At 72.2% G+C, this 50,284-nt stretch carries 42 protein-coding genes, 1 tRNA gene and 1 pseudogene; 18 read left to right on the top strand and 26 right to left on the bottom strand.

Annotated features, from left to right (window positions below; all coding sequences use genetic code 11):
- Positions 1-101 precede the first annotated feature (101 nt).
- The 4 genes from ACH4VX_RS12200 to ACH4VX_RS12185 are packed head-to-tail and all read right to left on the bottom strand — an operon-like array spanning position 102 to position 5,566.
- Positions 102-2,483 carry a glycoside hydrolase family 3 N-terminal domain-containing protein gene (locus tag ACH4VX_RS12200; protein WP_398367292.1) on the bottom strand — a complete coding sequence of 794 codons (2,382 nt, stop codon included), beginning with the start codon at positions 2,481-2,483 and terminating at the stop codon, positions 102-104.
- Positions 2,480-3,298 carry a carbohydrate ABC transporter permease gene (locus ACH4VX_RS12195; protein ID WP_398367291.1) on the bottom strand — a complete coding sequence of 273 codons (819 nt, stop codon included), beginning with the start codon at positions 3,296-3,298 and terminating at the stop codon, positions 2,480-2,482. Before ACH4VX_RS12195 ends, ACH4VX_RS12200 begins: the two co-directional genes overlap by 4 nt.
- Positions 3,295-4,251: a carbohydrate ABC transporter permease gene (locus ACH4VX_RS12190; protein ID WP_398367289.1), complete on the bottom strand. Its 957-nt coding sequence runs from the start codon at positions 4,249-4,251 to the stop codon at positions 3,295-3,297. The genes ACH4VX_RS12195 and ACH4VX_RS12190 overlap by 4 nt, the downstream gene beginning before the upstream one ends.
- Positions 4,252-4,261: 10 nt before the next feature.
- Entirely contained in the window at positions 4,262-5,566 is a 1,305-nt protein-coding gene (locus tag ACH4VX_RS12185) for an ABC transporter substrate-binding protein (protein ID WP_398367288.1), read from the bottom strand.
- A gap of 207 nt (positions 5,567-5,773) precedes the next feature.
- Between ACH4VX_RS12185 and ACH4VX_RS12180 the strand changes: the two genes are divergently transcribed.
- The gene (locus tag ACH4VX_RS12180) at positions 5,774-6,727 is read left to right on the top strand and encodes a LacI family DNA-binding transcriptional regulator (RefSeq protein ID WP_398367337.1); all 954 of its coding nucleotides are present in this window, start codon (positions 5,774-5,776) and stop codon (positions 6,725-6,727) included.
- A gap of 707 nt (positions 6,728-7,434) precedes the next feature.
- Here ACH4VX_RS12180 and ACH4VX_RS12175 read toward each other — a convergent pair.
- The 4 genes from ACH4VX_RS12175 to ACH4VX_RS12160 all read right to left on the bottom strand — a co-directional run bounded on the left by ACH4VX_RS12175 (position 7,435) and on the right by ACH4VX_RS12160 (position 12,273).
- Positions 7,435-8,874, bottom strand: coding sequence for a GH1 family beta-glucosidase (locus ACH4VX_RS12175; protein ID WP_398367287.1), 1,440 nt, complete (start codon positions 8,872-8,874; stop codon positions 7,435-7,437).
- Between the two features lie 65 nt (positions 8,875-8,939).
- Positions 8,940-9,863: a carbohydrate ABC transporter permease gene (locus tag ACH4VX_RS12170; RefSeq protein ID WP_398367286.1), complete on the bottom strand. Its 924-nt coding sequence runs from the start codon at positions 9,861-9,863 to the stop codon at positions 8,940-8,942.
- A 12-nt stretch (positions 9,864-9,875) separates the two neighbouring features.
- A complete protein-coding gene (locus tag ACH4VX_RS12165) occupies positions 9,876-10,871 on the bottom strand; it encodes a carbohydrate ABC transporter permease (protein ID WP_398367285.1) in 996 nt (331 codons plus the stop codon).
- Positions 10,872-10,965: 94 nt separating this feature from the next.
- Positions 10,966-12,273 carry an ABC transporter substrate-binding protein gene (locus ACH4VX_RS12160; RefSeq protein ID WP_398367284.1) on the bottom strand — a complete coding sequence of 436 codons (1,308 nt, stop codon included), beginning with the start codon at positions 12,271-12,273 and terminating at the stop codon, positions 10,966-10,968.
- 302 nt (positions 12,274-12,575) lie between these two features.
- On the opposite strand from ACH4VX_RS12160, the gene ACH4VX_RS12155 reads away from it, so the two are divergent.
- From ACH4VX_RS12155 to ACH4VX_RS12145, 3 genes are all read left to right on the top strand, one after another.
- Entirely contained in the window at positions 12,576-13,589 is a 1,014-nt protein-coding gene (locus tag ACH4VX_RS12155) for a LacI family DNA-binding transcriptional regulator (RefSeq protein WP_398367283.1), read from the top strand.
- 257 nt (positions 13,590-13,846) lie between these two features.
- A complete protein-coding gene (locus ACH4VX_RS12150; protein WP_398367282.1) occupies positions 13,847-14,242 on the top strand; it encodes a DUF2267 domain-containing protein in 396 nt (131 codons plus the stop codon).
- Between the two features lie 14 nt (positions 14,243-14,256).
- Positions 14,257-14,898 (top strand): dienelactone hydrolase family protein, encoded by a 642-nt coding sequence (locus ACH4VX_RS12145; RefSeq protein ID WP_398367280.1) that lies wholly within the window; start codon positions 14,257-14,259, stop codon positions 14,896-14,898.
- A gap of 51 nt (positions 14,899-14,949) precedes the next feature.
- Here ACH4VX_RS12145 and ACH4VX_RS12140 read toward each other — a convergent pair whose 3' ends face one another.
- The 8 genes from ACH4VX_RS12140 to ACH4VX_RS12105 form a co-directional block, all read right to left on the bottom strand.
- On the bottom strand, positions 14,950-15,954 hold the full coding sequence (locus ACH4VX_RS12140) for a polysaccharide deacetylase family protein (protein ID WP_398367279.1): 1,005 nt from the start codon (positions 15,952-15,954) through the stop codon (positions 14,950-14,952).
- 24 nt (positions 15,955-15,978) lie between these two features.
- Complete coding sequence (locus ACH4VX_RS12135; RefSeq protein WP_398367278.1) at positions 15,979-16,983, bottom strand: glycoside hydrolase family 11 protein; 1,005 nt, start codon at positions 16,981-16,983, stop codon at positions 15,979-15,981.
- A gap of 309 nt (positions 16,984-17,292) precedes the next feature.
- Positions 17,293-18,720: a flotillin family protein gene (locus tag ACH4VX_RS12130; protein WP_398367277.1), complete on the bottom strand. Its 1,428-nt coding sequence runs from the start codon at positions 18,718-18,720 to the stop codon at positions 17,293-17,295.
- A gap of 118 nt (positions 18,721-18,838) precedes the next feature.
- The gene (locus ACH4VX_RS12125) at positions 18,839-19,348 is read right to left on the bottom strand and encodes a hypothetical protein (protein ID WP_398367276.1); all 510 of its coding nucleotides are present in this window, start codon (positions 19,346-19,348) and stop codon (positions 18,839-18,841) included.
- 242 nt (positions 19,349-19,590) lie between these two features.
- Positions 19,591-20,214 (bottom strand): hypothetical protein, encoded by a 624-nt coding sequence (locus ACH4VX_RS12120; protein WP_398367275.1) that lies wholly within the window; start codon positions 20,212-20,214, stop codon positions 19,591-19,593.
- A gap of 43 nt (positions 20,215-20,257) precedes the next feature.
- Positions 20,258-21,061: a rod shape-determining protein gene (locus tag ACH4VX_RS12115; RefSeq protein WP_398367274.1), complete on the bottom strand. Its 804-nt coding sequence runs from the start codon at positions 21,059-21,061 to the stop codon at positions 20,258-20,260.
- Entirely contained in the window at positions 21,058-21,429 is a 372-nt protein-coding gene (locus ACH4VX_RS12110) for a TraR/DksA family transcriptional regulator (RefSeq protein ID WP_398367273.1), read from the bottom strand. The genes ACH4VX_RS12115 and ACH4VX_RS12110 overlap by 4 nt, the downstream gene beginning before the upstream one ends.
- Before the next feature lie 43 nt (positions 21,430-21,472).
- Complete coding sequence (locus tag ACH4VX_RS12105; protein ID WP_398367272.1) at positions 21,473-21,796, bottom strand: TraR/DksA family transcriptional regulator; 324 nt, start codon at positions 21,794-21,796, stop codon at positions 21,473-21,475.
- Positions 21,797-22,072: 276 nt separating this feature from the next.
- On the opposite strand from ACH4VX_RS12105, the gene ACH4VX_RS12100 reads away from it, so the two are divergent.
- The 4 genes from ACH4VX_RS12100 to secD are packed head-to-tail and all read left to right on the top strand — an operon-like array spanning position 22,073 to position 26,532.
- Positions 22,073-23,050, top strand: coding sequence for a HAMP domain-containing sensor histidine kinase (locus tag ACH4VX_RS12100; RefSeq protein WP_398367271.1), 978 nt, complete (start codon positions 22,073-22,075; stop codon positions 23,048-23,050).
- Positions 23,047-23,733 (top strand): response regulator, encoded by a 687-nt coding sequence (locus ACH4VX_RS12095; protein WP_398367270.1) that lies wholly within the window; start codon positions 23,047-23,049, stop codon positions 23,731-23,733. The genes ACH4VX_RS12100 and ACH4VX_RS12095 overlap by 4 nt, the downstream gene beginning before the upstream one ends.
- Positions 23,730-24,125 (top strand): hypothetical protein, encoded by a 396-nt coding sequence (locus ACH4VX_RS12090; RefSeq protein WP_398367269.1) that lies wholly within the window; start codon positions 23,730-23,732, stop codon positions 24,123-24,125. Before ACH4VX_RS12095 ends, ACH4VX_RS12090 begins: the two co-directional genes overlap by 4 nt.
- A 43-nt stretch (positions 24,126-24,168) precedes the next feature.
- The gene (gene secD, locus ACH4VX_RS12085) at positions 24,169-26,532 is read left to right on the top strand and encodes a protein translocase subunit SecD (protein ID WP_398367268.1); all 2,364 of its coding nucleotides are present in this window, start codon (positions 24,169-24,171) and stop codon (positions 26,530-26,532) included.
- 52 nt (positions 26,533-26,584) lie between these two features.
- Here the strand turns inward: secD and ACH4VX_RS12080 are convergent, their stop codons facing one another.
- On the bottom strand, positions 26,585-28,468 hold the full coding sequence (locus tag ACH4VX_RS12080) for an ABC transporter ATP-binding protein (RefSeq protein WP_398367267.1): 1,884 nt from the start codon (positions 28,466-28,468) through the stop codon (positions 26,585-26,587).
- Positions 28,469-28,636: 168 nt separating this feature from the next.
- Between ACH4VX_RS12080 and ACH4VX_RS12075 the strand changes: the two genes are divergently transcribed.
- From ACH4VX_RS12075 to ACH4VX_RS12065, 3 genes are all read left to right on the top strand, one after another.
- Positions 28,637-29,536 carry a YbhN family protein gene (locus ACH4VX_RS12075; protein WP_398367336.1) on the top strand — a complete coding sequence of 300 codons (900 nt, stop codon included), beginning with the start codon at positions 28,637-28,639 and terminating at the stop codon, positions 29,534-29,536.
- 182 nt (positions 29,537-29,718) lie between these two features.
- Entirely contained in the window at positions 29,719-30,816 is a 1,098-nt protein-coding gene (locus ACH4VX_RS12070) for a mechanosensitive ion channel family protein (RefSeq protein ID WP_398367266.1), read from the top strand.
- Positions 30,817-31,057: 241 nt separating this feature from the next.
- Positions 31,058-33,277 carry an NADP-dependent isocitrate dehydrogenase gene (locus ACH4VX_RS12065; protein WP_398367265.1) on the top strand — a complete coding sequence of 740 codons (2,220 nt, stop codon included), beginning with the start codon at positions 31,058-31,060 and terminating at the stop codon, positions 33,275-33,277.
- A 76-nt stretch (positions 33,278-33,353) separates the two neighbouring features.
- Here ACH4VX_RS12065 and ACH4VX_RS12060 read toward each other — a convergent pair whose 3' ends face one another.
- Entirely contained in the window at positions 33,354-33,695 is a 342-nt protein-coding gene (locus ACH4VX_RS12060; RefSeq protein ID WP_398367263.1) for a DUF5713 family protein, read from the bottom strand.
- Between the two features lie 86 nt (positions 33,696-33,781).
- Here ACH4VX_RS12060 and ACH4VX_RS12055 point away from each other — a divergent pair, with 86 nt between their 5' ends.
- A complete protein-coding gene (locus ACH4VX_RS12055) occupies positions 33,782-34,579 on the top strand; it encodes an N-formylglutamate amidohydrolase (protein WP_398367262.1) in 798 nt (265 codons plus the stop codon).
- 270 nt (positions 34,580-34,849) lie between these two features.
- Here the strand turns inward: ACH4VX_RS12055 and ACH4VX_RS12050 are convergent, their stop codons facing one another.
- From ACH4VX_RS12050 to ACH4VX_RS12040, 3 genes are read right to left on the bottom strand one after another with little or no spacing between them, the layout of a single operon-like run.
- The gene (locus ACH4VX_RS12050) at positions 34,850-35,338 is read right to left on the bottom strand and encodes a hypothetical protein (RefSeq protein WP_398367261.1); all 489 of its coding nucleotides are present in this window, start codon (positions 35,336-35,338) and stop codon (positions 34,850-34,852) included.
- Entirely contained in the window at positions 35,335-35,910 is a 576-nt protein-coding gene (locus ACH4VX_RS12045) for an RNA polymerase sigma factor (RefSeq protein ID WP_398367260.1), read from the bottom strand. The genes ACH4VX_RS12050 and ACH4VX_RS12045 overlap by 4 nt, the downstream gene beginning before the upstream one ends.
- A 59-nt stretch (positions 35,911-35,969) precedes the next feature.
- Positions 35,970-37,400: a S8/S53 family peptidase gene (locus tag ACH4VX_RS12040; protein ID WP_398367259.1), complete on the bottom strand. Its 1,431-nt coding sequence runs from the start codon at positions 37,398-37,400 to the stop codon at positions 35,970-35,972.
- A 166-nt stretch (positions 37,401-37,566) separates the two neighbouring features.
- On the opposite strand from ACH4VX_RS12040, the gene ACH4VX_RS12035 reads away from it, so the two are divergent.
- Positions 37,567-40,140, top strand: coding sequence for a CHAT domain-containing protein (locus ACH4VX_RS12035; protein WP_398367335.1), 2,574 nt, complete (start codon positions 37,567-37,569; stop codon positions 40,138-40,140).
- A 159-nt stretch (positions 40,141-40,299) separates the two neighbouring features.
- On the opposite strand, the gene ACH4VX_RS12030 is transcribed toward ACH4VX_RS12035, so the two are convergent.
- Complete coding sequence (locus ACH4VX_RS12030) at positions 40,300-42,003, bottom strand: LuxR C-terminal-related transcriptional regulator (protein ID WP_398367258.1); 1,704 nt, start codon at positions 42,001-42,003, stop codon at positions 40,300-40,302.
- Between the two features lie 95 nt (positions 42,004-42,098).
- Between ACH4VX_RS12030 and ACH4VX_RS12025 the strand changes: the two genes are divergently transcribed.
- On the top strand, positions 42,099-43,184 hold the full coding sequence (locus ACH4VX_RS12025) for a M12 family metallopeptidase (RefSeq protein WP_398367257.1): 1,086 nt from the start codon (positions 42,099-42,101) through the stop codon (positions 43,182-43,184).
- Between the two features lie 157 nt (positions 43,185-43,341).
- Here ACH4VX_RS12025 and ACH4VX_RS12020 read toward each other — a convergent pair.
- Both ACH4VX_RS12020 and ACH4VX_RS12015 read right to left on the bottom strand, forming a co-directional pair.
- Positions 43,342-43,415, bottom strand: a tRNA-Pro gene (locus ACH4VX_RS12020).
- 161 nt (positions 43,416-43,576) lie between these two features.
- A pseudogene (locus ACH4VX_RS12015) lies at positions 43,577-43,888 on the bottom strand (GntR family transcriptional regulator); the annotation flags it as partial.
- A 188-nt stretch (positions 43,889-44,076) separates the two neighbouring features.
- On the opposite strand from ACH4VX_RS12015, the gene ACH4VX_RS12010 reads away from it, so the two are divergent.
- On the top strand, positions 44,077-45,240 hold the full coding sequence (locus tag ACH4VX_RS12010; RefSeq protein WP_398367256.1) for a Gfo/Idh/MocA family protein: 1,164 nt from the start codon (positions 44,077-44,079) through the stop codon (positions 45,238-45,240).
- 7 nt (positions 45,241-45,247) lie between these two features.
- Here the strand turns inward: ACH4VX_RS12010 and ACH4VX_RS12005 are convergent, their stop codons facing one another.
- Both ACH4VX_RS12005 and ACH4VX_RS12000 read right to left on the bottom strand, forming a co-directional pair.
- Positions 45,248-45,853, bottom strand: coding sequence for a TMEM175 family protein (locus tag ACH4VX_RS12005; protein WP_398367255.1), 606 nt, complete (start codon positions 45,851-45,853; stop codon positions 45,248-45,250).
- Positions 45,854-45,907: 54 nt separating this feature from the next.
- Complete coding sequence (locus tag ACH4VX_RS12000) at positions 45,908-46,942, bottom strand: LacI family DNA-binding transcriptional regulator (protein ID WP_398367254.1); 1,035 nt, start codon at positions 46,940-46,942, stop codon at positions 45,908-45,910.
- Positions 46,943-47,049: 107 nt separating this feature from the next.
- On the opposite strand from ACH4VX_RS12000, the gene ACH4VX_RS11995 reads away from it, so the two are divergent.
- From ACH4VX_RS11995 to ACH4VX_RS11985, 3 genes are all read left to right on the top strand, one after another.
- Complete coding sequence (locus ACH4VX_RS11995; RefSeq protein WP_398367253.1) at positions 47,050-48,225, top strand: phytanoyl-CoA dioxygenase family protein; 1,176 nt, start codon at positions 47,050-47,052, stop codon at positions 48,223-48,225.
- Between the two features lie 18 nt (positions 48,226-48,243).
- Complete coding sequence (locus tag ACH4VX_RS11990; RefSeq protein WP_398367252.1) at positions 48,244-49,020, top strand: SDR family oxidoreductase; 777 nt, start codon at positions 48,244-48,246, stop codon at positions 49,018-49,020.
- Positions 49,021-49,084: 64 nt separating this feature from the next.
- Positions 49,085-50,089 (top strand): Gfo/Idh/MocA family oxidoreductase, encoded by a 1,005-nt coding sequence (locus ACH4VX_RS11985; protein WP_398367251.1) that lies wholly within the window; start codon positions 49,085-49,087, stop codon positions 50,087-50,089.
- Positions 50,090-50,284: the final 195 nt, after the last annotated feature.

The raw sequence follows: 50,284 nt of genomic DNA, 5'->3' as shown, positions 1-50,284 counted from the left end.
CGTGCCCCGCGCCCGCTGGTTGGCCGCCGGGGCCCCCCCACCCGGGCCGGCCCGCCCCGCCCCGGGGGCCGGGCCCGTCCGGGTTCGGGGTCGGTTCCGGGTCACGCCTGCGGAGCCGGCTCCTGGGTGAAGGCCGCGTGGAAGCGGCGGGTGTGGTCCAGCCGGCGTTCCGGGCCGGTCAGGGTGACCGCCGCCGTCAGGCGGGTGTCGGTGCTCGACGTGGCGAGGCGGAGCTCTAGGTCACCGGGTTCGACGATCCGGTGGCCGTCGCGGCCGGTGAAGGAGGCCACGTCGGCCGGGACCGTGACGCGGACGCGGCGGGACTCCCCCGGCTCCAGCTCCACCCTGGCGTAACCGACGAGCCGCTGCACCGGCTGGACGACGGAGGCGACCGGGTCGTGCAGATAGAGCTGGACGACCTCGGTGCCGGAGCGTTCGCCGGTGTTGCGGACGGTGAGGGCGAGGGTGAACTCGCCGTCCGTACCCGCCTCCTGGGCGTCCACGGCGAGGTCGCTCCAGGCGAACGCCGTGTACGTCAGGCCGTGGCCGAAGCCGAACGCCGGGGTCGGGTCGATGTTGGACACCTCGCTGACCTGGGCGAGGCGGGCGCCGAGGTAGGTGGTCGGCTGGGAGCCCGGGCCGCGCGGCACGCTGACCGGGAGCCGTCCGGAGGGGTTGGTACGACCGCTCAGCACACCGGCGATCGCGTGGGTGCCCGCGACTCCGGGGAAGAAGGACTGCACGATCGCCGCGGACTCGGCGACGGCCCGGCCCAGCGCGTACGGCCGGCCGGCGAGCAGGACGGTCACCACCGGCGTGCCGGAGTCGAGCAGCGCGTCGAGCAGGTGCTGCTGGGCGCCGGGCAGGGCGAGGGACTCCGCGTCGCAGCCCTCGCCGCTGGTGCCGCGGCCGAACAGGCCCGCGCGGTCGCCGAGGACCGCGATGACGATGTCCGCGTCCCTGGCAGCGTCCACCGCCTCGCCGATGCCGGAGAGGTCCCCGTCGTCGACGCCGGTACCGCGGGCGACCGTGATGTCCGCGTCGGGGAACTCGGCGGCCAGGGTGTCGCGCAGGGTGGGCAGGTCGATGCCGACCGGGACGTCCGGGTGCTGCACGCCCACGTGCTGGGGGAAGGAGTAGCAGCCCAGTACGGCCGTGCCCTCGGTGGCGTTGGGGCCGACCAGGGCGATGCGGCGGGGTGCGGCGAGCGGCAGGGTGCCGTCGTTGGTGAGCAGGACGACCGCCTTCTCGGCGATCTCGCGGGCCAGTTCCCGGTTCTCGGGCCGGTCCAGGTCGATCCTGCCGCGCAGGGCCTCCGGGTCGTCCAGGTCCACGCCGTCGAGTGCGGGCGGGACCGGGCTCCAGTCGGGGTCGAGCAGGCCGAGCTCCGCCTTCTGGCCGAGCACACGGCGCAGGGCGCGGTCGATGAGCGCCTCGGGGACGCGGCCCGCGGTGACGGCCTCGGTGAGCGGTGCGCCGAACGTCTTGACGGTGGGCAGTTCGACGTCGACGCCCGCCTTGAGCGCGGCGCCCGCGGCCTCGGCCCAGTCGCCTGCGACGCCGTGCAGGATCTTGAGGAAGGCGATGCCGAAGTAGTCGGCGACGACGGTGCCGTCGAAGCCCCAGGTGTCGCGGAGCAGTCCGGTCAGCAGGCTCTCGTCGGCCGCGGCGGGGACGCCGTCGGTGTCCGTGTAGGAGTGCATCACGGAGCGGGCGCCGCCCTCGCGGATCGCCATCTCGAACGGCGGCAGCAGGACGTCGGCCCGTTCACGGGCGCCCATGGGCGCGGGGGCGAGGTTGCGTCCGGCGCGGGAGGCCGAGTAGCCGACGAAGTGCTTGAGGGTGGCGACGATCCCGGCGGACTCCAGGCCCTGGACGTACGCGGTGCCGATGGTGCCGACGAGGTAGGGGTCCTCGCCGATGGTCTCCTCCACCCGGCCCCAGCGGGCGTCGCGGACCACGTCGAGGACGGGGGCCAGGCCCTGGTGGATGCCGACGGACCGCATGTCGCGGCCGATGGCGGCGGCCATCCGGCGCACCACGTCCGGGTCGAAGGTGGCGCCCCAGGACAGCGGGACGGGGTAGGCGGTGGCGCCCCAGGCGGCGAAGCCGGCCAGGCACTCCTCGTGCGCGACGGCGGGAATGCCGAAGCGGCCCGCCGAGGTGATGCGGGACTGGGTGCGCAGCAGGGAGAGCGCGCCGAGCGCCGGGTCGACGGGTGCGGTGCCGAAGGGGCGGGTCAGCTGGCCGAGGCCGGTGGGCAGAAGCGCGTCGAGGTCGACGGCATCCTCCATGTCGTGCTGGTGCGGGGCCACTTCGCCGCCGTTGGCGGACGCGCCGACCCACACGCCGTACAGCTGGGCGATCTTCTCGTCCAGGGTCATCGCGCCGATCAGCGCGTCGACCCTGGCGGCGACGGAGCGGTCGGGGTCGTTCCAGAGGGGGATTTCGGGGGTGGTCTCTACGGCCACGTCGGCAGTCACTTTCCTCCGACGCCCATCAGACCCTGGACCAGGGCGCGACGGGCGAACAGGTAAACGAGCAGGATGGGCACCATGGACAGCACCACGGCCCCCAGCAGACCGGGGATGTCGATGCCGTGCGCGGTCTGGAAGTTGTACAGACCCAGGGTGACCACCTTGGTGGAGTCGGACTGGGTCAGGACGAGCGGGAACAGGAAGCCGTTCCACGCCTGGAGCGCGGAGAAGACCACGATCGTGGACAGTCCGCCGCGGGACAGCGGCAGCACGAGCTGGAAGAACATGCGCCGCGGGGTGGCTCCGTCCATGGCCATGGCCTCGTACAGCTCCGAGGAGATGTCGCGCATCGCGCCGCTGAGGATCAGCGCCGACATCGGCAGGCAGAACGCGGCCGTGGGCAGGATGACGCCCAGCAGGTTGTCGTACAGGCCGGCTTCGCTGATCAGGTAGAACATCGGCACGATGACGGCCTGGGCGGGGATGGCGAGGCCGAGCAGGAACAGCCGGAAGACCGCCGACGTGGTCCGGCCGCGGCTGCGGACGATCGCGTAGGCGAGCGGCGGGACCAGCAGCAGCACGATGCCGATCACGCAGGCGGTGACGACGAGGGTGTTGAAGAAGTACTGGCCGAAGCCGGAGTCGAAGGCCCGGGTGTAGTTGTCCAGGGTGAAGCTGTCCGGGATGGAGACCGGGCCGTTCTCGGCGTAGTCCTGGCGGGTGCGCAGGGTCGCGGCGAGCATCACGTACAGCGGCAGGCCGACCAGGAAGAGCCAGAAGAGCGAGCCGGCGCCGGCCACGTAGTTCGGTCGGCGCCTCATGACACACCCTCCATGGAGCTGCGCATCTTGTCGTAGCCGGAGACCCGGACGACGATCAGCGAGATGATCGTGGACGCGACGACCAGGGCCAGGGCGATCGCGGAGCCGGTGCCGTAGTCGAAGCTCTTGAACGCCTTGTCGTACATGTAGTAGGCGCTGATGGTGGTGTCGGTGCCGGGTCCGCCCTGGGTCAGGATGAGGACCGTCTCGAACGTGGTCAGACCGCCGACGATCATCAGGATCATCGAGGTGATCATCGCGTTGCGCAGCTGCGGCAGGGTGATGTGGAAGAACTGCCGGTAGCGGCCCGCCCCGTCGATCTCCGCGGCCTGGTACAGCACCTGTGGGATCGCGCGGGCGGCGCCCTGGTAGATCAGGGTGTGGAACGGGGTGAACTGCCAGGTGCTGACGAACGCCAGGACCCCGATGGCGGTGGCCTGTTCACCGAAGAGGTTGCCGTCGCCGAACAGCCAGGTGGCGTCGGCGGGGATGCCGAAGTTCGGGTCGAGCAGCGCCCGCCACAGCACGGAGACGGCCGTCGCGGACAGCAGCAGCGGAATGAAGTAGATGACGGACAGTACGGCCCGGTTGCGCTGGTGGCCGGCGGCCCAGGCACCGAGCAGGATGCTCAGCGGGGTCTGGAGGGCCACGCCGAGCACGGTCAGCAGCAGGGTCAGCCAGATGCTGTTGAGCATCACCGGGTCGTCCATCAGGCGCGACCAGTTGTCCATGCCGACGAACTCGGGCGAGCTGAGCCCGTCCCAGCTCATGAAGGACAGCACCGCCACCATGATCAGCGGGGTGATCGCGAAGAGGGCGAAGAACACTGCGGCGGGCAGCGCCCAGGCGAAGCCGGGGCGGCCCACCGTCGTTGCGGACGAGGCGGGCGGCCGCCGCCGGGACCCCTTGCGGGGTCCGGCGGCGGGCCGGGCGCTCGTGATCTTTGTCGTCATGAGCCGTTCGTCACTCGGTCGGGAGGGCCTGCATGGCCTTGATGAAGCCGTCCGTGTCGAGCTGTCCGTTGAAGAACTGCTGGATGGCCTTGTGCATGTCCGAGCTGGCCTTCTGCGGGTACGCCTGGTCCCAGGACAGCTGGAACGACGGGGAGTCGGCGACCAGGTCGTACTGGAAGCGCGAGTACTCGGGGGTGGCCGAGCCGTCGATGAACTTGTCGGTGTTGGTCGTGGTCGTCAGGTTGCCGATGTCCAGCTGCGACTTGACGAAGTCGTCGGAGTACATGAGCTTCAGGAACTCGGCGACGGCCTCGGGGTGCTTGGTCTTCTTCATCACCGAGTAGTAGTTGTTGGTGTTGCCGGCGACGTTCTTCGGGTCGCCCTTGCCGCCCTCGACGGTCGGGAAGGCGGTGTAGCCGAGGTCCTTCTCCGCGAACTCCGGGTGGTCCGTCACCTGCTGGGAGTAGTACCAGGAGCCCATCAGCTCGAAGCCGGCCTTGCCCGAGGCCACCAGCTGGACCGAGCCGCCGTTGGTGTACTTGACGGAGTCGTAGTTCTTGCCGAAGGCGCCGGCGTCGACGAGCTCCCTGATCATGTTCAGGGCCTTCTTGCTGTCCGCGCTCTCCCAGGCGCTCTTGTCGCCCCCGACGGCCTTCGCGAACAGCTCCGGTCCGGCGATGCGGTCGTAGAGGTACTGGAACCACATCTGCGTCGGCCAGACGTCGCCGCCGCCGAGCGCGATCGGCGTGACGCCCTCGTCCTTGAGCTTGCCGACCGCGTCGAGCAGTTCGTCCCAGGTCTTCGGCGGCTCGACGCCCGCCTTGCCGAGGACCGCCTTGTTGTGGAAGAGCAGGACCGGCTGGGTGCCGCGCATCGGGATGCCGTACGGCTTGCCGTCGACGGCGGCGGCGTTGAAGACGGACGGCAGGAACTTGTTCTCCAGGTCCGGGTTCTTCTTGATGAAGTCGTCGAGCGGCATCAGCAGGCCGGCCTTGACGAACGGCTTGATGCTGCCGCCGCCCCAGTTGAAGAAGACGTCCGGGGCCTGGGGGGTGCTGATGATGGTCTGCAGCTTCTGCTGGTAGTCCGCACCGGGGATGGTGTCGAGGACGACCTTGACGTCGGACGTCTTGTTGAACGTGTCGACGAGCTGCTTCTCGACCTTGTTGGTGGCGTCCCCGTAGACCAGGACATGGATCTTGCCGTCGTCCGCCGACGCCCCGCCGTTCCCGTCGCCGCAGGCCGAGAGGCTCAGTGCGAGGGTGAGCGTCGCACCACAGGCGACCAGTCTGGGCAAGCGCGCACGTGTCTTCATCGTTCGCCTTTCGAAAGTTTCGGCATCATCACCGAAAGTCCATGCCGTGGGACAGTAGGTCAGACCCGTGTTTCGGTCAACGGTCGGAACGGTACTCATCCAAACCGTTATCGACGTACGGTGCCCTATCCTGCGGGTATGCACGATGACGACGAGGCGGGCGGCAGAGTGACCCTGGCCGCGGTCGCGAAAGAGGCCGGTGTTTCGATGCCGACAGTTTCGAAGGTCCTCAACGGCCGTTCGGATGTCTCCCGCGCGACCCGGGCCAAGGTGGAGCGGCTTCTGGAGGTCCACGGCTATCGCAGGCGCGCCCAGTCGGCGTCCCGCTCCCCGCTCGTCGAGCTCGTCTTCCACGAACTGGACAGCATCTGGGCGATGGAGCTGATCAGAGGCGTGGAGAACGTCGCCAAGGAGAACCGCGCGACGGTGGTGCTCACCGAGAGCGGCACCCGGCACGCGCCCGCGCCGGACTGGCTCCCGGGCGTGCTCCAGCGCAGACCGCTGGGCGTCGTACTGGTCTTCTCCACGCTCCCGGAGGACGTCAAGCGCCGGCTCAGGGCGGCGGCCATCCCCTTCGTCGTCATCGACCCGGCGGGCGACCCCGACCCGGACGTGCCCTCGGTCGGCTCGGCGAACTGGGCCGGCGGTCTCGCCGCCACCCGCCACCTCACCGACCAGGGGCACCAGCGGGTCGCGATCATCACCGGGCCCGAGGACATGCTGTGCTCACTGGCCCGCCTCGACGGCTACCGCTCGGCCATGACGATGGCGGGCGTGCAGACCGACCCGCGGCTGACGCGCTTCGGCGACTTCCATGTGCAGGGCGGCTTCGAGCACGCCATGGAGCTGCTGGAGGGTCCCGACCGGCCCACGGCGATCTTCGCGGGCAGCGACCTCCAGGCGCTCGGCGTGCTGGAGGCGGCCCGGGTCAAGGGTCTGCGCGTACCGGAGGATCTGTCGGTGGTCGGCTACGACGACGTGCCCCTGGCGCAGTGGTCGAGCCCGCCGCTCACCACGGTCCACCAGCCGCTGCGGCACATGGCCGAGGAGGCCGCCCGGATGCTGCTCCGCCCGGACGACCCCGGCACGGCCGCCCAGCGCATCGAGCTGGCGACGCACCTGGTGGTGCGGCAGAGCACGGCTCCGCCCAAGGAGGCGTGAAGGACGCCGGGCCGGCCGCCGAAGGGCCGCCGGCCCGGCGTGCGGCGCCGCGTCGGCGGGAGGCCGGGCAGGAGACGCGGCGCCCGTGCGTGCCGTCCGCCGCCTCGCGCGGCCGGTGGGTGCGGCCCGGAGGAGGGTGGGGCGAAGCCCGGGAGGCACCAGGGGAATCCGAATGTTTCGAAGCCTCCCGGAAGCGCACCGCGCCAGTGCGGTGAGCGTCCCACACGCCGTCGGCCCTGGCAGCGAAGAGATATGAGACCCGTCCCCGGCCGATCAAGCGAAACGTTGCGCGCAATTTTCGTTCGGGCTGTGTGCCGGAAGTCGCTGGGGGAGATTCCGTAGGCGCGCCGGAAGGTGCGGCTGAAGCCGGCGGGGGGACGGGAGCCCAGCGGAGGGCGACCTCGCCGATCGTCCGGTGCCGCAGTCGCGGGTCGGCGAGGCCGGTGCGGGCGCGTTCCAGCCTGCGGCGGCGGATCGTGGCGCCGGCTGCCTCGGGGGGACCGGTGCGCCGGCCGCCTCGGGGGGACCGGTGCGCCGGCCGCCTCGGGGGGACCGGTGCGTGGACCGGTCCTCCCGTTCCGGCGGCGCCACCGGACTCCCCCGTCGCCGGGGTGCCGCCCGCCTGCTGTGCCGCACCGGGGGCCGCTTGGTCCTCGGCACACGGCGCAGTGGTCATTGGCGTGGCGTGCACCACCGCACCCGTCCGGTCAGGCGCCGGGCAGGACGCCGGTGCGGGCCACCTCGGAGTACCAGCGGGCGCTGGCCTTGGGGATGCGGGTGCCGGTCGGGTAGTCCACGTAGACGGCGCCGAAGCGCCTGCCGTAGCCGTGGGCCCACTCGAAGTTGTCCAGCAGCGACCACAGGAAGTAGCCGCGCACGTCCGCGCCGTCCAGGATGGCCTGGTGGACGGCGGCCAGGTGGCCGCGCACATAGGCGATCCGGGCGGGGTCGTTGACGTTGCCGGAGGGATCGGCGTAGTCGTCGAACGCCGCGCCGTTCTCCGTGATGACCAGCGGCAGCTTCGGGAAGTCGGACGACAGCCGGCGCAGCAGGTCGTACAGGCCGGTGGGGTCGACGGCCCAGCCCATGGCGGTGGTGTCGCCGGGCGGCTGGTGGAAGGCGACCCGGTCGGCGCCCGGCCAGGGGCTGTGGGCGCTGTTGCCGTGTCCGTCCGAGGTGTGGGCACCACTGCCGTCGGCCTCGGAGACGACCGTGGGCGAGTAGTAGTTGACGCCGAGGAAGTCCAGCGGCTGGTGGATCCGCTCGAGGTCGCCGTCGCGTACGAAGGACCAGTCGGTCAGTGCCGCCGTGTCCTTGAACAGGTCCTCCGGGTAGGCGCCCTGCAGCATCGGGCCGGTGAAGACCCGGTTGGCCAGCGCGTCGATCCGGCGGACCGCGTCGGCGTCGGCGTCGCTGCCGGTGAGCGGGCGGACGTGGTGGATGTTGAGGGTGACCGAGCACCGGGCGGCGGCGGGGAGGCGGTCGCGCAGTGCCTGGACGGCCAGGCCGTGGCCCAGGTTGAGGTGGTGGGCGGCGCGCAGCGCGGCGACCGGGTCGGTGCGGCCGGGGGCGTGCACGCCGGAGCCGTAACCGAGGAAGGAGCTGCACCAGGGCTCGTTGAGGGTGGTCCAGGTCTTCACCCGGTCACCGAGGGCGTCCGCGGCGAGGGCGGCGTACTCGGCGAACCGTTCGGCCGTGGCGCGCTCCGGCCAGCCACCGGCGTCCTCCAGCTCCTGGGGCAGGTCCCAGTGGTAGAGGGTGGCGACGGGCTGGATGCCCTTGTCCAGCAGGTCGTCGACGAGGCGTCGGTAGAAGTCCAGGCCCTTCTGCACGGCGGGGCCGCGGCCGGTGGGCTGGATCCGGGGCCAGGCCAGGGAGAACCGGTAGGCGCCCAGGCCGAGTTCGGCCATGAGGGCGACGTCCTCGCGCCAGCGGTGGTAGTGGTCGGTGGCGATGTCACCGGTGTCGCCGTTGCGGACCCGGCCCGGGGTGCGGGCGTAGGTGTCCCAGATGGACGGCGTGCGTCCGTCCTCGGCGGCGGCCCCCTCGATCTGGTAGGAGGCGGTCGCGGAGCCCCAGAGGAAGCCCTTGGGGAAGGTGCGGGCGGCGTCCGGGGCGGACGCGGTCTGCTGTGCTGCGGTGACCACGTAAGTCCTTTCGGTGGTGAGGGAGTTCGCAGGCAGTGGGGGGTATGGCACGGGGCTCGGGCGGGTCAGCCCTTGACGGCGCCCGCCATGATGCCGCTGACGATCTGGCGGCCGAAGACGATGAACATCGCCAGCAGCGGCAGCGTGCCGAGGAGCGCGCCCGCCATGATCAGCGACTGGTCGCGGACATAGCCCGCGCTGAGCTGGGTGAGGGCGACGGGGACCGTCGGGTTGGTCATGTCGAGCACCACGAACGGCCAGAAGAAGTCGTTCCACGCGTGCACGAACGTGATCATGAACAGAACGGCCATCGCGGGCCGCGCGACGGGCAGCACGATGCTCCAGAAGATCCGCAGCGAGTGCGCCCCGTCCACACGTCCGGCCTCGACGAGTTCGTCCGGCAGTGCCTCCGACAGGTACTGCCGCATGAAGAACACGCCGACCGCGCTCACCAGCGTGGGGAAGATGACGGCGGGCAGCTGCTGCGACCAGCCCAGCTCGGCCATCATCATGAACAGCGGTACGACGGCGAGCTGCGGCGGCACCATCATGGTGCCGATCACCAGCATCAGCAGGGCGTTGCGTCCCTTGAACCGCAGTTTGGCGAAGGCGAACCCGGCCAGCGTCGCGAACATCACCGTGGACAGGGCGATCACGCCGGCCACGATGAGGCTGTTGATCATGGCCTTGCCCATCGCCGCCTCGTCCCAGGCCCGGGCGAGGTTGCTGAACAGGTTCGGGCCGGGCAGGAACGGCGGCGGTGTCTGGCTGACCCGGGTGTTGTCGGTGGAGGCGGCCACCATCGTCCAGTACAGCGGGAAGATCGACAGCACCGCCATGACGGCGAGCAGGACGTAGGCGAGCGGGCCCGCGTGGTGCTGACGGCCGGCGCGCTGGCGCAGCAGCCGGCGGCCGCCGCGGCCGGCCGTTTTCTCGGTGGGGGTCCGGTCCGGGGCGTCCGTCCGGGCCGGGAGGCTTTGAGTGGTCATGGCGACTCCAGGTCAGGACGTGCGGGAACGCAGGCGCTTGATCAGGCGCTGCGCCACGAAGACGAGAACGAGCAGCATGAACATCGCCCAGGCGACGGTCGCCGAGCGGCCCATCTGGTAGTTCTTCCAGCCCTCCTCGTACAGCAGGAGCCCCAGCGTCTGGTACTGGTTGTCCGCGCCGCCGGTGATGCCGTTGGGTCCCTGTCCGAAGATCAGCGGTTCACCGAACAGCTGGGTGGCGCCGATCGTGGAGAGCACGATGGTGAAGACGATGGTGGAGCGGATCCCGGGGATGGTGACATGGGTGAACTGCTTCCACCGGGAGGCACCGTCGAGGGAGGCCGCCTCGTACCGGTCGGCGGGGATGGCCTGCATGGCGGCCAGGTAGAGCAGCGCGTTGTAGCCGGTCCAGCGCCAGATGACGATGGTGGAGATCGCGGCCTGGGCGGGCCACTTGTCGGCCTCCCAGTCCACCGGGTCGATACCGACCGTTCCGAGTGCCCAGTTGATCATGCCGAAGTCGCGTTCGAAGATCATGGTGAACACGAGGGCGGCGGCGGCGACCGACGTGGCGTAGGGAACCAGCGAGGCGACGCGGAAGAACAGCGAGGCACGCATCCGGTAGTTGAGCAGGTGCGCCATGCCGAGCGCCATCATCAGCTGCGGCACCGTGGAGATGACGCCGATGGTGATCGTGTTCTGCAGCGCGTTCCAGAACCGTGAGTCGCCCCAGAGTTCGACGTAGTTGTCGAACGCCACCCACTCCATGACGTCGAGGGTGGCCAGTTCCACGTCGTGCAGGGAGATCCACGAGGTGTAGACGAGGGGGTAGAAGCTGAACGCGGCGAAGACGACGAAGAACGGCGCGACGAACGCGTACGGGGCGCCCTTGACGTCCAGACGGTGCAGCCATGCGCCGCGCCGGCGGGCGGTCTTCGCGCCGCCCGTCGTGCCGGGCGGGGCCGGCGGCTCCTCGCCGGTCAGGGCCTTGGTGGTGGAGGTGGCCACCGGACTTTCCTTCCTGAGAGCGGATGTGTGAGCCGGGGCCCGGGCCCGTCGGCGGGACGCCGAACGGGCCCGGGCGGCCGGGGGAGGCGTCGGGTCAGCCGACCGCCTTCTCGATGCGCTCCGTGGTGGTCTTCCACGCCTCGTCACGCGAGGTGCCCTGCTCCACCAGGGCCAGGCCCTGGGAGAAGGTGTCCTTGATCGTGCCGTCCTTGCGGCCGAGGACCTGCTTGTCCGGGATCTCCTGCGCGGCGGCGCCGAAGATCTGGCCGATCGGGGCGTTGTCGAAGTACTCCGACTTGGCGTTCTTCACATCGGCGTTCTCCAGGGCCTTCTCGGAGGACGGGATGTTGCCGATCTCCTTGAAGATGTGGGCCTGCTGCTCCGGCGCGGTCAGCCAGGCGACGAGCTTCTTGGCCTCCTCCTTCACCGGGCTCTTCTCGATCACACCGAGGAAGGACCCGCCCCAGTTGGCGCCCTTGGGTGCCCTGGCGACGTCCCACTTGCCCTTGTTGGCCTCACCGGCCTTCTCGCTGATGTGGCTGAGCATCCAGGCCGGGCACACGGCGGTCGCGAACGTGCCGTTGGCCAGGCCGGGATCCCAACCCGGCTGGAACTGGCGGAGCTTGGCGGTCAGCCCCTCCTCGGCGGCGTCGGAGGCAAGACCCCACGCCTCCTTGACGGCCGGGTTCTTGTCGTAGATCAGGTCGCCCTTCTCGTCGTAGTACTGCTCGGGGTAGCCGTAGACCATGGCGTTGAACAGGCCGCTGGCCGAGTCCGTGAACGCCACCTTGTCGCCCTTGAAGTCCTTCTTGAAGGCGCGGCCGGCCTCGACGTACTTCTTCCAGTCGCCCTCCCACAGCTTGCCGACCTCTTCGCGGTCGGTGGGCAGGCCGGCCTGCTCGAAGTAGTCCTTGCGGTAGCAGACGGCCATCGGGCCGATGTCGGTGCCCAGGCCCAGCACCTTGCCGTCCGCGGTGCTGATCTGGGACTCCTTCCAGGGCAGGAAGTGGTCGGTGCCCGCCGTGCCGGCGAAGTCCGCGAACTTGTCCGCCTGGGTCTCGGTGATCTCCTTGGCCCGGCCGATCTCGATGCCCTGGATGTCCTTCAGGCCGTTGCCGGCGGCGAGCCTGGTCTGCAGCGCGGTGTAGTACGTCTGCTCGTCACCGGCGATCTCGGCCTTGATGTCGACCTCGGGGTTCTCCTTCTCGTACTGCTCGAGAAGGCCGGTCTCCTTGAGGCCCATCACGCCGTACAGGCCCATGGTGATGGTGACCTTGCCGTCCTTCTTGCCACCGCCGGTGACCGAGTCGTCGCTGCCGCCGCAGCCGACGACGAGTGCCAGCGCGCCGGCGGCCGCGGCTGTCGCCACCGCCTTCCTGCGCAACGAACCGAGAGTGCCCATGGATCTCCTCCTAGCGACAGCGCTGACACATCGGAGTGACGAGTTCTGCGATGGCTACAGCGGCTCTGATAGAGATGGGAACGTGCCCATTTCGGGGTGGGCACGTTCCCACCGCGCAACGAAGACTCATGGCTGAGAGATAGGTATGTCAATAACTTGAAACCAACTTGTCATCCCGTACCGGATCCCGTGTCCGCCGTCCCACCCCCGGGGGGTGCTGTGCCGACGGCTGCGTCTGCAAGAATTGCCGCAGGTCACCTCCGCGGCAGGCATCGCCGTCGCGGCCGCCCAGGGGGGAGCACATGAGCGGCAACCGCCGTCCGACCATCAAAACGGTCGCCGCCCGCGCCGGCGTGGGCCGCACCACGGTCTCCCGCGTCGTCAACGGCTCGGAACTCGTCAGCGACGACGCCCGTGCGAGGGTCCTGGCCGCGATCAAGGAGCTGAACTACGTTCCCAACTCGGTCGCCCGCGGCCTGGTGACCAACCGCACCAACGCGGTGGCCCTGGTGATCCCGGAATCGGAGAGCCGGCTCGGTTCGGAACCGTTCTTCGCCGCGCTGATCCGCGGTGTCAGCGGCGCCCTCGCGGAGAGCCGGACCCAGTTGCAGCTGATGCTCGTCCGCGACCAGGCCGAGCGGGACCAGCTCACCGAGACGGTGGCGGCACACCGCGTGGACGGCGTCCTGCTGGTCTCCGTGCACGCCGACGACCGGCTGCCGGGCATGCTGGAGGAGATGGGCCTGCCCACCGTGCTGGCCGGCCGCCGCGACGCGGGCGAACGGCTGAGCTACGTCGACTCCGACAACGCCGGGGGCGCCACCGCGGCGGTGCGGCACCTGCTGCACCGCGGCAGGACCCGGATCGCCACGATCACCGGCCCGCTGGACATGGACGTCGGCCGCAGCCGACTCGCCGGCTGGCGCACCGCCCACCGGGAGGCGGGGGTGCCGGCGGACGAACTCCTGGTCGAGGAGGGGGACTTCACGGAGGAGGGCGCCTGCCGGGCCATGCGTTCGCTACTTGAACGCGCCCCGGATCTGGACGCCGTCTTCGCCGCCTCCGACCTCATGGCGGTCGGCGCCCTGGCCGAATTGCGCCGGCGGAGACTGCGGGTCCCCGACGATGTCGCCGTCGTCGGCTACGAGGACTCCATCCTCGCCCGCCACACCGCCCCGCCCCTGACGACCGTACGCCAGCCGGTGGAGGAGATCGGACGCACCATGGCCCGGATCCTCACCGGCATCACCCGGCAGGGCGGGCCCCGGCAGCAGCGGACGCTGCCCACGGAGCTGGTGGTGCGGGAGTCGTCGTAGCGGGCTCCGCGCGGAGACCGGTTCGGTGCCGGTCCGCGGGGAGCGGCCGATCGTTCCGGAGCGGGCCCGGGAGACCGGCTCACGGGCGGGACCGGTACGCGGGTCACGCACACCGGGCACCTCCTCCGTCACGTTCGCGTCGGCCGGGCAGCCCTCGTCCCCGGTGGCGAACCGGCGTTCGTTGGTGCGTGCCCGTTCCGGGTACTCGCCCGGTGCCCAACCGCCGACAACCCCACCATGAGGAAGGACAGCGCCTCATGCAGCACGACGAGTTCATCGGAAAAGTGCAGGCTCTCACTCGGCTGCCGGACCGGGGAACGTCCGAGCGGGCCACCCGGGCCGTGCTCGGCACGCTGGCCGAGCGGCTGCCGTCCGGGCTGGCGGGTCATGTGGCCGCCCAGCTGCCACCGACCCTGGCCTCGCCCATGCGGCAGACCACCTCGGGCGAGCGTTTCGACCTGACGACGTTCGCCGGACGGATCGCCGGACGCGCGGAGACGGACGAGGACGCGGCCCTGCGCGAGGCCGCCGCCGTACTGGAAGTGCTCGACGCGGCCCTCACTCCGGAGCTGACGGAGAAGCTGGCCGCCGCACTGCCCAGGGACATCGGCGGCCTGCTGCCCGTCGGACGGGCCGCCGACGACACCGACTGAGGAGGTGACCGGGCATGGTCTCCGAATCCGTGACGGTCCCCTCGGGTGCGGCAGCCCTGCCCGGGGACCTGGTGATCCCCACCGGGGCGCGCGCCATGGTGCTGTTCGCGCACGGCAGCGGCAGCTCACGGCTCAGCCCCCGCAACCGGGCGGTCGCCGCCGCGTTGCAGGAGGCGGGGTTCGGCACGCTGCTGCTGGATCTGCTGACCCCGGAGGAGGAACGCGAGGACGACGCGACGGGGCGGCACCGCTTCGACATCGGCCTGCTGGCCCGTCGGCTCGCGCATGCCGTCGACCGGCTGGGGCAGCGCCCGGACGCCGTGGACCTTCCCGTGGGCCTCTTCGGGGCCAGTACGGGAGCGGCGGCGGCACTGGTGGCGGCCACCGAGCGCCCCGAGCGGGTGTCGGCGGTCGTGTCGCGGGGCGGGCGCCCGGACCTGGCGGGCGACGCGCTCGGCCTGGTCGCGTGCCCGGTGCTGCTCGTCGTGGGCGGCGCCGACGAGACGGTGCTCGGCCTCAACCGTGAGGCCGCCGGCCGGCTGTCCGCGGCGCACCACATCCATGTGGTGCCCGGCGCGACCCACCTCTTCGCCGAGCCCGGCGCGCTGGAACAGGTGGCAGAGCTCGCCGTCGGCTGGTTCCGCGAACATCTGTGACCGGGCGCGGGGCGGGCCGCGGCGCGGTGCGTGCCGCGGCCCACCCCGGGCTCAGCCCGTGCCGCAGGAGACGGTCGGCCAGTTCCAGTTGCCGTTGGTCTGGATCGTCACCCCCCAGTTGTCGCCGCTGCCGTTGGGCTTGGCGACGAGGGTCTGGCTGTCGGGGTAGGAGGTGCTGACGTTCCAGGTCGAGGAGACCTTCGCCGGGGACGGCACCTTCATGGTCACCGTCCAGTTGCTGCCGCCGCTGACGGAGACGTTGAGGTTGTAGCGGTCGCCCCAGCGGCTGCCCGCCGACAGGGTCGCGGTGCACGCGGTGCCGCCACCGCCGCCGCCCCCTCCCCCGCCGCCGGAACCGTCGGGGGCGACGGCGCGGCCGGTCCCCGGGGAGATCATGCCGGCGCACAGGCCCCGGGAGGCCAGGTTCTGCGCGATGCGCGGGATCGCGGCGATGGTGTTGGCCGGCCAGTCGTGCATCAGGATGACCTGGCCGTTGGTGAGCCGGGAGGCGGCCTGCACGATGGCGTCGGTGCTCGCGTTGTTCCAGTCCTGCGAGTCGACGTCCCAGATGATCTCGGTCAGGCCGTACTTGGCCTCGACCGCGCGCAGCGTCGAGTTGGTCTCGCCGTACGGCGGGCGGAACAGCTTGGGTGTGCCGCCGCCGGCGTTGGTGATCGCCTGCTGGGTGCGGGAGATCTCCGAGTCCATCTGCGCCTGGCTCAGTTGGGTCATGTGCGGGTGGGTGTAGCTGTGGTTGGCGACCCACATGCCGGCGTCGACCTGGGCCTTGACCAGGGAGGGGTTGGCGGCGGCGTACTGGCCCTGGTTGAACATCGTGGCCCGCAGCCCGTTCTGCTTCAGCGCGTTGAGCAGGCTCATGGTGGTGCCGGTGGACGGGCCGTCGTCGAAGGTGAGTCCGACGTAGCCGTTGCAGGCGGCGGCGTGCGCCGGTGCGGCGTCGAGGGCCGCGGTGGCGGTGCCCGCCAGGGTCAGCGCGGCGACGGCCAGTCCCGACACCAGGGACCGGGTGGCAGGCGGTCGTTTTCCGGTGGTCATCTGCGGTGCTCCTCCTCGTGGGGGTCAGCCTGCGCTGCAGGAGACCGTCGGCCAGGTCCAGTTGCCGTTGGTCTGGATCGTCGTGCCCCAGTTGTTGCCGCTGCCGTTGGGCTTGGCGACGAGGGTCTGGCTGTCGGGGTAGGAGGTGCTGACGTTCCAGGTCGAGGAGACCTTCGCCGGGGACGGGACCCGCATCGTCACGGTCCAGTTGCTGGAACCGCTCACCGAGACGTTGAGGTTGTAGCGGTCGCCGAACTTCTCGCCGGCCGACAGAGTCGCGTTGCAGCCGCCGTTGCCGCCGCCACCTCCGCCGCCACCGCCGCCACCGCCGGAGCCGGACTCGCCCACCGTGATGTTGGAGCTGCCGCTGCTCTGGTAGCCCTCGGTGGCCATGATCATGTAGTTGTGGCTGCCCAGGTTCATCCCCTTGCCGGCCCACGCGTCGAAGTGGTTGCCGCTGGTGATGGTGCCGCCCGTGCGCTTGGACTGCCGGACGCTCCAGTACTGGTCGAAGGTCCTGGTGCCCTCGATGGAGGGGGCGTTGTACCGGGTCGTCTTGTAGATGTCGTACGTGCCGCCGTCGGTGGTGACGGTGCCCTTGTACTCGCCGGTGGGCCGGTAGGTGCCCCAGTTGTCGACGATGTAGTACTCGATGAGCGGGCCGGTGGTCCATCCGTAGAGCGTCAGGTACGCGTTCCCGGACGGGTTGAAGGAGCCGGAGTAGTTGACGGTCCTGCGCCCGCCGGTGCTCCAGCCCTTGCCTGCGACGAAGTTGCCGGTGTTGCTCCACCGGGTGCTGTAGTTGCCGCCGGAGCCCAGGTCCATGGAGACGGTTCCCTGGGAGTCGGTCCAGAACGAGTACCAGTAGCCGTTGTTGGTGCCGGTCTGGTTCGTGGTGACGGCGGCGGTGGCGGTGGTGGCGGTCAGGAGCAGTGCGGTGACGGCGGCCAGCGCGATGGTCCAGGCGCTTCTGACGCTCAGCAGCAGGCGGCCGCGTCCGCGGCCTCTCGGTTGGGCGAACACGTGCATGTGGTGCGCCTCCTGTGACGGCTCGGTGGGGGAGGTTCGATGCCGGACAGTGTTGGCCTGTGCGCGTCAACCGTCAACGGTTTCGGTGAATGTTTCGAAATCTTCGCTTGATCAAGAAGATGAAGTGATTCGCATTGCTCCAGCTCAAACCTTGTACTGAACCGGTCGAGGTGGACGGCATCGCGATGGACGCCGGTCACTCGTCGAACTCTGACATGAAGTCTACGAAAGTTTCGAAGACGGGGAGCCGAACGCGACGGAGCCCGGGCGCCTGTTCGGCGTCCGGGCTCCGTGGGCGGGAAGGGCTCGTCAGTCGGTGATGTCGACCTTCCCCTTGCCGGGCTCGACGGGAGCGGGAGTCGTCGGCGTACCGCGCCGGGTGAGTCCCTGGAGGAGCTGGGCGAGGTCGACGCCCGTGGTGGAACTGAGCAGTTCCATGCCCTGGGCGACGTTGTCGGCGACCGTGCGCGAGAGTTGGCCCGCGCCGTCGGTGGAGATGACGGTCAGCTTGTCCACGGCGGCCAGCGGCTCGGCGGCCTTGCCGACGACCTGCGGCAGCACCTCGACCAGCATCTGGAGGACGGCCGCGTCGCCGTACCGCTCGAAGGCGTCGGCCTTCTTGTGCATGGCGTCGGCCTCCGCCGCGCCCTTCGCGGCGATCGCGGCCGCGTCGGCGTCGCCCTCGAGGCGTACTGCGTCGGCGAGGGCCGCGCGCTGGGCCTTCTCGCCCTCACCGGTGAGCCTGGCCCGCTCGGCGGTCGCCTCGGCCTCCTTGACGAGGGCGATACGGCGGGCCTCCGCCTCCTGCTCGGCCTGGTAACGGGCGGCGTCGGCGGGCTTGCGGACCTTGGTGTCCAGCTCGCGGTCGGTCAGCGCGGCCTGCCGGGTGGCGACCTTCTCCTGCTCCTGCAGGACCTCCTGCTGCCGGGCGGCCTCGGCGAGCGGGCCGGCGGCGTTGGCGCGGGCGGCGGCCTCGTCCGTCTCGGCCTTGATCTCGGCCTGCTTCAGGGCGAAGGTGCGCTGCGCGATCGCGATCTCCTCCTCGGCCTTGAGCCGGGCCTGCTCGGAGGCGCGCCGGGCGACGGCCTCGGCGATGTCGGCCTCCTGCTTGGCGCGGGCGGCCTCGGGGCGGCCGAGGTCCTCCAGGTAGGAGCCCTCGGTGGTGATGTCCTGGATCTGGAACGCGTCCAGCACCAGCCCCTGCCCGGACAGGCTGGCCTCGGCCTCCTCGGCGACCTGGCCGGCGAAGGCGGCGCGGTCGCGGATGATGTCCTCGACCGACATCCGCCCGACGATGGAGCGCAGCGCGCCGGACAGCACCTCCTGGGTGAATCCGACGATGCCGTTCTGCTGTTGCAGGAAGCGCTGGGCGGCGGCGCGGATCGAGTCCTCGGTGCCGCCGACCTTGACGATGGCGACACCCTCCAGGTTGGCCTTCACGCCGCGCAGCGTGACCGCGCCGCGGACGGCGACCGGGATGTGCCGGCTGGACAGTTCAAGGGTGAACTTCTGCTGGACGAAGGGCACGACGAAGACACCGCCGCCGACCACGACCTTCTGTCCGCTGTTGTCGGTGAAGATCCGGCCGGTCTCGGGGTCGGTGGACCTCTTGCCGCGCCGTCCGGTGACGATGAACGCCTCGCTGGGTCCCGCCACCTTGTAACGGGTGACCACCACGAGGGCCAGCAGGACGATGAGTACGACGACTCCGACCACGGCGATCAGTACTGGGCTCATGCTTGTGTATCCCCTCAGCCCTCCCGGGGGACGGCGGTTCGGATCGGATCGGGAACGGACGCGGGAAGGGGCGGCGCGGTGTGCCGGGGTGGTGTGCCGGGGTGGTGTGCCGCGCCGGTCAGCGCTCGACCGGGCGGACCGCGACCGAGGTCGCGGACAGCGCCGACTCGACCCAGACCTCGGCGCCCCGGGCCACGGGCACCGAGCACTTCGCGGCGAGCTTCAGCGGCTGCCCGGCGAGATGCACCAGCACCTCGCCGTACCCCTCGGCCGGAATGGCGGTCACCACGGAACCGGACGTGCCGACGAGGTCGCCGCCCCGTGGTGTGGCGTCGGTCTGATCACGCATCAGGATCCGGCTGAACTTCCAGGTCAGCCAGCCGGCGACGACCCCCGCCACCGCGCCGGTCGCGGTCGCCCCCGTGACCCCGAGGTCCGTGGTGCCGAGCACGATCGCGCCGCCGAAGCCGAGCATGGACACGAATCCGGCGATCACCGGCAGCGACAGCAGCCCGTCGAACAGCCCGTCCAGCACGCCGTCGAACACGCCTTCAAGGATCCCGTCGAAGATCAGCGAGAGCAGCAGCAGAACCAGTCCCGCGACACCGAGACCCACGAACCACTCCATAGGGGCCCCGCTTTCGCTCGACGACCTCCCCGCGCACACATGTTCCCATGCGATCAGATCACGGCACATTGCCAGAACCCGGCAATCTTTACGCGCTTTTGATGCCGTCTTCGCCCGGACGCCGAGGTTCCGCTCCCGTTCGGGCAGTCAGGGCGACAACGGAGAACGCAACGCCCCGGACAAGAACTCGTGAGGCCACTGCATACGGTGAACTCGTTGCCCGGCTCCGGCAGTTCACCACCTCACGTAGGTGTCGTCCAGCGCGGGGCCGTCTCCGCCCAGGCGGTGTCCCAGTCGGCGAGGTTGCGGCGGCGCAGGGCCAGGCCGGTCAGGGCGTGGGCGGCGGCGCCGGTGAGGGCGACGCCGATGGCGGCGAGGAGGGCCCAGCCCATGGTGCGGCTGCGGACCTGCTCGCGGGCGAGCGGCGGGTCCGTCGCCTCGCCGTCGGCGGTGACCCAGAGGCGGACGGTGTTGTCGGCGGTCAGTCCCGGCCGGACCTCGGTCCGTGTGGTGCGGGTCCGCCCCTCCCGGGTGACGACGCGGACCTCGACCGGGTAGCGGGTCTTCCGCTCCTCGTCCGAGCCCGGCTCCGGGTGGCGGGGGGCGTCCTCGGTGAGGGTCCCGGTGGTCTCGTACCGGGTCAGGTTCTGGTGGCGGGCGGTGTCCTCGTAGTGCCGGCGGGCGGCGTCGCCTGCGAGGGCGGCGGCCACGGGCGCCACGGCCAGCACGGCGATCAGCGTCCCCAGACCGAACCAGGCGTGGAGCGTGTCGGTGCGGCGGCGCAGGGGGTTGTACCGCCAGCGCCACAGCAGGGGGCGCGGGGGCGGGCCGGGGGGTGGCTGTGCCGGAGGGATCTCACCGGCCACGTCAGGACTCCTTCCGGTGGCGGGCCACGGGCGGCCGGGTCGGTCAGACCCTTCCGGTGACCGAGGGGTGGTGGTGCGCCGAGGCGAGGAGGCCGGCGGCGCCCCGGACGGCGGCGGTGTGCGGCGACGGGACCTGCTGGACCGCGCAGCCGAGGCTGTCGGGGAGGCCGCGGGTGATGTCGGGGCGCAGCGCGCCGCCGCCGGCCAGGAGGACGCCCCGGCGCAGGGCGGTACGGGTGAGCGCGGTGCGGTCCTGCCGTCGCATCGCGCTCACCATGTCGGCCACCGCCGCGGTGATGTCGCCGGGTGGCGTGCCGTCGGTCAGGTCGATGGTGCCCAGCGCGGTGCGGCGGGCGTCGGTGACCGCGCCGTCCACGAGCAGCACCACCTCGGTGAGGTGGGCGCCGATGTCCACGACGAGCAGCGGCCGGATGTGGTCGGCGCCCGCCGCCAGGGCCACGGCACGGGCACCGGGGACGGTCAGTACGGCGCGCGGGCGGAGGATCTCGACGGCGGTGCGGGCGGCGGCCCGGAAGGCGAGCCCGTCCAGGACCGGCGCCGTGACGACGACCAGCGGGCGGCCGATCCGGGGCAGCCGGTGCCCGAGCAGCCGCTCCAGCATCCGGGCCGTACCGGGGGTGTCGACGATGGTGCCGCGCTGGATGGGGTGGATGGCGCCGGTGCCCGGGAAGGTCACGGTGGGCACGTCGAGGACCATGCCCCGCCCGGCGATCCACGCGCGTGTGCGGGCGCTGCCCAGGTCGAGAGCGATACCTGAGCAGCGCCGGCACGGCGGCCAGTGCCGGTGCCGTACCGGTGCCGGGAGGGAACGCCTGATCACGGTCACCGGCCGGCCTCCCTCACCTGCTGGCAGCGCCCGCAGTAGCGGGCCTGGGGGACGATCAGCAGGCGGTGGCGTTCGACGGCGCGGCGGCACAGGTGGCAGGTGCCGTACTGCCCGGAGTCCATCCGGGCGAGCGCCGCCTCGACGTCGGCGAGCACCATGCGGGCGGACGCCGCGAGTTTGACGCCCACCTCGATCCGGGCGGCGTCCGCCTCCCGGCGCCGGTCGTCGGCACGGTCGGAGGAGTAGGCGGCGAACTGCCGCAGCTGCTCCTGCCGGAACAGCCGCTGCTCGTGCAGGTTCTCGCGCAGCACGGCGAGGTCCTCGACAGCGAGGACCGTGTCGCGCTCGCCGATGGTCTGGTGGGTCACCACTGCACCCCTTGGGCAGAGCGGGAGGGGAGGACGGACGGGGTCAGGCGCGGCGCTGGCAGCCGACGCAGTACCGGGTGTGCGGGAGGATCTCCAGCCGCTCCGGCGGTACGGCCTTGGAACAGCCCAGGCAGGTGCCGTAGGTGCCGTCCTCGATCCGTGCGAACGCCTCGTCGATCTCCGTCAGGACACGCTTGATGGCGTCCTTCTGGTTGGACATCAGGTGGTCGCCGGGACTCTGCCCCGTTTCGTCGAGGGCCTTGAGCTGTGCCAGCCGGGTCGAGCGGGCGTGTTCGAGGCGCTGACGGACCTCGTCGGCGGCCGGGTGGGCGGAACGGGGTTCGGTGCGGGGCAGGTCGAGCGACACGGACGGTCCTCCTCGGTGACATACGGGTGATGTCTCCACCCTCACCCGTTTCCGTCCCGGCGCCCATTGGGCGCGGTACCCATCTGTGCGGGGTCCGAGGACCCACCCCGTGCCGCATGGGTCGGGTGGGCCGTGGGAAATGGGGCACGGGGCCCATCGACGTGAGGGCCGCCCCTGGTGCACGCTGGCCGGTGTCCGCCGGGACAAAAAAGGGGGCCGCGGCCGCGTTCGGGGGTGCGGTGACCGACAGTAGAGGCAGACGAGAAAGAGGAAGGCGTGACCTCCGTGTCCCTGTACTGGCGGATCTTCGGGCTCAACGCGGTGGTGCTGGGTGGTGCCACCGCGCTGCTGCTGTGGGCTCCGGTGACCGTGTCCGTTCCGGTGCTGCTGACCGAGGCGGTGATCCTGGTGGGCGGCCTCGGCGTCATGCTCGTCGCCAACGCCGCCCTGCTGCGCATCGGCCTCGCCCCGCTGGACCGGGTGACGCGGCTGATGACCACCGTCGACCTGCTGCGTCCCGGTCAGCGGCTGCCCGTGCGCGGTGGCGGTGAGGTCGCCGAACTGGTCAGCACGTTCAATTCGATGCTGGAGCGGCTGGAGGGGGAACGCGTCGCGAGCAGCGCCCGCGCCATCCTCGCCCAGGAGGGCGAGCGGCGTCGTATCGCCCAGGAGCTGCACGACGAGGTCGGGCAGAGCATGACCGCCGTGCTGCTGGCCCTGAAGCGGGCGGCCGACGAGGCGTCTCAGCCGCTGCGCGGTGAACTCCAGCAGGCGCAGGAGATCACCAGGGAGAGCCTGGACGAGGTCCGCCGGCTGGTGCGCCGGCTGCGTCCGGGCGTACTGGACGATCTGGGCCTGGTCAGCGCGGTCACCTCGCTGGCCACCGAGTTCGCCACGCACACCGGGCTGCGCGTGCTGCGCCGTTTCGACTCCGATCTGCCCGCTCTCGACCACGAGACGGAGCTGGTGATCTACCGGGTGGCGCAGGAGAGCCTGACCAACGCCGCGCGGCATGCCGAGGCGCGGTGCGTGGAGGTGATCCTGCGCGCCGCCGACGGGTGCGTCGTCCTCGAGGTGGGCGACGACGGCCGCGGCATCGGGGCCGCGCGCGAGGGCGCCGGGCTCCGCGGGATGCGGGAACGGGCCCTGCTGATCGGGGCCGGGCTGGACATCGCAGGCCCCGACGAGACCTCCGCGCCACCGGCCGGTACCCGGATCCGGCTGACCGTGCCCACCGTCAGGAAGCAGTCATGAACCACCAGGACACCCACGACGGCCACCGGACGGACACCACGATCCGGATCCTGCTCGCCGACGACCACGCGCTGGTGCGGCGCGGCGTGCGGCTCATCCTCGACCGGGAGCCGGACCTGGAGGTGGTCGCCGAGGCGGGTGACGGTGCGGAGGCGATCGCCATGGCCCGCACCCACGACGTCGACCTGGCCGTCCTGGACATCGCCATGCCGCGGCTGACCGGCCTGCAGGCCGCCCGCGAGCTGACCGCGCTGAAGCCGGGGCTGCGCATCCTGATGCTGACGATGCACGACAACGAGCAGTACCTGTTCCAGGCGCTCAAGGCCGGGGCCGGCGGTTATGTGCTGAAGTCCGTCGCGGACCGCGATCTGGTCGCCGCCTGCCGGGCAGCGATGCGGGACGAGCCGTTCCTCTACCCGGGCGCGGTGACCGCCCTGATCCGCAACTACCTCGACCGGGTCCGGCACGGCGAGGAGGCGCCCGAGCAGTTGCTGACCCCGCGCGAGGAGGAGGTGCTCAAGCTCGTCGCCGAGGGCCACTCGTCGAAGGAGATCGCCGAGCTGCTGTTCATCAGCGTCAAGACGGTGCAGCGGCACCGTGAGAACCTGCTGCACAAGCTGGGGCTGCGGGACCGCCTCGAACTGACCCGTTACGCCATCCGCGCCGGGCTCGTCGAGCCTTGACCGCCGACCGGCGGGGGCACACCGCCCGCCTTCCGTTCCGGGCCGCCGCGGCCCTCGCCGCGTTCGCGGCCGTGCTGCTGACCCTCGGGTTCACCCACAGCGTGGAACTCGTCCCCGCCGCCGCCTCGTCCGTCCCCTCGGCGTACGAGTCCGACACCCGTCCGTACGGCGACGACGCCTACGTCGGTGCCCGCACCCTGCTCACCAGGCCGGAGCGGGACGCCGGTGAGCGGACGGTACCCGCCGGTCATCTGCTCTTCACCGCGGCGCACACGCCGCCGGTTCCGCCCCGTCCGGCGCGGCCCGCGCCGGTGGCCGGGCACGCGCCGCCCGCCGCCGCGCACATGCCGTCGGACCTGGGGCGCGCCCCGCCCCTGACCTCCAGCACCTGAGATTCCCCTCTTCCTCTTTTCCGCGTGCCTGCTGGAGGCATCTGTGAAACGTCCCGCCCGCGTCAGGGCGTTGTTCGCGCTCGCCGTGATCGCCGCATCCGTGTTCATCGCCGTCACCGTCCCGGTCCGTCTGGGCCTGGATCTGCGGGGCGGCACCCAGATCGTGCTGGAGACCCGTTCCACCGAAACCGTGAAGGCCGACGGGGAGGCCACCGACCGCACCCTGGAGGTGCTGCGCGGCCGGGTCGACGCGCTCGGTGTCGCCGAACCGGGCATCGTCCGCTCCGGGGACAACCGGATCATCGTCGAACTGCCCGGCGTGCAGGATCCGCGCAAGGCCGCCGATGTCCTCGGCCGTACCGCGCAGCTCTCCGTGCACCCGGTGCTCGGCGCCGCCGCCGCTTCCGACGAGGCGCGGGCGGAGGGCGAGCGCGTCCTGCCCGACGAGCAGTCCGGTGAACGGCTCCGGCTGGCCGCCGCGTCGCTGACCGGCCAGGACGTCAAGGACGCCGAGGCCCTCTTCGACCAGCAGAGCGGCGCCGGCTGGCACGTCACCGTGGACTTCGAGGACGGCGAGGGCTGGGCCCGGCTGACCGGTGAGGCCGCCTGTCACCCGGCGGGCGACCCGCAGCGCCGGGTCGCGATCGTGCTGGACGACAAGATCATCTCCTCGCCCCAGGTCGACCCGTCCGTCGCCTGCGGCGCGGGCATCACCGGCGGGTCCACCCAGATCACCGGTTCCTTCACCAGCGACGAGGCCAAGGAACTCGCCCTGCTGGTCAAGGGCGGCGCCCTGCCGGTGCCGGTCGAGACGGTGGAGCAGCGGACCGTCGGTCCGACCCTGGGCGCGGAGGCCATCGAGGCCAGCGCGTGGGCGGCCGTCGTCGGCACCGCCCTGACCGCGCTCTTCATCATCGTCGTCTACCGGCTGATGGGTGTCCTGGCCACCCTGGCCCTGCTCTGCTACGGCCTGATCTCGTACGCCGGTCTGGCGGCCCTCGGCGCGACCCTGACCCTGCCCGGTCTGGCCGGTTTCGTCCTGGCCATCGGTATGGCGGTGGACGCCAACGTGCTGGTCTTCGAACGGGCCCGGGAGGAGTACGGCGCCCGCAACCGGCCCAGCGGCCGCTCGGCCCTGACCGCCGGCTTCAAGGGCGCCTTCAGCGCCATCGCGGACTCCAACATCACCACGCTGATCGCGGCGGCGCTGCTGTTCGTGCTCGCCTCCGGTCCGGTGAAGGGCTTCGGTGTCACGCTGGGCATCGGTGTCCTCGCGTCCATGATCAGCGCCCTGGTGATCACCCGGGTGCTGGCCGAGTTCGCCGTGGCCCGCACGTGGGTGCACCGCCGGCCGGGGTTCACCGGTCTGGCCTCCATCGGCCGGGTCCGTACGTACCTCACCCGCCGCGACCCGCAGCTGATGCGGCGTCCGCGCCGCTGGCTGGCGGTGTCCGCGGTCGTGCTGACCGTCGCCGCCGCCGGCATCGTGGTACGCGGACTGAACTACGGTGTGGAGTTCACCGGCGGCCGTCTGATCGAGTACTCCACCGGCACCGCCGTCGACCCGGACCGGGCCCGGGAGGCCCTGGCCGACGCCGGATTCCCGCAGGCGGTCGTGCAGTCCTCCGGGGACGACAAGCTGACGGTGCGCACCGAGGAGCTGACCAACGCGGAGGCGGCCGAGGTCGCCGACGCCGTCGCCGAGGTCGGTGGCGGGGCGGAGAAGGTCCGCGACGAGCTGATCGGCCCGAGCCTCGGCGACGAGCTGCGGCGCAACGCTCTGATCGCGCTCGGTCTGGCGCTCGGCGCCCAGTTGCTGTACCTGGCCTTCCGGTTCCGCTGGATGTTCGGTACGGGTGCGGTGGCCGCCCTGGCGCACGACGTGGTGATCCTCACCGGCGTCTTCGCCTGGCTGGGCAAGCCGATCGACGGCGTGTTCCTGGCCGCGCTGCTCACCGTGATCGGTTACTCGGTGAACGACTCCGTGGTGGTCTTCGACCGGATCCGCGAACTGTGGCGGAAGGACGGCAAGGCGCCTCTGGCCGAGGTGACCAACCGGGCGATCCTGCAGACGGTGCCCCGTACGGTCAACACCGGTATCGGCGTGATCTTCATCCTGGCCGCGCTGGCTCTGCTGGGCGGTGACTCGCTCACCGACTTCGCGCTCGCCCTGCTGATCGGCATGCTCGTGGGCACGTACTCGTCGGTCCTGACCGCTTCGCCGCTCGCCATCGAGCTCGAGGCGTTCGCCGGTGACCGCAAGGGCGGCCGGGGCGGTTCCGGACGGGCGAAGTCCGGCGCCGGGCGGGTGAAGTCCGACGCCGGGCGGGTGAAGTCCGACGCCGGGCGGGTGAAGTCCGGCGCCGGGGGGCGCTCGGGCAGCCGGGCCGAGGCCACCGGCAAGTGACACCGCAAGCGCCGCCGGCCCCTTCCCGGGGCCGGCGGCGTGCGCGCGGGACCTACGCCACCGCCGACTCCCCCGGCTGCTCCTCGAACTGGGTGCGGTACAGCTCGGCGTAGCGGCCGTCGGCGGCCAGCAACTGCTCGTGCGTGCCACGTTCCACGATCCGGCCGGCCTCGACGACCAGGATGAGGTCGGCGGCGCGGACGGTGGACAGCCGGTGGGCGATCACCACCGCCGTCCTGCCCTCCAGCGCCTCCGTGAGCGCCTCCTGCACGGCCGCCTCGGAGGTGTTGTCCAGGTGTGCGGTGGCCTCGTCGAGGATGACGACGCGCTGGCGGGCCAGCAGCAGCCGGGCGATGGTCATGCGCTGGCGTTCGCCGCCGGAGAGCCGGTAGCCGCGTTCGCCGACCACCGTGTCCAGGCCGTCGGGCAGGGCGCGCACGAGGGCGTCGAGGCGGGCCCGGCCCAGGGCGTCCCACAGCTCGGTCTCACCGGCGTCCGGCCGGGCCAGGAGCAGGTTGGCACGCACCGTCTCGTGGAAGAGATGACCGTCCTGGGTAACCATGCCGAGAGTGGCGCGCAGGGAGGCGGCGGTCAGGTCGCGGACGTCGACGCCGCCCACGCGTACGGCGCCGGAGTCGACGTCGTACAGCCGTGGCAGCAGCTGGGCGACGGTCGACTTGCCCGCGCCGGAGGAGCCGACGAGGGCTACGGTCTGCCCGGGTTCGGCACGGAAGGAGATGCCGTGCAGGACTTCGTCACCGCCGCGCGGGTCGAGGGAGGCGACCTCCTCCAGGGAGGCCAGGGAGACCTTGTCGGCGGACGGGTAACCGAAACGGACGTCGTCGAACTCGACGGAGACCGGGCCCTCGGGCACGTCCCGCGCGTCCGGCTTCTCCCGGACGATCGGCTCGAGGTCCAGGACCTCGAAGACCCGCTCGAAGCTGACCAGCGCGCTCATCACCTCCACCCGTGCCCCGGCGAGCGAGGTGAGCGGCGCGTACAGCCGGGTCAGCAACAGCGCCAGCGCCACGACGGCGCCCGGTTCCAGGGTGCCGCCGAGGGCGAGCAGGCCGCCGAGGCCGTAGACCAGGGCGAGGGCGAGGGCGGAGACGAGGGTCAGCGCGGTGATGAACACCGTCTGCGCCGTGGCCGTACGGACGCCGATGTCCCGTACCCGGCGGGCGCGCAGCGCGAACTCCGCGGACTCCTCCTCGGGACGTCCGAACAGTTTGACCAGGGTGGCGCCGGGTGCGGAGAACCGCTCGGTCATACGGGTGCCCATGGCCGCGTTCAGGGTGGCGGCCTCGCGCTGCATTCCGGCCATACGGCGGCCCATGCGGCGGGCCGGGATCACGAACACCGGCAGCAGGACCAGCGCGAGCAGGGTGATCTGCCAGGACAGGGTGAGCATCACGGCGAGGGCGAGCACGAGGGTGACCAGGTTGCCGACCACGGTCGACAGGGTGTTGCTGAAGGCCCGCTGGGCGCCGATGACGTCGTTGTTGAGACGGGAGACGAGCGCTCCCGTACGAGTGCGTGTGAAGAACGCGACCGGCATCCGCTGCACATGGTCGAAGACCGCTGTCCGCAGATCGAGGATGAGTTCCTCGCCGAGGGCCGCCGACAGTCTGCGTCCGAGTACGCCCAGGGCCGCCTCCACGACCGCGATCAGCGCGATCAGCAGGGCCAGGCGCACCACCGTGGCCTCGTCGCCGCCCGAGACGATGGTGTCCATGACGCGCCCGGCGAGTACGGGGGTGGCCACGGCGAGCGCCGCGGTCGCCGTGCCGAGGAGCACGAACAGGATCAGACGGCGGCGGTGCGGGCGGGCGAAGGCTCCGATGCGGCGCAGCGTCGCCCTGGTGAGGGGGCGGTGTTCGTCCTCGGCGGTCATGACGCCGCGCAGCTGTGTCCACGCTGTGGTCTCCATGCTCATGAACACGAAGGTAGAACCTCGAGCATGATTGAGGTCAAGGACGGTCCGGTCCCGCTCCCCCGGCCGCTGCCCGGCCGTAAGCGGGCGTCCGGGCCGGTGCAACCCGCCGTTGGCGCGCGGCGGTCAGGCTCGGTGGACGTGACGGGGACGATCCGCCGGGTCCTGTGCGTGCTGCCGCTGCTGCTCGTGACCGTGGTCGCGGTGCGGCACCGGTCGGTGCTGGCCGAGGGTTTCGCCCAACTGGCGACCGCCCGGTGGCCCTGGCTGCTGGCCGCGGCGGGCGTGACCTGTCTGACCTGGGTGGCGGCCGCGTGCACCCGGCAGGGCGCGGTGCTCGAACGGCTGCCCCGACGGCGGCTGCTGGCCACGCAGTTCGCGGCGGGCGCGGCGAATCATCTGCTGCCGACGGGGCTGGGCGCGAGCGCGGTCAATCTGCGGTTCATGACGGTGTGCGGGCTGTCGCCGGCCCGCTCCTCGGCCGCCCTGGCGCTGTATCTGCTGGCGGAGTCCGTCGGCCGGGTGGGGCTGCTGGCGGCCCTGCTCGTGGTGTTCCCCGGCGCGCTGCGGTTCGGTTCCCTGCTGCCCGAGGGGGCGTTCGGTCCGCTGCTGCTCGCGGTCGGCGCGGTGCCGGCCGTCGCGGCGGGCGCGCTGGTGGCCGTACGGCGACTGCGGCGGGCGGTGGGCGCGTTCCTGCGGACGGCGCTGGGCGAGGCGAGGTCGGTGCACGCCCTGCCCTCCCGGGCGCTGGCGCTGTGGGGCGGGGCGCTGGCCTTCCCCGCGCTGCAGGCGACCGCGCTGGTGCTGGTGGGCCTGGCGTTCGGGCTGCCGGTGCCGCCGGCGCACATGGCGGTGGCGTATCTGGCGGCGACGGTCGCGGTGGCGCTGGTGCCGACTCCGGGCGGGATCGGCTCGGTGGAGGCGGCGCTGGTCGTGGCGCTGGTGGCGGTGGGCGGGGCCGCCGCGGCGGCCACGGCGGTGGTGCTGGTCTTCCGGGTCATCACGGTGTGGCTGCCGCTGCTGCCGGGGGCGCTGACCCTGGGCGCGCTGGTGCGGCTGAAGGTGATCTGACCAGCGGGGTGAGGCCGGGTCCGGTACGAACCGCCCTGCGGGATACGGCAGGATGAGCGATCGCGCCGACCGCGGTCAGGGACGGTCGGCGCGACGTACCTCCCGTAGAACTCGAACAGGTGACGACACGTGACACGACTTCACATACGGCCCCCGGCCAGGACGTTCGCCGAGGGTGAGCGGTGACCCGCACGCTCACCGGCCACGACCTGGTGTACGCCGGCATCGCCCTCGCGGCCGGCCTGCTGGCGGCGTTCCTGCTGCGGATGCTGCTGCGCTGGCTGGGCCGGCACGCGGACCGCACCCGCTGGCGCGGGGACGACGTCCTCGTGGACGCGCTGCGCATGATCGCGCCGTGGGCGGCGATCGCGGGCGGCGCGGCCTCCGCGGCGGCGGCGCTGCCGCTGACCCGGACCGTGCAGCACAACGTCAACCAGACGCTGACGCTGATGGTCATCTTCGCCGCGACGATCTCGGCGGCCCGGGTGGTGGCGGGGCTGGTGCGCTCGGTCACCCAGTCCCGCTCCGGTGTCGCCGGGTCGGCGACCATCTTCATGAACATCACCCGGATCCTGGTCCTGGCGATCGGTTTCCTGGTGGGGCTGCAGACACTGGGCATCTCGATCGCCCCGCTGCTCACCGCCCTCGGCGTCGGCGGTCTGGCGGTCGCGCTGGCACTGCAGGACACGCTCGCCAACCTGTTCGCGGGCATCCACATCCTCGCCTCCAAGACCGTGCAGCCGGGTGACTACATCCGGCTGAGCAGCGGCGAGGAGGGCTACGTCGAGGACATCAACTGGCGCCAGACGACCGTGCGCGAGCTGTCCAACAACCTGGTGGTCATCCCGAACGGCCAGCTCGCCAAGACGAACATGACCAACTTCATGCGTCCCGAACAGCAGCTGACCATCCTGGTGCAGGCCGGGGTGTCGTACGACAGTGACCTGGAGCAGGTGGAGCGGGTCACCATGGACATCGTCGCCGAGGTGATGACGGAGATCACCGGCGCGGTGCCGGAGCACGAGCCCGCGGTGCGTTTCCACACCTTCGGGGACTCCCGTATCGGCTTCACCGTCATCCTGGGCGTCGGCGAGTTCAGCGACCAGTACCGGATCAAGCACGAGTTCATCAAGCGCCTGCACCGCCGCTACCGCGAGGAGGGCATCCGCATCCCGTCGCCGGCGCGCACGGTGGCGCTCCAGCAGGGCTCCGTGGTGTTCCCCCAGCAGCGCGGCACGGACTCCGCGCCGGACGACATGACCACCACCCGGCCGATCTGAGCCCACCGCCCGGGTGATCTCCCGCCGCGCCGCGAGGACCGTGGCGGGAGCAAGGATCCGTCTTCCGGATCCTGCCGAGCCGAGCGGGGTCCGGCACGCGCGTCTGCGGCGTCGCCTCGCGCCGGCCCGGGCCGGAAGACGGGCCCTGGGCCGGAAGTCGGCGCGGACCCCTGTCGAGCCGCGGGCGGTCACGAGATATCTTGATGTCGAGCAATGTTGCAGACGTGGAGCGGAGCACCCGGTGACTGACTCGACCATCATCTATACGCACACTGACGAGGCCCCGGCCCTGGCAACGTATTCCTTCCTGCCGGTGGTCCGGGCGTACGCCTCGCAGGCGGGTGTCACCGTGGAGACGCGTGACATCTCGCTGGCCGGGCGCATCATCGCCCTGTTCCCGGAGTACCTGGCCGAGGACCAGCGCATCCCGGACGCCCTCTCGGAGCTCGGTGAGCTGGCCAAGACGCCGGCGGCCAACATCATCAAGCTGCCGAACATCTCGGCGTCGATCCCGCAGCTCAAGGCCGCGATCGCCGAGCTGCAGGGCCAGGGCTACGCACTTCCGGCCTACCCGGACGACCCGAAGACCGACGAGGAGCGCGACATCCGCGCCCGCTACGACAAGGTCAAGGGATCGGCCGTCAACCCGGTGCTGCGTGAGGGCAACTCCGACCGCCGCGCCCCCGCCTCGGTGAAGAACTACGCCAAGAACCACCCGCACCGCATGGGCGCCTGGACCTCCGAGTCCAGGACCAACGTGGCGACCATGGGCGAGAACGACTTCCGCTCCACCGAGAAGTCGGCCGTCATCGCCGAGGACGGCGCGCTGCGCATCGAGCTGGTCGGCGACGACGGCAGCACCACCGTGCTGCGCGAGTCCGTGCCCGTGCGCAAGGACGAGGTGGTCGACGCCTCCGTGATGCGCGTCGCCGCGCTGCGCGAGTTCCTGACCGCGCAGGTCGCCCGCGCCAAGCAGGAGGGCGTGCTGTTCTCCGTGCACCTGAAGGCCACGATGATGAAGGTCTCCGACCCGATCGTCTTCGGCCACGTGGTGCGCGCCTTCTTCCCGAAGACGTTCGCGCGGTACGGCGAGAAGCTCGCCGCGGCCGGCCTGACCCCGAACGACGGTCTGGGCGGCATCTACAAGGGCCTGGAGTCGCTGCCCGAGGGCGCCGAGATCAAGGCGTCCTTCGACGCCGAGCTCGCCGAGGGTCCCCAGCTGGCGATGGTCGACTCCGACAAGGGCATCACCAACCTGCACGTCCCCTCGGACGTCATCGTCGACGCCTCCATGCCCGCCATGATCCGTACCTCCGGCCACATGTGGGGCCCCGACGGCCAGGAGGCCGACACCCTCGCGGTGCTCCCGGACTCCAGCTACGCCGGCGTCTACCAGGCCGTGCTCGACGACTGCCGCGCCAACGGCGCCTACGACCCGTCCACCATGGGCTCGGTGCCGAACGTCGGTCTGATGGCGCAGAAGGCCGAGGAGTACGGCAGCCACGACAAGACCTTCGAGATCCCCACCACGGGTACGGTCCGTCTGGTCGACCAGGCCGGCAACGTCGTCATCGAGCAGGCCGTGTCCGCCGGTGACATCTTCCGCGCCTGCCAGACCAAGGACGCGCCGATCCGCGACTGGGTGAAGCTGGCCGTCACCCGCGCCCGCGCCACCGGCGCCCCGGCGGTGTTCTGGCTGGACGAGACCCGCGCCCACGACGCCAACCTGATCGCCAAGGTCGAGCAGTACCTCACGGAGCACGACACCGAGGGCCTGGACATCCGCGTCCTGAACCCGGTGGAGGCCACCAAGCTGTCGGTGGAGCGCATCCGCCGCGGCGAGGACACCATCTCGGTGACCGGCAACGTGCTGCGCGACTACCTGACCGACCTGTTCCCGATCCTGGAGCTGGGCACCAGCGCCAAGATGCTGTCGGTCGTCCCGCTGATGGCGGGCGGCGGCCTGTTCGAGACGGGCGCCGGCGGCTCCGCGCCCAAGCACGTGCAGCAGCTGGTCAAGGAGAACTACCTGCGCTGGGACTCCCTCGGTGAGTTCTTCGCCCTGGTGCCCTCCCTGGAGCAGTACGCCACGGTCACGGGCAACACCCGCGCCAAGGTCCTCGCCGACACCCTCGACCGCGCCACGGCGACCTTCCTCAACGAGGACAAGTCCCCGACCCGTCGCGTCGGCGGCATCGACAACCGCGGCAGCCACTTCTACCTGTCCCTGTACTGGGCGCGGGAGCTGGCCGCACAGGACGACGACGCGGACCTGGCGAAGGCCTTCGCGCCGCTCGCCGAGACGCTCACCGCCAACGAGGCGAAGATCGTCGAAGAGCTGAACGCCGTCCAGGGCAAGCCCGCCGAGATCGGCGGCTACTACCAGCCCGACCCGGCCAGGGCCGCCGAGGTCATGCGCCCGTCCACCACGTGGAACGAGGCGCTGGCGTCCCTGAGCTGACGCGAGCAGTCGGGTGGCTCCGCCCCGGCCGGCATCACGCCCGGCCGGGGCGGAGCCGTGTCCGCCGGGTGGCGGCTCACCAGTCTCGCGGGGCGATCAGTTCCTCGACGTCGGCGTCGTCGAAGCCGTACGCCCGGGCGACGAACCGGAACTCCCCGCCCATCTCGTCCCGGGCCACCGTCTCGATCTCGCTGCCGGCCGCCTCGAACTCGGCCTCCAGGTCGTTGAACTCCTCGGTGGCGGCGTGGGTCAGGGCGTAGAGCGCGGCGAGGTCCGCGGGGCGTTCCGCCTCGATGCGCTCGCACAGCGCGAGCAGGACGGCCCGGCCACGGTCCACGACGTGGTCGGGGTAGTAGTCGTCCCGGTACAGGGCGCTCAGGAACGGGTGGGCGGTCACCCGCTCGTTGCTGATCGGCATGAAGGGCCTCGCTCGTCGGCGTTGTCAGTGGGATGTGGCACCTTGATCATGCCGTGCACCACTGACAATCCCCCTGGAGCTGCTGAATGACCGATACGCCGCCGTCCTTCGAGTTCCTTCCCGGTGCTCCGGACTCCCCCGTGATCCTCCACGTGCCGCACTCCGCCCGGGAGATACCGGCCGATGTGCGGGCCGGGATCGTGCTGGACGATGCCGGGCTGGAGCGGGAGCTCGATCACATCACCGACTCGCACACCGCCTCGATCGCCGAGGAGGCGGCCCGGGCGGCCGGTGTCGTGCCGTGGCGGTTCGTGAACCGGCTCTCGCGGCTGGTCGTCGATCCCGAGCGGTTCCCGGACGAGCGGGAGGAGATGCTGGCCGTCGGGATGGGCGCGGTCTACACCCGGACCACGCACAAGGACGTGCTGCGGCCCGCCGGCTCCGACCCGGAGCCGCTGATCGAGCGGTACTTCCGGCCGTACGCGCGGGCGATGACGGAAGCCGTCGCCGACCGGCTCGCGGCGACCGGGCGGGCCGTGATCATCGACGTGCACTCCTATCCGAGCGCCCCGTTGCCCTACGAACTGCACGGTGACGGACCACGCCCGGAGGTCTGCCTGGGCACCGACTCCTTCCACACCCCGCCCGGGCTGCTCGACGCCGCCCGCGAGGCGTTCGCGCCGTGCGGGGCGACGGGGCTGGACAGCCCGTTCGCCGGGACGTACGTACCGCTGGAGTTCTACGGCAAGCGGGCGGAGGTGTCCGCCCTGATGGTGGAGATCCGCCGGGACACCTACATGTCGGAACCGGGCGGCCCCGCGGGACGGGGTCTGCCCCGGCTCGCCTCGGCGCTCGCCACCGTGATCGACGCGGCCTCCCGCTGACACCGGCGGCCTCCGCCCCGCGCCCTCGGGACGGCCGTGTCACGCGGCCGGACCGGTTCCCGGGCCCGGAGGCACGGCGCCCGGCGGCCGGACGGGTCTGCGGTGGCGTGCGTCCGGACGCACGGCGGGCCGACGCGCCCCGCGCCGGAACGGCGAGCAGTACGCTCCCGCCACGGGGCGGCTGCGGTTCGTCGCGCGGTGTTCCCGCGCGACGACGCGCACCGCGTGGGGGCGAGGTCCTCCGAAGCCGCGGGCCCGCCCCCGGCGCGCTCAGGCGCGGAGCCACTCCGTGACGACCACGTCGTCGTCGGTGCGCAGGCGCAGGGCGAAGGGACCGGAGGGCGGGGTGACGGTGGTGAAGCGGCCCAGGTCGTCGACGGTGAGCGGGGCGGTGGTCTGCGGACCGCCGAGTACCTCGATGCGGGCCGGCCGGGGCGGCAGCACCTGGCCCATCAGTCCCTCCTCGGTCACCTCGACGTCCAGCGTCACCTCGCCGGCGGTGAAGGTGAGCATGCGCGGCACGTCCGTCGCTCCCCTGACCGGGATGGCGTCGACCAGCGAGTCGAAGGTCAGCTCGGCCACGCGGGCATCGAGGTCGTGCAGCGCGTAGGCGTCGACGGCGATCTGCAGCAGGGCGGGAGGCAGCGGGTCCAGGACGGCTGCCGCCCGCCGGAGTTCCTCCTCCAGCGGCCCGGTGTCGAAGTCCTCGTCGAATCCCGCGTCGTCGTTCCTGTCGTTCCTGTCGTTCCTGTCGTTCACGTCGCCCCCCGTGCCTCGAGCCGGGCCCGCAGCCGGCGCAGACAGCGCTGGCGCAGCGGCCCGATGCTGCCCACCGCGATGTCCAGCGCGGCGGACACCTCCTGATAACTGGGCGGCGGCGAGGCGATCAGCACCCGCAGCAACTGCCTGCACCGATCGCCCAGTTCCTCGAACTCCTGCCACAGCCGCCGCACGCGTTCGCTCTGCGCCGCCGCCTCCTCCGTCTCCAGCAGCGACTGTTCCGGCGCACCGTCCTCGCTGACCCGGTCCAGCAGCTGCGGATCGTCCGTCAGCATCAGCCGGCGCGCGTTCCTGTGCACCTTCAGGCACTCGTGCCGCGCGGTACTGGCCAGCCAGGAGCCCGTCTTGTCGGGTTCCCGGATCCGCCCCAGGTGCTGGGCGAAACGGAACCACACCGTCTGGTAGACCTCGTGCGCGTCGGCGTCGGAGAGCCGGTGCGCGCGCACCACGGACCACACCAGTGGGCCCAGCCCTTCCACGATCGCCTTCCAGGCCGCCGCGTCGCCGTCGACAGCGGACCGGACCAACGCGCCGACCTCAGTACGCTCCACGGTCCCACCCCTCGTGTACGGCACGTCATCGTACGCCGTGGAGGGGACGGCTCCGGTCCTCATGCCCGTGCCGAGGGTGGTGAGACCCGCACCGGGCGCCAGGTGGGTGGAAGGAGCGCCGGGACGTGCGCCCCGCGCACTTGCGCGTACTCGGAGTTGGCGTCGAGCAGTTGCCGGCGGGCCTTGCGCGGGTCGGTCTCCGCCTGCGCGGTCATGTGGGCGGCGACCATGCCGACGGCGACGGGGGTGGCGAACGAGGTCCCGCTCCACTGGGCGAGCCCCTCGAACATCACCTGGTCCGGCTTGCCGGAGCCGCCGTCCTCGCTCAGTACGCCGGTGTGGCGCGGGTCGTGACACGTGCAGGCGTACGTGAAGCCGTAGCGGCAGGCGTCGTAGGTGGAGTGCTGGTACACGTAGGGGACGGGCGTCTCGAAGCCGGTGAGGGCGCTGACGAGACGCTCACCGGGCGCATAGGCCTTCACCCAGCCGCCGTGGTTGCTGAAGCAGGCGCCGAACTCGCCGTCCCCGCGCAGCGCGCCGACGGACAGCACGGCGTTCTCGTAGCCGGGCAGATCGGCGTAGGCGGCGGGCCAGAAGGGTGTGGCGCTGCCGTTGTTACCGGCGGCGGCGACCAGCAGGGTGGGCTGCTCGCGCAGTTCCCGCATGAAGGCGTCGACGCCGAGGAGTCCGTCGGTACGGCCGTTGGAGGTTCCGGCGGAGAGGCTGATGACGTCGGGCCAGCCGCCTTGGTCGACCGCTTCGAAGAGCTTCTCGCCGAACTCGGACTCCAGGATGGCGCCCGCGTCGTTCAGCGTGCCGCGGACGGTGATGTCGGTGCCGGGGGCGACGGCGGCGACCAGCCCGGCGATGAACGTGCCGTGCCCGCAGTACTGCTTCAGCACGCCGTCGTCGCCGCACTCCTCGGCCTGGGCGTCGCCCCGGGTGTGCGCGAGCAGCGGGTAGGAGCGGTGGTCGTGCATGAGTCCGGTGTCGATGACGAGCACGGCGACGGCGGTGTCCGGGTCGTGGACGGCGTCGGCGGTGGCCGGGTTGGGCCGTGTGCCTCGCGGTACGGGCACGGGCTCGTCGCCCGGACAGGCGTTGACGGCGATCGACACCACGTGGTTGCGGCTGATCAGCCGGCGTCCGGCACGGCCCTCGGCGGACGACAGGGCACGCAGCGCTCCCGCGACCGCCGGGTCGCCGCTGCCGTCGCCCTGGCCGGGGTCGGCGACCCGGATGCGGGTGATGCCCGAGCGGTTGGTGCCCGGACCCGTCCGGCGCACCTGGTCCGGGGGGAGACCGGCGAACGTGGTGAAGTGCTGTCGCACGGTGTCCTCGACGACGCGGGCCTCCTCTCCGTCACGGGCGAGGACCACACCCTTCTCGTAGAGGAACTCGCCCGCGTCGTCCGGCCCCATCGCCAGGGGGACGCCGGGCATCGAGCGCTGGATCTGTGCGAACTGCTCGCGGAATCGCTGTGGTGCCATGGCATGTCCTCCACTGGTGCGACGGCGGCCGGTGCCGCGGAGCTGTCGTGTATGCAGAGTCGTGGAGCGGGTGTTTGATACAACGTGACACCTGTGAGGCGTGGTTGCGGACCACTACCATCGTGGGGTGACAGCGGGAAGCGACACGGTGCTGGAACTGCTGCCGATGGTGTTCGCCGCCCCGGGTGAGGCGTTGGCGAGGGCGGAAGAGGTACTGGGCGACCGTCCACCGCCCCTGCACGCCTCCGTCGCCCATCAGGTGATCGGCATCTGGCAGCGGGACTTCGGCGACATGCGGCTGGCCCTGGCCCATCTGCGGCGGGCCCGGGCCTGGGCGGCGCGCGCGGACTCGGCCGAGCGGGAGGCGGACGTCCTCGCCACGCTCGGGGTCGCGCTGGTGCACGCGGGGCGCACCCGGCAGGGCATGGACGCGCTGCGGCGGGGCGTCGAGCGCGGCACCGGACACACCCGCGCGCGGGTGCTGTTCCGCCGGGCGTACTCGTGGTGGGTGCTGGGCCATCACAAGGAGGCCCTGGAGGACGTACGGCGGGCCATTCCCGTACTGCGGCAGGCCGAGGACGTGATCTGGACGGCGCGGGCGCTGACGCTGCGGGCGACGGTGCATCTGGCGCTGGGTTCGGTGGAGCGGGCGGACGCCGACTTCACGGCGGCCGAGGCGCTGTGGGACACCACCGGCCAGGAGCACGACAAGGCGGACGCGGTGGAGAGCCGGGGGCTGGCCGCGTTCCGTTCGGGTGACGTCCCGGCGGCGCTGCGGCTGCTCGACGAGGCGGAGGAGCGGTACGCCAAGCTCGGCACGCCGACGTTCATGCTGAACATCCGGCGCTGCGAGGTGCTGATGGCGGCCGGTCTCGCCGCGGAGGCGCTGGCCGAGGCGGACGCGGCGCTCCGGGCGCTGGACGGGATCGGCGGGCAGTCCACGCGCAAGGCGGAACTGCTGCTGGCCGCCGCGCGGGCGGCCCGGCTGGCCGGCGAGCCGGGGACCGCGATCGCCCGCGCGGCGCTCGCGGTGCGGCTGTTCGCGGGGCAGCGGCGCATCTGGTGGGAGACGCACGCGCGGCTGGTGCTGATCGGGGCCCGGCACGCGGCCGGACGCGGTTCGGGCCGGCTGGTCGCGGACGCGGCGGCGGTGGCGGAGAAGCTGGCCGCGCTCGGCGCCCCGGCCGCCCCGGAGGCGTCCCTGCTCACGGGCCGGATCGCACTGGACCTGGGCTGGACGGCGGACGCGGAGCGGCATCTCGCGGTCGCCGCGCGGAGCAGACACGGCGGGCCGCCGCTCGCGCGGATGACGGGCTGGGCGGCGCAGGCGCTGCGCGCGCGGGCCGCCGGTTCCGAGCGGGGCGTGCTGGAGGCCTGCCGGCGCGGTCTCGACGTGCTCGACGACCACCGGATGACGCTGGGCGCCTCCGAGCTGCGGGCCCGCGCCACCGCGCAGGGCGCGGAGCTGGCCGCCCTCGCGCAGAAGGCCAGTCTGGTCTCGGGCGGGCCGCGACGGCTGCTGGTGTGGAGCGAACGCTGGCGGGCCACCGCGCTGTCCGCACCGCCCACCCGGCCGCCGGCCGACCCGGCGCTGCTCAGCGGCATGACCGCCTACCGGGAGATCGCCGCCCGCGCGGAGGAGGCCCGCATGGAGGGCAAGCCGGTGCCGGCCCTGGAGCGGGACCAGCGGCGACTGGAACGGGAGATCCGTTCCCGGACGCTGCACATGCGCGGCGAGGCCCCCGACGACGGGGACCGCTTCGACGTCGGCCGGCTGCTCGGGCGGCTGGGTGACAGTGACGACGGGCAGCTGGTGGAGCTGGCCGTGCTCGACGGACGGGTGCAGGTGCTGCTGTGCGGGCGGGGACGGGTGCGGCGGTTCGAGGCAGGGCTGCTGGCGGCGGCGGAGACCGAGGCCGAGCATGTGCAGGCGGGGCTGCGGCGGCTGGCGCATCCGGGGGCGCAGGCGCGGCTGCCGGTGGTGGAGGCCGCGGGCCGGCGGCTGGAGGAGCTGCTGCTGGGTCCGGCCGCGGCGCATCTCGGTGACGGCCCGGTGGTGATCGTGCCGCCGGGGCGGCTGCACCGGGTGCCGTGGGCGCTGCTGCCCTCGCTGCGGGAGCGGGTGCTGAGCGTGTCGCCGTCGGCGAGCAGCTGGCTGCGCGCGAAGGAGACGGTGCCGCCGCCCGGGGGCCGCCAGGTGCTGGTACGCGGTCCGGGTCTGGCGACGGGCGGCGCGGAGGTGTCCGAGCTGGCCGACCGCTACGGCGGTGCGACCGTCCTGGAGTACGACGACGCGACGGTGCCGCGCGTGCTGCGGGAGCTGGACGGGGCGGGACTGGCGCACATCGCCGCGCACGGCGCGTTCCGCGCGGACGGCCCGCTGTTCTCGTCCCTGCGGATGGCCGACGGACCGCTGATCGTGCACGACTTCGAGCGGCTGGACCGCAGCCCGTACCGCATCATCCTGTCCTGCTGCGACACCGCACGGTTCGCCACGGTGGGCGCCGACGAACTTCTCGGCCTGGTCACGGCGTTGCTGCCGCTGGGCACGGCGGGGGTGGTGGCGTGCAGTGCCCCCGTCAACGATGCCGCGGTGGTCCCCCTGATGGTCGCCCTCCACAAGGCCCTCGACACCGGGCTCTCCTTGGCGGAGGCCTTGCGCGATGCCCGTGCCGGCCTTCCGGCCGATGCGTTGCACCGGGCCACGGGGTGGGCCTTCACCGCGTTCGGGGCGGCGTGATCCCGCCGTGGGCGGCTGCGGGTGAGTCGTGGTTGCTCGCGCAGTTCCCCGCGCCCCTTCAGGTGGGTCGGCTGCACCGGCCTAAAGGGGCGCGGGACTGTGTCGATATGCGGCTCCGCCGCGTGGGCGCGAGCAGCCACGGCCCACCCGCAGCCGCTGTCAGGCAGTCTGACGGGGCAAAGCAGCACCCAACCGCGTGTACGCCCCGTACAGGTGATTGCCCACCGTGCGAACGGAAAGGGTGAGGCGTTCCGCGATCTGCCGGTTGCTCAGACCCGCTGCGGCCAGCGTGACGATCTGCCTCTGCCGCGCGGTGAGTTCACCCAGAACCAGGCCCGCAAGCGCCGGCGTGTGGGCGTCTTCGCAGCGTCGGGCGAGAGCGACCGCACGCGTGCGCGCGGTGCGGGCGGCGTGCGGTTCCCGGTGGGCGGAGACGGCCTGGGCGTGCGCCTCCGCGGCGAACAGCAGGAAGCCGCGCCGCTCGAACTCCTCGCCCACCCGGTCCAGTGCGGGTCCGTCGGCCCGCGCGAGGGCGTCGGCGTGGTCGGCGAAGACGCCGGTGAGCCGGCCGGCGGCCCGTTCGGGGGTGCCGAGGCGTACGGCGTCGTACGGGTCGCCGTGCTCTCCGGGAGTCCCCTCCGCGCGGGTGAGTTCCGCGCGGCAGGCCGGGTCTGCGGGGGCGGTGCGCAGGCCCTCGCGTGCCCATGCGGCCGCCTCCCGCAGTGCGCCGCGCAGCCGCGCGTACCGGGCGCGCAGGGCCGCGTACCCGGCCGGGACCGGCATCCCCTCCCCCACGAGCCAGTCCCCGACGGGCGCCGGTACCGCCGCCACGTCGGCCCGTTCGATCCGCCGGGTCAGCTCCGCCGACTCGGCGTCCAGGGCGGGGGCGCACTCCTCGGGTGTGCGGGCGAGCCGGCGGGCGCGCAGCCGGCCGGCCGCGGCCCGGAGGACCGGGCCGTGCAGGGGGTGGGCGAGGCGGATACCGCCGTGGTCGTCGACGTGGACCAGGCCCGCGGTCTCCAGGTGTTCCAGGACGGTGAGGTCCAGGTCGTCCCCGTCGAGCGGCAGGGGTCCGGCGAAGGCGAGGCGGTCGAGCGTCTCGCGTTCCCCGGGGCGGGCGCGGTCCAGGAGGTGGGTGGTGCGTTCGCGTACGGCCGGGGTCAGTGGCAGCGGGCCTCGCCATTCCCAGGTGCCCGGGACCCCGGTGAGCCGGCCGTGTTCGCGCACCGCGGCCAGGAGGTCCCGCAGCAGCCGCAGGTCCCCGTCGCACAGGCGGTGCAGCCGGTTCGCGGTGAGCGGCTCCGGGGTGGGCCCCGCACCCGCCGAGAGCAGCCGCGCGGTGTCCTCCCGGGACAGCGGCGGCAGGGCGAGCCGGGGCAGCAGTTCCCCGGTCCACAGCCGGGACACGGCGGCGGGCACCGGCTCGCCGTCGGTGACGACGACCAGCAGCCGGGTGCGTCCGTGCACGGCGAGCTGGTGGACCAGGGCGGCGGAGGCGTCGTCGAGCAGATGGGCGTCGTCGACGAACAGCGTGCGCACACCGGAGAGTTGCCGCAGGGCACGGTGCAGGGTGACGGGCTCGGGCAGCAGCGGGGCGAAGGCGGCGAAGGGCAGGTGCCGGGTCCCCGGCGTCCCGGTGGCACGGGCGCGGTCGGTGCCCCGCACCGCCTCGGTGACGAGCCGGGTCTTGCCCCGTCCCGCCGGTCCGGTCACCACGAGGCCGCGCCCCGCGCCGGTCAGCGAGCGCCGTACCAGGTCGAGTTCGTCCTCCCGGCCGGTGAACGGCCAGGGCGGCCGAAGGGTCGCCGCGTCCTTCCCGTTCGGCTCGTACGGCCCGGTGGCATCCCGTCGCGAAGTCGTCACGAGAACAGGAGCACCGATACTCAAGCCTGATACAGGGACACTTGAGCAGACCCCGACTCAGGCGCCCCGGCCCGCCGCACGGCAGCCTGTGATCCATGACCGCTCGCCACTGCTCGCTGCCGCCGCAGCCGGCCCCCGCGTATCCGCCGGGTCTGGCCGCCGAGCGGCTCGGCGCGCTGATCGGCGGGCGGCGGCTGTGGGTCAACGGCACCGTGCTGCACTACTGCTTCTTCGGCGGCGACACCGCGGGGTCGGAGATCGCCGTGCCCGGAACCGGGCGGACCCGGTGGGTGCCGTGGGGCGGGGCCGAGAAGCAGCGGGAGGTCGTGCGCGAGTGCTTCGAGGAGTGGCGGGGGCTCGGGCCGGGCCTGACGTTCGCCGAGGTCCGCGACCGCACCGAGGCGGAGCTGCGCATCGGGTTCCAGCTCGGTGACGGCACCTGGTCGGCCGTGGGCAGGGACGCGCTCCGCGTCGGCGTGCACGAGCGCACCATGAACTTCGGCTGGGACCTGACCGCACCGGGTGAACGCGCCACCGTCCTGCACCAGATCGGGCACGCGCTGGGAATGCTGCACGAGCACCAGAGCCCGTACGCCGGTATCCACTGGGACGACGAGGCCGTGTACGCCGAGCTGGCGGGCCCGCCGAACCACTGGAGCCGGGACAGGACGTACCACAACATCCTGCGCAGGCTCGGCCCGGACGAGGTCAACGGCTCCGTCTGGGACCCTCAGTCGATCATGCAGTACGCGTTCCCGTCGGGGCTGATCCTGGAGCCGGAGCAGTACCACGGGGGCGTGTACCCGCCCGGCGCCCTCTCCCCCGCCGACAAGGAGTTCGTGCTCCGCCGGTACCCGCCGGCCGATCCGCCGCGGCCACCCCCGCTGGTGCCGTTCCGTTCGGTGCCGCTGGGTCTGGGCCCCGGTGAGCAGGCGGACTTCCGTATCGATCCGCCGGAGACCCGCGACTACACGGTGGGGACCTTCGGTGACGCCGACCGGGTCGTCGTGCTCTTCGAGGAGCGGGACGGGGAACCCCGCTTCCTCGCCGGCCACGACGACGGAGGAACCGCGCACAACGCGACCATCGCGGCCCGGCTGGTCAAGGGCCGCCGCTATTACGTCCGTGTCCGCCTGTACTCCGCGTGGGGTCCGGGCGAGACGGCGGTCATGTGCTGGTAACGGCACCGACCGCGAACACCAGAGCCATTTCCGGCGCCGGGGGAGCGGCCGGGGGGCGCCGGTCACCTTCGGGGGAGGGTGACCGGCGCCCCCCGGCCCACGCGCGACGAAGGGAGCCGTACCGGATGATTCCGGTACGGCTCCCTTCCGACTTCCGTCGGGACGACAGGATTTGAACCTGCGACCCCTTGACCCCCAGTCAAGTGCGCTACCAAGCTGCGCCACGTCCCGATGCGGTTCGCGCGGTGGACCGCGTGATCACGCAGGTCAACAGTACCGCATCGGGGAGCCGGTCAGCTCCGTACGGCGGGGGCCGCGGGCTCCGGTTCCGGGGTGGCCGGCTGTGCGGCGGCGGGCGTGAGGCGCGCGGTACGGCGGACCGGGACCAGCAGGGCGGCGGCCGCCTTCGCCGCGCAGAGACCTTCGAGGACCAGGCGGCACTCGGTGATGGCGACCGCTTCCTCCACGGTCACCACCCGCACCCGTGAACCACGGTTGCGGATCCGCTCCACCAGCCCCTGGGTCTCCAGCTCTATCAGCGCGGCCCGGATGCCGGCCCTGGTCACGCCGAACTGCTCGGCGAGTTCGTTCTCCACCAGCCGCTGCGCCGGCGCCATCTCGCCGTGCAGGATCGCCTCCCGCAGCTGCCCGAGCGCAAGCTGTTTGGCCTGCTCCCCGGTGCCCGGACGGGCTTGGTTCGGCATGGTTGCCCTCCCTGAGTGAGTGCCTGTCGAACGTAAATCCAGCCAAACAAGATTGTCGACAATTTTGTTCACCGTATTGCGGGGACCGCCCTCGGCGCGTGCATTGTCCTGTCAAAAGGTTGACATGACGCCGGGTCCCCGCAGAAGGTGAGCGGACAGGACACGGACCGGGCCGGAGAGAGGCTTTCATGCTGGACGCACTGGGTGTCGCCGTCGTCGGATTCGGCTGGATGGGGCGGGTGCACACCCAGGCGTACGCACGCGTGCGGCACCACTATCCGCAGCTGGCCCTCCGTCCTGAGCTGGTCACGGTCGCCGAGGAGGTGCCGGGCCGGGCCGAGGAGGCCGCCGCGCAGTTCGGGTTCGCCTCGACGACCCGCGACTGGCGGGAGGTGGCCGCCGATCCCCGGGTGCGGGCCGTCAGCATCACCGCCCCGAACTTCCTGCACCGCGAGATCGGTGTCGCGATGGCCGAGGCCGGCAAGCACATCTGGATCGAGAAGCCGGTGGGCCTGGGCGCGGACGACGCCCGCGCGGTCGCGGACGCGGTCGCCGAGGCCGGGGTCCAGGGGACGGTCGGCTTCAACTACCGCAACGCGCCCGCCGTGGAGGCGGCCCGCGAACTGATCGCCTCCGGTGACATCGGTACCGTCACGCATGTCCGCATCCGGCTCTTCAGCGACTACGCGGCTCATCCCGAAGGTGCGTTGACCTGGCGCTACGAGCGGGAGCGCGGGGGCAGCGGAGTGCTCGGCGACCTGGCCTCGCACGGCGCCGACCTGGCCCGTTTCCTGCTCGGCGACATCGCCTCGCTGACCGCGGACACGGCGGTCTTCGTGCCCGAGCGGGCCCGTCCGGCGGGCGCCACGGCCGGTCACTCCCGCGCGGCGGGCGGGGAACTCGGCCCGGTGGAGAACGAGGACTACGTCAGCTGTCTGCTCCGGTTCGCCTCCGGTGCGCGAGGGGTGCTGGAGGCCTGCCGGGTGTCGGTCGGCGAGCAGAACAACTACGGCTTCGAGGTGCACGGCACCGAGGGCGCCGTGTCCTGGGACTTCCGCCGGATGAACGAACTGGGCGTCAGCCGGGGCACCGGCTACCAGGACCAGCCCGTCAGCACCGTCTACGTCGGTCCGGGCCACGGCGAGTTCGGCGCCTTCCAGCCGGGTGCCGCGAACGCCATGGGCTACGACGACCTGAAGGTGATCGAGGCGTACCGCTTCCTGCGCTCCGTCGCGGAGGGCGTCCCGCACGGCGCCACTCTCACCGACGCCGTGCACAGCGCCACGGTGCTGGACGCGATGGCGCGGTCGGCGGAGAGCGGGGCCTGGGTGACGGTGGACGCGCCGGCCTGACCGGTGGTCAGCGGGCCGCGTCCGCCCGGCGGCCCAGCCACACCTTGACCGGCACCAGCCACCACCACATGGCGCCGGGCCCCATGACCAGGGCCAGCGGAATGGTCACGAGGAACACCACCACCGTCGCCCCCAGGTCGATGGCGGAGAGCCTCTCGTCCCGTACGGGAGCGGCCCCGCCGCGCAGCCAGGGGCGCCGGGCGACGAGGGCGGCCAGCGCCAGGTGGACGGCGCCGAGCGAGGCGACCGCCGCCGCGTAGACGACCACCGAAACGCGTTGGTCGCCGTACTCGGAGACCAGCGCGGTCGGGAACGGCAGCAGTGCCGCGAGGCCCAGACCGAGCACGGTCAGCGAGATCACCTGCCCGTCCACCTGCCGGACCGTGCGGAAGATCGCCCGGTGGTCGCGCCAGAAGCCGGCCAGCACCGCCAGGCTGATCGCGTAGGCGCCCAGGTTGGGCAGCACGTCGCCCAGGGCCCGGTGGAATTCCCCGGAGTCCAGCCCCCGCGGTACGGAGACGTCCAGGACGAGCAGGGTGATGGCGATGGCGAACACGCCGTCGGCGAGCGCGATCAGCCGCTCGGGCCCGCCTTCCGGGGTCGGATTCCTCATGCGCACGACGGTAGGCAGACCCGGCACCGCCCAGCGGGATACACGCCCGGCCCGTCACCCCGCCATCGTCGGGGGCGGCATGTTGTAGGGGGTCACGACCTGGACGGCGGAGGGGAGGGTGGGCCCGGCGGGCGGCAGGGCGCCGTGGGCGCGCATCACCAGGCGGCAGGCCTCGCGCAGGTCGTGCCGCAGGTCGTGGTGGAGCACGGCGGACAGCCGGTGCTCGCGCAGCAGCCGGGTGTTGTCGTGGTCGAGGTCGTGCGCGACGAACACGGCGCACTCGCGTCCGGCGTCCTCGAAGGCGCGCAGGGTGGCGATGTTGCCGCCGCCGATCGAGTAGACCGCGCGGATCTCCGGGTCGCGTTCCAGGGCGGCCCGGACCAGGTCGTACTGCGTGGCGTCCAGGCCCTGTCCCTCGGCGATCTCGACGAGGGACCGCCCCGGGTGCCGGGCGCGCATGGTGCCGCGGAAGCCCATCTCGCGCTCCTCCTCGTTGCGGAAGGAGCCGCTGGAGAGGCTGGTGAGCACATTTCCGGGGCGGTCGCCCAGCCACTGCCCCATGAGATAGGCGGCGGTCGCGCCCGCCGCGCGGTTGTCGCTGCCGACGTGGCCGATCCGGGCGCTCGTGGGCAGGTCCGTCACCAGGGTCACCACCGGGACGCCGGCCGCCACGAGCCGGCCGACGGCCGCGGTGATCTCGGGGACGTCGGGTGCCTTGAGGAGCACGCCCCGGGAGCCGCGCCGGCCGATCCGGTCGAGGAGCGCGACCAGTTCCCCCGCCGGGCCCGTCTCCCGGAAGTGGAAGCGGGAGCGGACCACCGCCGGGTGCAGGGAGGGCAGTTCGGCCTCCAGGGCGGCCCGGACCGCGGTGGAGAACCGCTCCGGCGACTGCATCACGATGTCCACCATGAACGTCCGGCCGACCAGCCGGACCTGGGTGCGCTGCCGGTCCAGGTCGGCGATCGCCCGGTGCACCTCCCGCGCGGTGCTCTCCCGCACCCCTCCCCGGCCGTTGAGGACCCGGTCCACCGTGGCCTCGCTCAAACCGGCCTGACGTGCGATTTCCCGGATCGGGAAGGGGTGGCCCACATCGGCTCCTGAGGGGTTTTTGATGGCTTCCTGCTGGTTGTTCGAAGGGTTTGTACTGACAAGAATGACACCAGCCGCGTCGCTCCGTGACCCGAAGGGACGACCCCATGTCCGCCTCCACCCACCAGCAGACACCCGCGCCGACCGCCTGGCTGTCCGAGCGGGAGTGCGACCTCGACGCCTTCCGCGCACTGGTAGAGCAGCCGACCGACCTCGCCGCCCACCCGCACGCGAGTGCCGTCGAGCGGAACGTACTGCTGTACGACGCCGACCGGCTCGCCCTCGCCGACCGCCGCGCCGTACAGGCCGAGCTGGTGCGCGCGTTCGCGGACGGCCCCGGCATCGTGGTGATCCGCGGGGCCTTCGCCGACCCGGCGGTGGTGGACCGGACCACCGCCGTGTTCGACGCCCTGATCGCCGAGCAGCGCGCCTCGGGCGCCACCGCGGGTGACCACTTCGCCGAGCCGGGCGCCAACGACCGGGTGTGGAACGCCCTGGAGAAGGCGGCCCTGTACGACCCGCAGGCGTTCGCCGACTACTACGCCAACGAGGTGATCGCCCTGGTCTCCTCGGCCTGGCTCGGTCCCGGCTACCAGGTCACCTCCCAGGTCAACGTGGTCAACCCGGGCGGCGCGGCGCAGACCGTGCACCGCGACTACCACCTCGGCTTCCTCTCGAACGAGGTCGCCTCCGCCTACCCGGCGCATGTGCACCGCCTCTCCCCCGTGCTCACCCTCCAGGGCGCGGTGGCGCACTGCGACATGCCCGTGGAGTCCGGGCCCACGCTGTACCTGCCGCACTCGCAGAAGTACGAGCCGGGCTACCTCGCCTGGCGGCTGCCGGAGTTCCGGGCGTACTTCGAGGAGCACCACGTGCAACTGCCCCTGGCCAAGGGCGACGCGGTGTTCTTCAATCCGGCGCTGTTCCACGCCGCCGGCGCCAACCACTCGGCGGACATCCGGCGCATGGCCAACCTGCTCCAGGTGTCCTCGGCGTTCGGCCGGGCGATGGAGACGGTGGACCGCGAGGCCGTGGCGGGCGCCGTCTACCCGGTGCTCCTCAAGCGGCAGGGCGAGGGCGCCGGCGAGCGGTGGCTGGAGAACGTGATCGCGGCGAGCGCCGAGGGCTGCCCCTTCCCCACCAACCTCGACAGCGACCCGCCGGTCGAGGGCCTGGCCCCGCCCTCGCAGGCCGATGTCGTACGCCGGGCCCTGCGCGAGGGGTGGACCCCCCGGACCCTGCGGGGCGAACTGCGGGCCGGCGCCAAGCGGCGCGAGAGCTGAGAGGAACCGGACACAGGCATGGGACTTCTCGACGACAAGGTCGTCCTCGTCAACGGCGGCAGTCAGGGCGTCGGTGCCGCCGTCGCGCGGGCCGCGGTCCGCGAGGGGGCGGTCGTGGCCGTGAGCGGGCGGCGCCCGGAGCCCGGTGAGGCGCTGGTGGCCGAGCTGGCCGCCGCGGGCGGCAAGGCGATGTCCGTACGGGCCGACCTGGCGGACGCCGAGCAGGCCAAGGCCTGTGTCGCGCGGGTGGTGGAGGCGTACGGGCGGATCGACTGCCTGGTCAACTCCGCCGGCCTGACCTCACGCGGGACACTGCTCGACACCACACCCGAACTGTTCGACCAGCACATCGCGATCAACCTCAAGGCGCCGTTCTTCGCCATGCAGGCCGCCGTCGCGGACATGATGCGGCGCGCGGCCCCCGGCACGGTCGTCAACATCATCACCTCGTCGGCGCACGGCGGGCAGCCGTTCCTGGCACCGTACGTCGCCGCGAAGGCGGGGCTGATCGGCCTGACGCGGAACGTGGCGCACGCCCATCGCTGGGACCGGATCCGGATCAACGGCGTGAACATCGGCTGGACCGCCACCGAGGGCGAGGACGCCACCCAGCGCGCCTTCCACGGCGCCGGGGACGACTGGCGCGAACAGGCCGCCGCGCGGCTGCCGATGGGCAGGCTCGGCCAACCGGACGAGATCGCCGACTTCGTGGCCCTGCTGCTCTCCGACCGCTCCGGGGTGGTCACCGGTTCCGTGATCGACTGGGACCAGAACGTCCTCGGCGGCCTCGACTGACCTCCCCCGCCCTCCGCTCGTACGCACCACCACGCACCACCACGCACCCAAGGAGCACGTCCCCATGCGTATCGGAATCCTCGGTCTCGGCCGCATCGGCGCCTTCCACGCCGAGACCCTGTCGGGGCTCGGCACCGTCGGGTCCCTCGTCGTCTCCGACCCGTTCACGGACGCCGCGAAGACCGCCGCCGAACGGTTCGGCGCCGAGGTCGCGGACTCCCCCGAGGCCCTGCTCGCGGCCGGGGTGGACGGCGTGGTCGTCGCCGCCGCGACCGACGCCCACCCGGGGCTGATCGTCGCCTGTGTGGAGGCGGGCGTGCCCGTCTTCTGCGAGAAGCCGGTGGCCCGCACCATGGCCGAAGGCGTGGCGGTGCTCCGGGCGGTCGAGGGCCGTGACGTGCCGGTCCAGATCGGCTTCAACCGCCGCTTCGACGCCGGCTTCGTCGCCGCTCGGGCCGCCGTACGCTCCGGGGAACTGGGCGAGCTGCACACCGTGCGCTCGACCACGCTGGACCCGGCGCCGCCGCCGGCCGCGTACATCCCCGCGTCCGGGGGCATCTTCCGGGACTGCTCGGTGCACGACTTCGACATCATCCGCTGGGTGACCGGCCGCGAGGTGACCGAGGTGTACGCGGTCGGCGGCAACCGGGGCGCCGACTACATCAGGGAGGCGGGCGACGCCGACACGACCGGCGCGGTCCTCACCCTGGACGACGGCACCATCGCGGTGGTCTCCAACAGCCGTCACAACGGCCGGGGTCACGACGTCCGCATGGAGCTCCACGGCTTCGCGGACTCCATCGCGGTGGGGCTGGAGGACAAGCTGCCACTGCGGTCGGTGGAACCGGGCGTGACCTTCCCGGCCGGTACTCCCCACGACTTCTTCATGGACCGCTTCGCGGCGGCCTACCGCGCCGAACTGACCGCGTTCACCGATGTCGTGGCCGGCTCCCGGCCCTCGCCGTGCACGGTCGCGGACGCCCTGGAGGCGGGCTGGATCGCCGAGGCGTGCACACTGTCGCTGCACGAGCACCGCCCCGTCACCCTCCAGGAGGTACGGAACGCATGAGCGAAACCGGCCCGGAACCCCTGCGCATCGGCATCCTGGGTGCCGCGCGGATCACCGAGCGCTCCCTCGTCGCCCCGGCCCGGGCGGCCACCTCCTGGACGCGGTGACGACGAGGCGACCGATCGACGCGGTCCGCGGGCGCGGGGCCGGCCCCGCGCCCGCGGACCGCGTCGATCGGTCGCCTCGTCGTCACCG

Origin of the sequence: Streptomyces sp. NPDC020731, assembly GCF_044334705.1 — a bacterium.
Classification (GTDB): Bacteria; Actinomycetota; Actinomycetes; order Streptomycetales; family Streptomycetaceae; genus Streptomyces.
Note: the sequence above shows the minus strand (reverse complement) of the source record. Positions and strands in the feature narration are given on the sequence as shown.

Excerpts from the sequence above, each read along its gene's own strand:
- ACH4VX_RS12125 (WP_398367276.1), bottom strand. The coding sequence starts at position 19,348 with ATGGAGTGGTTCGTGGGTCTCGGTGTCGCGGGACTGGTTCTGCTGCTG.
- ACH4VX_RS12180 (WP_398367337.1), top strand. The coding sequence starts at position 5,774 with ATGCCGACAGTTTCGAAGGTCCTCAACGGCCGTTCGGATGTCTCCCGC.
- ACH4VX_RS12005 (WP_398367255.1), bottom strand. The coding sequence starts at position 45,853 with ATGAGGAATCCGACCCCGGAAGGCGGGCCCGAGCGGCTGATCGCGCTC.
- ACH4VX_RS12010 (WP_398367256.1), top strand. The coding sequence starts at position 44,077 with ATGCTGGACGCACTGGGTGTCGCCGTCGTCGGATTCGGCTGGATGGGG.
- ACH4VX_RS12190 (WP_398367289.1), bottom strand. The coding sequence starts at position 4,251 with ATGACGACAAAGATCACGAGCGCCCGGCCCGCCGCCGGACCCCGCAAG.
- ACH4VX_RS12060 (WP_398367263.1), bottom strand. The coding sequence starts at position 33,695 with ATGCCGATCAGCAACGAGCGGGTGACCGCCCACCCGTTCCTGAGCGCC.
- ACH4VX_RS12150 (WP_398367282.1), top strand. The coding sequence starts at position 13,847 with ATGCAGCACGACGAGTTCATCGGAAAAGTGCAGGCTCTCACTCGGCTG.
- ACH4VX_RS12195 (WP_398367291.1), bottom strand. The coding sequence starts at position 3,298 with ATGAGGCGCCGACCGAACTACGTGGCCGGCGCCGGCTCGCTCTTCTGG.
- ACH4VX_RS11995 (WP_398367253.1), top strand. The coding sequence starts at position 47,050 with ATGTCCGCCTCCACCCACCAGCAGACACCCGCGCCGACCGCCTGGCTG.
- ACH4VX_RS12160 (WP_398367284.1), bottom strand. The coding sequence starts at position 12,273 with ATGGGCACTCTCGGTTCGTTGCGCAGGAAGGCGGTGGCGACAGCCGCG.
- ACH4VX_RS11985 (WP_398367251.1), top strand. The coding sequence starts at position 49,085 with ATGCGTATCGGAATCCTCGGTCTCGGCCGCATCGGCGCCTTCCACGCC.
- ACH4VX_RS12035 (WP_398367335.1), top strand. The coding sequence starts at position 37,567 with ATGGTGTTCGCCGCCCCGGGTGAGGCGTTGGCGAGGGCGGAAGAGGTA.
- ACH4VX_RS12155 (WP_398367283.1), top strand. The coding sequence starts at position 12,576 with ATGAGCGGCAACCGCCGTCCGACCATCAAAACGGTCGCCGCCCGCGCC.
- ACH4VX_RS11990 (WP_398367252.1), top strand. The coding sequence starts at position 48,244 with ATGGGACTTCTCGACGACAAGGTCGTCCTCGTCAACGGCGGCAGTCAG.
- ACH4VX_RS12025 (WP_398367257.1), top strand. The coding sequence starts at position 42,099 with ATGACCGCTCGCCACTGCTCGCTGCCGCCGCAGCCGGCCCCCGCGTAT.
- ACH4VX_RS12080 (WP_398367267.1), bottom strand. The coding sequence starts at position 28,468 with ATGAGCATGGAGACCACAGCGTGGACACAGCTGCGCGGCGTCATGACC.
- ACH4VX_RS12055 (WP_398367262.1), top strand. The coding sequence starts at position 33,782 with ATGACCGATACGCCGCCGTCCTTCGAGTTCCTTCCCGGTGCTCCGGAC.
- ACH4VX_RS12095 (WP_398367270.1), top strand. The coding sequence starts at position 23,047 with ATGAACCACCAGGACACCCACGACGGCCACCGGACGGACACCACGATC.
- ACH4VX_RS12140 (WP_398367279.1), bottom strand. The coding sequence starts at position 15,954 with ATGACCACCGGAAAACGACCGCCTGCCACCCGGTCCCTGGTGTCGGGA.
- ACH4VX_RS12135 (WP_398367278.1), bottom strand. The coding sequence starts at position 16,983 with ATGCACGTGTTCGCCCAACCGAGAGGCCGCGGACGCGGCCGCCTGCTG.
- ACH4VX_RS12185 (WP_398367288.1), bottom strand. The coding sequence starts at position 5,566 with ATGAAGACACGTGCGCGCTTGCCCAGACTGGTCGCCTGTGGTGCGACG.
- ACH4VX_RS12130 (WP_398367277.1), bottom strand. The coding sequence starts at position 18,720 with ATGAGCCCAGTACTGATCGCCGTGGTCGGAGTCGTCGTACTCATCGTC.
- ACH4VX_RS12040 (WP_398367259.1), bottom strand. The coding sequence starts at position 37,400 with ATGGCACCACAGCGATTCCGCGAGCAGTTCGCACAGATCCAGCGCTCG.
- ACH4VX_RS12170 (WP_398367286.1), bottom strand. The coding sequence starts at position 9,863 with ATGACCACTCAAAGCCTCCCGGCCCGGACGGACGCCCCGGACCGGACC.
- ACH4VX_RS12145 (WP_398367280.1), top strand. The coding sequence starts at position 14,257 with ATGGTCTCCGAATCCGTGACGGTCCCCTCGGGTGCGGCAGCCCTGCCC.